Consider the following 56,402-nt stretch of genomic DNA (forward strand, 5'->3'; position numbering starts at 1 on the left):
TCCGTTTCGACTGCGCCGGAAGTGGGGCGAATTATAGACTTCCAGAATCTGCCGTCAACCCTTAATTACGCTTTTCGTGCAGAAGGTGTCTTTTTGGCTATTAATCGTGGAATTCGGCGGGTTACAGGGGGTAGTCGCAATACTAATAGCAATGTGCCTATAGAGGCGTAAACCGCCCACTCCTTAAGATCAGCGCGCACGATCCACAACATATGCAGCAATCCAAGCCCGAGAACCACATAGGCAAGACGATGTAATTTCTTCCAGCTAGAACCCAAACGCCGCTGACTATAGCGATTTGAGGTTACCGCCAAGGCCAATAAACACAGAAACCCAAGCGCCCCGACAATAATGTACGGCCGTTTGCGCAACTCGACACCCAACTGCGACCAATCAAAGCCGAGGATGAACGCCGTATACCCACTCAAATGCAAAACCACATAAGCGAAGCACCACAACCCCAGTTGCCGCCGGACAGCAACCCACCCCGCCCAACCGGTAAGCTTCTGCACAGGTGTCATGCTTAACGTAATGAGCAGCAGGACAAGCGTCCCCAGCCCCAACCGGTCAACCAGCACCTTGCCCGGATCAGGCCCCAGCACATCCTCCCAGGCCTGATACAACCAAAGCAGCGGCCAGACCGCAGTAGCTATAAAGACGCCAATTCGCCAAAACGGAAATCGCATCAGTAGTTCTTCCGCAAATCGAGCCCTGTATATAGAGAGGCGACTTCATCCGAGTAGCCATTGAACATCTGCGTATCCCGCACATTGGGCTTGAACAGCCCACTCGGCAAACGCCGCTCACGCGCCTGAGTCCAACGCGGATGGTCGACCGCAGGATTTACGTTCGCATAAAAACCATACTCATCCGAGGCAATGCTCTGCCAGGTGGTTTTCGGCTGCTCACTAACCAGACTGATCCGCACGATGGATTTGATGCTCTTGAAGCCGTACTTCCACGGGACCACCAAACGCAGAGGCGCGCCGTTCTGATTCGGCAACTCCCGCCCGTACATACCCACGGCAAGAATCGCCAACGGGTTCATCGCCTCATCCAGGCGCAGCCCTTCCACATAAGGCCAGTCAATCAAGGCAAAACCGGAACGTTGCCCGGGCATGCTCTTGGGATCTTCCAGGGTTTCGAAGCGAATGAATTTGGCATTGGACGTCGGCTCAACTTCCTTGAGCAAGGCCGAGATGGGGAATCCGATCCATGGAATGACCATCGACCAAGCCTCTACACAGCGAAGACGGTAAATACGCTCCTCCAACTGATAAGGCTTCATGAAGTCTTCCAGTGCATACCGTCCCGGCTTGCCCACCTCCCCGTCCACCACCACACTCCAAGGTTCGGTTTTCAGCGCGCCGGCGTTGGCGGCAGGATCACCTTTATCGGTGCCGAACTCATAGAAGTTGTTGTAATGGGTCGCGTCCTTGAATGGCGTGATCGCCTCATCCTTGACGTTGACCGCCCCCCATTTGGTAGCAGGCAGTTTTTCGGCAAACCAGGAAGGCGCCTTGCCAGGCTCGACATCCGCATAACGCGCAGCATCGGCAGCACTGACCCAACGCGGCAAGCCGCTAACAGCCAAACCGGCAACGGCGGCACCGAGAACATTGCGACGAGATAGATAGAGGGATTCTGGCGTGACATCCGACTCAAGACAGTCAGACGCTCTGGGAATTTTGATCAGCATGGCAACTCCGCAGCATTGGAGAACAGATGCACCAATAGACTGCGGAGTATGAGGGAATCTAAGCGTTTTTGTGCCGACGAAGACGTAACAGATATTGAACCGGGCCAGAGGCTGCATAAGCGAGGAAAACCAGCAGCAGGATGCGCGGCGGATCACTGAACACTACGGCAAACACCAACACCACCGCGAGGATGGCCACGAAAGGTACACGCCCCTTCAAATCCAGCTCCTTGAAGCTGTTGTACTTGATGTTGCTGACCATCAGCATTCCGGCGGCAGCGACCATCAGCGCAACCAGGAAGGACATCTTCGAGCCCTGAATGCCGTAATCACTGAACGCCCAGACAATGCCTGCAACCACACCAGCAGCAGCCGGACTGGCCAGACCAATGAAGTAGCGCTTGTCCGCAGTGCCGACCTGGGTATTGAAACGCGCCAGACGCAACGCTGCACCGGCTACATAAATGAAGGCAACCATCCAGCCGACCTTACCCATGTCGCCCAAGGCCCAACCGAATGCCAACAATGCTGGCGCAACACCAAAGGCGACCATGTCGGACAGCGAGTCGTACTCGGCACCGAAGGCGCTCTGGGTATTGGTCATACGGGCAACGCGACCATCGAGGCCGTCGAGCACCATCGCGACAAAAATCGCGATCGCTGCAAAAGCAAAATACTTGCTCGCACCAATCGAATCACCGGCACTCAAGGCGCTCTGGGCGCTCATCGAGTTGATGATGGAATAAAACCCTGCGAACAGATTCGCAGTGGTAAACAGATTCGGCAGAAGATAGATACCACGATGCCGGACTTTACGACCTTCAGCGTCATGCCCTTCCTCGATGTGTTCATCGATGGGCAGCAGGCTTTCGGCGTCAGAAGCCTGGTTTGGCTCTTCGGGACGTTCGCTCATGGACATTACCTTGCAACGGGGTGGAAAGTTTGGACAGGTGTCTGGGACGACGGTTCGGCCGCAAACGATGCAGCTTTATACCAGAACCAGCTACCCAAACGAAAAAACGCGGCCTAGGCCGCGTTTTTCGTACAAGTGCGCGACTTAGTTTTTAGCTTTGTCGACGATCTTGTTGGCACCGATCCACGGCATCATGGAGCGCAGTTGCTCGCCGATGATTTCGATTCCGTGAGCGGCGTTGTTACGACGCTTGGCGGTCATCGAAGGATAGCCGGTAGCGCCTTCGCTGATAAACATCTTGGCGTATTCGCCGTCCTGAATACGTTTCAGGGCGTTGCGCATGGCCTGACGGGATTCGGCGTTGATCACTTCCGGACCAGTCACGTACTCGCCGTATTCAGCGTTATTGGAGATCGAGTAGTTCATGTTGGCGATACCGCCTTCGTACATGAGGTCAACGATCAGCTTCAGTTCGTGCAGGCATTCGAAGTAGGCCATTTCCGGCGCGTAGCCAGCTTCAACCAGGGTTTCGAAACCGGCTTTAACCAGCTCAACGGTACCGCCGCACAGAACGGCTTGTTCGCCGAACAGGTCGGTTTCAGTCTCGTCCTTGAAGGTGGTTTCGATGATGCCGGTACGACCGCCACCAACGCCAGCAGCGTAGGACAATGCAACGTTTTTGGCGTTGCCGGAAGCATCCTGATAGATAGCGATCAGGTCAGGGATACCGCCGCCTTTGACGAACTCGGAACGCACGGTGTGGCCCGGAGCTTTCGGCGCGATCATGATCACGTCGAGGTCAGCGCGCGGAACAACCTGGTTGTAGTGGATCGCGAAGCCGTGGGAGAAGGCCAGGGTGGCGCCTTTCTTGATGTTCGGCTCGATTTCGTTCTTGTACAGAGCGGACTGGAACTCGTCCGGGGTCAGGATCATGACCAGGTCGGCAGCCGCTACAGCGGAAGCAACGTCGGTCACTTTCAGGCCATGAGCTTCGGCTTTGGCAACAGTGGCCGAACCTTTACGCAGACCAACAGTAACGTCAACGCCGGAGTCTTTCAGGTTGCACGCTTGAGCGTGGCCCTGGGAACCGTAACCGATGATGGCAACTTTCTTGCCCTGGATGATCGACAGGTCGCAGTCTTTTTCGTAATAAACTTTCATGAAATTCCCCTATATATCCAGGCCGTTCAGGCCATTCGCTAATTTGGTTTAGATGCTGAGTACTTTGTCGCCGCGGGCAATACCGGTTACGCCGCTGCGGACGGTCTCCAGAATCGAGGCGGTGCCAATGGACTGAATGAAGCTGTCGAGCTTATCGCTGGTACCGGTCAATTGAACGGTATACACGCTAGCGCTGACGTCAACGATCTGCCCACGATAAATATCGGTAGTACGTTTGATCTCGGCACGCTGGGCGCCGGTGGCCTTGACCTTGACCAGCATCAGTTCGCGCTCGATGTGAGCACTCTCCGACAGGTCGACCAGCTTGACCACTTCGATCAGCTTGTTCAGGTTTTTAGTGATCTGCTCGATAACTTCATCGTGACCAACCGTGGTCAGCGTCAGACGCGACAGGGTCGGGTCTTCGGTAGGTGCCACGGTCAGGCTTTCGATGTTGTAGTTGCGCTGCGAGAACAGGCCGACTACACGAGACAGAGCGCCCGGTTCGTTTTCCAGAAGCAAGGAAATAATATGCCGCATGATTAAGTACGCTCCGTCTTGCTCAGCCACATATCGCGCATGGAGCCGTCTTTGATCTGCATCGGGTAGACGTGCTCGCTGGTGTCGACCGAAACATCGATGATCACCAGACGATCCTTCATGGCGAACGCTTCTTCCATCTTCGACTTCAAATCTTTCGATTCGGTGATGCGCACGCCGACGTGACCATAGGCCTCCGCCAACTTGACGAAATCAGGCAGCGACTCCATGTAGGAGTGCGAGTGACGGCTGCCGTAACTCATGTCCTGCCACTGGCGAACCATACCCAGCACGCCGTTATTCAGGATGACGATTTTTACCGGCAAACCGTATTGCAGGCAGGTCGACAGTTCCTGAATGTTCATCTGGATGCTGCCCTCGCCCGTCACGCAGACGACGTCGTCATCCGGGAAGCTCAGCTTGATGCCCATGGCCGCCGGAAAACCGAAGCCCATGGTGCCCAGGCCACCCGAGTTGATCCAGCGGTTCGGCTTGTTGAACGTGTAGTACTGCGCCGCAAACATTTGGTGCTGGCCCACGTCGGAGGCCACAAAGGCATCGCCCTTGGTGACTTCGCACAGGGTTTCGATCACGGTCTGCGGCTTGATGACGCTGCCGTCGCCCTTGTCGTAAGGGAACAGGCCGCGGTCGCCACGCCACTCGTCAACTTGCTTCCACCAACTGGCAACGGACTCCTTGTTAGGGGTCTCGCCGATCTCCTTGAGGATCGCGACCATTTCGGTCAGGACACTCTCCACCGGACCGACGATAGGAACGTCTGCCTTGATGGTTTTGGAAATCGAAGCCGGGTCGATGTCGATGTGAATGATCTTGGCATTCGGGCAGAACTTGGCCGGGCCGTTGATCACGCGGTCGTCGAAACGAGCGCCGACTGCAAGGATCACGTCGGCATGGTGCATCGCCAGGTTAGCGGTGTAGCTGCCGTGCATGCCGAGCATGCCGATGAACTGACGGTCGGTGCCAGGGTAGGCACCCAGACCCATCAGGGTATTGGTCACTGGCAGGTTGAGCATCTTCGCCAGCTCGGTCAGCGGCGCGGAGCCACCACCGAGAATCACGCCGCCGCCTGCGTACATCACAGGACGCTTGGCCGCCAGGAGCATTTCTGCCGCCTTGCGGATTTGCCCGGAGTGACCGCGAACGGCCGGGCTGTAGGAACGCAGCTTGGCTTTTTTCGGGAAGATGTATTCAAACTTCTCGGCCGGGTTGGTCATGTCTTTCGGGATATCGACAACGACCGGACCAGGACGACCGGATTGCGCGAGGTAGAACGCTTTCTTCATGACTTCCGGGATTTCCGACGCGTGCTTGATCATGAAGCTGTGCTTCACGATCGGCCGGGAGATACCGATCATGTCGGTTTCCTGGAACGCATCGGTGCCCACCATGGTGCTAGGCACCTGGCCGGAAATGACCACCATCGGAATGGAGTCCATGTAGGCCGTGGCAATACCGGTAATGGCGTTGGTTGCCCCCGGGCCGGAGGTCACCAGTACCACACCGGCTTTACCGGTGGCACGGGCATAGCCGTCAGCCATATGGGTCGCAGCCTGTTCGTGACGAACCAGGATGTGGGTCACTTCCGGTTCTTTGAACAGGGCATCGTAAACATGAAGAAGAGCACCACCCGGGTACCCGTAGATATATTTGACGCCTTCGTCACGCAAAAAGCGGACGAGCATCTCACCGCCAGATAAAAGCTCCACGTTGTTCACCTCTAAAACGCCAGAATACCGCCCACATAAAAGGGGACGGGTCTTAATAGGTTTACTTCTCAGCAGAGCATGAGCGACGGTGGTCGCCGACTACGTCAGCACTGACTGAGCAAGTATTGGGATCGTCCCAAGTGTTGCGGGCCTTTCCCACCCAGCGCGAGGTAACGCGTTGCGGGTGTAACAGGTCGGCGCGGATGTGCGCCTCATGATCTGCTGAGCGGGCCTGCTTCTGGCAGTCCCTCTACAGCGGACTTTGGATTCTTCTGTTTCGTCCTCTCCAAGTCAAGTCGTCTATGTGCTTTATTGAACTAAGCACATGAGAAAGCAAGAAAAAACCGCTAAACAGCAACTGTGTTAGCTTCAATTGCGCAACCCAATACAAGGAAATGGCATGCGAACGTTTTTCCTGACCGCCAGCCTGCTGATTGGCATCAGCCCTTTGTGCATGGCCGCTCAGATCTACAAATGGGTCGACGCCCAGGGCGTCACCCACTTCGACGCCCAGCCACCCCAAGGCCGGGAAGCCACTACCGTGGTCACGCCCTCCTCGCCTGCCAGCAACCAGCCCCCGCCGCCACGCAGCGGTGCCATTGGCGATCAACAGGCCATCGACAATAAAGTTAAAAAGCAGGTCACCGAGCAGCAAGCCCAGCTAAAGGCATTCTGCGAACAGGCGCGGACGAACCTGGCTCAACTGCAGAACAATCCGCGAATACGGGAGGATGTCGAAGGTGAGATGCGCCGCCTGACCGACCAGCAACGTCAGGAGCGCATTAGCGAAGCACAGAAACAGATTGCGGATAATTGCCAGTAGACACCTGTAGGAGCTGTCGAGTGAACCGAGGCTGCGATCTTTTTAAAAGCAAAGTCAAAAGATCGCAGCCTCGGTTCACTCGACAGCTCCTACAACGGATCGGATTCAGCGGGATGCGGTGATCAGCAGATCAAACTCTTTGAGCAGCGCCTTCAACTGCCGGTCCTTGCCCTGAACATTACGGGCAGCGAAGACCATTTCGGCCATCTCCTGAATTCCCGAAGCGTTTGGCAAGGGCAGATCCTGCTCGAGGATCACCTTCATCCGCGGAAGGAAGATCCATTGCAGCCACTGTTCGAAATCCAGCGTATCGACCGAGAATGGTTCGACACTGGAAAGCGCTTCGGCGGAGGGCGAGACCTCGTCCCACCAACCCTGAACCCGCAGCTCGCGCTCGATCAATAGCAACTGTTCGGCAATCTTCGGAAAGCGTGCATCCATCACAGCGAAACCTTGGCCTTCTGACGGGCCAATGATGCGCCAGCAGAATCGCCCTGTTTCTCACGCGCCTGAGCGATCAATCCCCACAGACTGGCCTGAAGTGCCGGACGACCGTTGGCGAAGGTCAGGCCACGACGAGCAAACTGCTCGGCTTGTGGCGCATCGCCTTGAGCCATACGCACCTGACCCAGACGATAAAGCACTTGCGGCTCACGCGGCGCAACACGCTGGGCGCGCTCGAGGCTGGAGGAAGCACCATTGAGATCACCGCTCGCCTGTTGCTGCTGAGCGGTAGTCAGCAAGGCCAGAACCGGACCGTCCAATTGCTCGTCGGCAGACAAGCCACCGGAGCTCGCCGAAGGAATCCCGCTCGGCGTCGACGGCATGCTGTAGCTGCCCTGATTGACCGGTGCCGACTGGACCGGCGCGGTATCGATCGGCCCCGGGGTAATCGGGCCTGGCGTGATCGGCGCAGTGCTGATCGGTGCCGACGTCGTTGCCCCGCCACCTGGCACCATCACGACGACGCCGGTATCACCTTGTGGAATCGCCTGAGTCTGGGCTTGCGCAGGACGTTTAGTCGTCGTCTGACGGAAACCGCCATTCGCCGAAACCCGTTCACTGTTCGAAACGGCGCTACCGGAATCCACAACCGGAATCGAACCGCGTTGTACGGAGGAGCAACCGCTGAGCAAAGCCACGGCGGTAACCGCTGGAATCAACCACTTGTTCACTTGAAACCCTCTTTGCTTAATTCATCCAGCCCTTGACCCAATCCATCACCGTTTCGCCGGAAACAGGGCTTTCGCCACCGCAAGCGGCACCGGGAGGCGGTTCGCTGCCGCGAATATACGGCATCTGCACCGCGCCTGGGCAGTTGGCATCAGAGCCTTGTCCGGTACGCGAATCGACCCAGGCCTGAACAATGTTGTCTGGCTGCGGCATGTCCAGCGGCAACGGATCGGCCTTGCGCATGAAACTGGTCCAGACCTGCAGCGCACCAGTGGCACCGGTGAACGGTGTCTTGCCGTTGTCATCGCGACCCAGCCAGACCACTGCCAGCAGGTCCTGACTGAAACCGGCGAACCAGCTGTCCCGCGAATCGTTACTGGTGCCGGTCTTGCCGGCCAGGGTCAGGGTTTTCGGCAACACGTTGTAAACCGAACTACCGGTACCTTCACGCATGACCCGCTGCATGGCGCTCTGGATCAGGTAAATGGAGGCCGGATCGAAACGCTGCTGAATCTGGAACGGATAACGCTTGAGCGGTTCGCCTTCAGCGGTCAATACGCTACGGATCCCGCGCATCGGCGTATTGAAACCGCCGTTGGCCAGGGTCTGGTACATAGTCGCCACTTCGATCGGGGTCAGACCGCCAGCGCCCAGCAACATCGACGGGAATGCCGGAAATTCGCGACTCACACCGAGACGCGCCAGGGTCTTCAGGACATTCGGCACGCCCACCGCCAACCCGAGACGCGCGGTCGACAGGTTGTAGGAATGCGCCAGGCCCTGATACAGGAATACGGTGCCGTGGGAACGGCGATCGTAGTTCTGCGGTTTCCAGACTTGACCGTCCGCGCCTTTGACCGAGAAGGAATCGTCCGACAGCCAACTGGTCAATGTGTACTGGCTCGGCTTCTCAAGGGCTGTCAGATAAACCGCCGGTTTGATCAAAGAACCGATCGGTCGTACAGCATCCAGCGCACGGTTGAAGCCGGCAAAACTCGCCTGACGACTGCCGATCATGGCCTGGACTTCGCCGGTTTCCGGATTGGTCACGACCATGGCCGCTTCAACCTCATCGGAACCCTTGCGCCCGGAGAGTCTCTTGAAGGTGTCGTTGACCGACGCTTCAGCTTTCATCTGCAGGATCGGGTCGAAACTGGTGAAGATCCGCAGACCTTCTTCGGTCAAGTCTTCGTCGCGATAGTCTTCGCGCAGCTGACGCTTGACCAGATCCAGGAAGCCCGGAAACGAGCTGTCCGCCAGCTTGCCGCGAGTCGTCACACCCAGTGGCATTTTCTTCGCGCCAGCGACCTGCTCGGCGGTGGCAACACCTTGTTGCTCAAGTACATCGAGCACGAGATTGCGCCGTTCAAGCGCCCGCTCAGGGTTGCGACGCGGGTTGTAATAGGACGGCCCCTTGACCATGCCCACCAGCATTGCGACTTGATGCAGTTTCAGTTCGGACAACGGTTGCCCGAAGAAAAACTGGCTTGCCAAGCCGAAGCCATGCACTGCGCGCTGGCCATCCTGACCGACGAACACTTCATTGAGGTAAGCCTCAAGAATCTCTCGTTTGTCGTAATGCAGCTCAAGCAACATCGCCATCATGGCTTCGGTGAGTTTACGGGTCAGGCTGCGTTCGCTGGTCAGGTAGAAGTTCTTGACCAACTGTTGTGTCAGCGTACTGCCGCCCTGGGTCATCTTGCCGCCAGAGGTGTTGACGTAGACGGCGCGGGCAATCGACTTGGGCGACACGCCCCAATGGCTATAGAAATCCCGATCTTCCACAGCGACCAGGGTTTCCAGCAGATAGGGCGGGACCTGATCGATCTTGATCAGAATGCGATCTTCGAGGTTTTTCGGGTAAATCCCGCCGATCAGCAGCGGCTCAAGGCGCACCACAGAAAGCTTCGAACCGTTGGTCGCCGAAAGTTCGGCCACGTAGTCGCCGGAGAACCGCACACGCACAGGCTGGGGTTTCTCCAGGCCTTCATAGAACTGGAAGCCACGGGTATTCAAGTCGACGGTGTTGCCACTGACCGCCGCCGCGCCGGGGCCATTGCTCACGGCTTCGCGTCGGTAGCCCAAGGCGTCGAGCTCGGTGAGGAAGTCTTCCTTGCTCAACTTCTGGCCGGTAAACAGCTCCAGCGGGCGCGCGTACACCTTGGCCGGAATGGTCCAGCGCTTGCCGGAGAACTTCTCCTGGACGATCGCGTCGAGGTAAACCGCGAACCCGGCCAGCACCACAAGGCCGACCAGACTGAGTTTAAGGGCCCAGCCCAGCCAGGGGCGCAGGCCCTTGGAAGGTGGTTTTTTTGGGGTACGGGGGGATCGAGTACGAGTCATGGCGGCGGATTATACGCACTTTATTCATACTCAACAGGAGCCCTCCGAGGTTTGCGTCAGACGGACTTGCGGCCATAATGACGGCCGTGAATTTTCCCCAGACTCTGAAGGATCGCCTGTGAGCCAGTCCCTGATCGCCGCCCTGCAAAACCCGGCCCTCTACCCGCATCCCGTAGACGGGTTCCAGGTCATCGAAACCCATATCTCCTGGGTAATCCTCACCGGCCCCTTTGCTTATAAAGTGAAGAAGCCAGTGAATTTCGGCTTCCTGGATTTCACCAGCCTCGACGCTCGCAAGCATTTTTGCGGGGAAGAGCTGCGTCTTAACCAGCGCCTGACCAACGATTTGTACCTCGAAGTGCTGCCGATCACCGGCAGCGCCGAAGCGCCACAATTGGGCGGCGATGGTCCGGTTGTCGATTACGTACTGAAGATGCGTCAATTCCCACAAAGCGGGTTACTCAGCACCCTGCAAGCCAATGGCGAATTGACCACTGCGCACATCGACGAGATGGCCGCGCAGATCGCCCAATTTCACCTCAGCGCACCGAAAGTGCCTGCCGAACACGAAGCCGGCACGCCGGACAGCGTGATGGCACCGGTACGCCAGAACTTCGAACAGATCCGCCCGTTCCTCAGCGACAAGGCCGATCTGCTGCAACTGGATGCGCTGCAAGCCTGGGCCGAAAGCTGCTTCGAACGCCTCAAGCCACTGTTCGCCCAGCGCAAGGCCGAAGGTTTCATCCGCGAATGCCACGGTGACATCCACCTGGGCAACGCCACCGTGATCGACGGCAAGGTCGTGATCTTCGACTGCATCGAGTTCAACGAACCGTTCCGCTTCACCGACGTTTACGCCGACACCGGCTTCCTGGCGATGGACCTGGAAGACCGTGGCCTGAAGAGTCTGGCGCGCCGCTTCATCAGCCAATACCTGGAATTGACCGGCGATTACCAGGGTCTTGAGTTGCTGAACTTCTATAAAGCCTACCGCGCACTGGTTCGCGCCAAGGTCAGCCTGTTCAGCATGCCGGCCGAGGCCGACCCGGTGCAGCGAGCCACCACCCTGCGTCAGTACCGCAACTACGCCAACCTGGCGGAAAGCTACAGCACCATTCCTTCGCGCTTCATGGCCATCACCCACGGTGTTTCTGCCGTCGGCAAGAGCCACGTGGCCATGCGTCTGGTGGAAGCATTGGGCGCCATTCGCCTGCGTTCCGATGTAGAGCGCAAACGTCTGTTCGGCGAGCAAACCGTGCCAAACGACCCTCAGGCCGGCATCTATAGCGCCGACGCCAGTGCCGCCACTTACACCCGCCTGCATGAAATTGCCGCGGTAATCCTGCGTGCTGGTTTCCCGGTGGTGATCGATGCGACGTACCTCAAGCGTGACCAGCGAGACGGCGCAGCAAAAATCGCCGAAGCCACCGGCGCGCCATTCCTGATCCTCGATTGCAATGCGCCGCAAGCGGTGATCGAGAGCTGGCTGGCCCTGCGTCAGGCAGACAAAAAGGACCCGTCCGACGCCAACCTGGCGGTTATCGAAGCCCAACAAGCCACTCGCGAGGCTCTGACGCCAGCAGAGATTCTCTGCAGCAAACGCGTTCAAACCAATGAAAGCGGAACCCTCGACACGGTCGTTGCACAGATTCGCCAGCGCCTGCCGGGTCTGTAAGAAACTATTTCAGCCGTGAAGCCTTCGTCGGCTTCACGGCTGCCAAATAGTGGCACTATACTGGCGTCATAAAACCAACAGGTGATCTGACATGAGCCAGCCGAAACTTCTCGACACCCCGCTTTATGCCTTTCTGCACAAAGACGACATCACTGGCTTCAACAACGAGCGCCCAAAAGACAGACCTATCGACATGGTCGGTGGCGATTTCCGGGGGCTGGACCTGCGTGAACTGAACGCCGACGGCGTCGACTTTACCGATGCCTACTTCCGCTCCGCCGACTTGCGCGGCATCGACTTTCGCAACGCCTCCCTGGAAGGTGCGAGTCTTGCTCATGCACAGATCTCCGGCGCCTACTTCCCGCCAGAGCTGAGTGCCGACGAGATCCTGATGTCGATGAATTTCGGTACGCGCCTGCGTTATCGCACCCGCTAACACCCGCATTGCCTCCCTGACACGACGCAGCCCCTGTGGGAGCGGGCTTGCTCGCGAAAGCGATTTAACATTCAACATTTATGTCGACTGACACTACGTCTTCGCGAGCAAGCCCGCTCCCACCGTTATCCGCGCTGCCCACTTCTCCTGCGTTCGCAGACATCCCTTCAGCGCCTGGCGTCCGCCTCTTAGAAGCTTTTGCGTCGAAACCGACCAAACAATCACGCTTTTCCTACTGATGGCTACACTCCTGAGAAGCTCGCCCACGCACCGTTCGGCCGTCGCAAGGAGGCTTGATGAATGATGAACTGCAGCACCTGAAGAATCTTGGCAAGACGTCGGCGCAGTGGCTGCATGCCGTGGGCATCCACAGCGCCTCGGACTTGCGTCGACTGGGGGCGGTGGATGCTTATCGGGCCGTGCGCACGCGCGGGTTTCGGGCGTCCAAAGTGTTGTTGTATGCCATCGAAGGTGCCCTGATGGATGTGCACTGGAATGACATTCCCGCCGAGCGCAAGGATGCCTTGAACAAACAGCTGGAAGCTATCTCGTCACGTCACAAGAACTGAACGGACGCAGCAGCCATGTACCTACTTGGGGAACAACCGGCTTACGCCGACGCGCTGATCAACCGACTGCAACATATTCCCGTCCGGCTGCTGGAAGGTTTGATGCCGTGCGGACCGAGCCTGGAGTTTTCAGCTGTCGATGATCTGGCAGCCCTGTTACCCGGCAATCAACTGTTTGTGTTGAAAAATGGCCTGCTGCATGGGTGCATCGACGAGCGGGCATTGTTCTATCTGCACGAGGGAGATCTGATTGGCTTGCGCCAGGGTACGGAACTGCCCCGCTGCCGCTTTCGCAGCGATAGCCCGTTAGCACTGACGCCTTATCTGCGATCCGAGGTTTTTCAGCATATCTATGCCGACCCGGAGCGGTCGGAGTTGTTTCTTCAATACATGGCCGGTCAGTCCGCCCTGCTGTCCGACGCACTCGCCCGCCTGAAACAACCCGAGTTTCGAAACACCAATGGATTTCAGCGCGTAGCCAGTGGCGAAGTGTTGATCCGTCAGGGCGATGAACCGGATCAGGTGTTCGTCATCATTGATGGCCACGCCGAAGCCTTTGTCGACGGGCACAAAGTCGGCGATATACCCAAGGACGAGATTTTTGGCGCCATGGCGGTGTTCACTGGCGAGAAGCGTAACGCCAGCGTGATCACCAGCGAGCCCAGCACTGTCATGCTGATCCCCAAGGACCAGTTTCTCAGCCTGACCCAAAGCAATCCGAAGATCGCCCATAGCCTGATTGCGAGCATGGCCCGACATATCGACTTGCTGAACAAGCAGATCATTCTGATGAGCTCGCTCAACCGCACAGGCTGAAACCCAATGATTACGGGCGTTTCCAGCGAACGGGCAGCGTATTTCAAATAATTGAGGAATCAGCGGTTGACTTGGTAATGAGAATCGCTATGATTATCACAACTGGTCGCGAGACTGGTCGATATTTGAAAAGCCCTTGGTTCGGACTCTCAGATATCTCCTCATCAGGCTAATCACGGTTATTTGACCCGGCTCTTGCCGGGTCTTTTTTTGCCTGGAGAAAAGTCGTTCGATCACTTGCCAAATTGCTTACGCATTTGCGCACAGTAATCCTGGGGCGGCGTGGCAGGCGTGTACCAGACGTAATCAGCCATGGCCGGTGTAACCTCGCTGCCCTGCTCCGCCAGCATCAGCACCACAGGCGCCTGAGGTTCTCCCAGATCAAGTACATGAATCGGCACGCCGACATCCTTGCGCGCATGGTAAGCGCCGGCAAACAGCAGTGAAGGCGAAGGCGCAGCCAGCAAGCGCTCGGCCATCCGTCGGTCACGTTGCTGCTGGACCGCCAGCATCGCCGGCATCTGCGATTCGGGCAGCAAACCGCAGTGGGAGTCGCTGACTTGCTTCAGCAACTCGCCCTTCACTGAAGCTGCGTTGGAACGCGAACCGCTCAATGTCGTAGGGTTGGCGTAAACGGCACGGACTTCAGACATGTCCAGATTGGCTGCCAGCAGCGGGTATGGCTGGGAAAGCGCGAAGCGAACGATCGGCCCATACAGATCCCAGTCCCAGCCAGACTGCCAGGCCAATGCACCGGGCAAATCCGCCGGTGGTGTCGAAGCGTGACGAACGTCATCGACGCGCAGCTGTTGATCCGGCGTAAGCATTTCCAGCAGCAGACTGCCTTGAGGTCGCCGCTCACCCAGCGACTGCAATAACCACAGCTGCAGTTCATGGTGATCGCGATTGTCATGTTGCTCGCCCACGATCAGTCTCGAAGGCTTTTCCAACCGTTTAACCAATTCCTCTACCGTGAGGGTTTGACCGCTGCGCAAGTCCCGAATCTCGCCGACAACCGGTGGCGGAGTCGAAACATGCTGACAGGCACTCAGCAACAGCAAGGCCAGCATCAAAAACCCACGCATGTGTTCACCCCTATAAAAAGCTCAGCGGGCGATGATCAGCGGATGCCCACGCTCCGGGTGCTGCTGCACCAGCACTTCCAGCCCGAACACGGCCTTCAGTGGTTCCGGGCGCAACACCTGCTCCGGTGTATCGAGCGCCACAGGGCGCCCGCCTTCGAGCAGTAACAGGCGATCACAATAGCGCGCTGCCAGGTTCAGATCATGCAGGATCACCAGCACAGCCGCGCCACGATTGGCGAACTCGCGTACGGCTTGCAATGTGGTGTGCTGATGAAGCGGGTCGAGCATCGACGTTGGCTCATCGAGCAACAACGTTTGCCCCGCTTCGCCTGGCCAGAGCTGCGCCAGAACCCGCGCCAGATGCACCCGCTGACGTTCGCCACCGGACAAGGCCAGATAGCTGCGACCACTCAAATGCCCGGCATCGGCAGCCTGCAACGCGGCGGCAACAATCTCGTCATCGCGGACCCGACCGCTTTGATGGGGTAAGCGGCCCATGCCGACCACTTCTTCGACACGAAAGGCGAAGTCCAGGGTCGACACCTGCGGCAATACCGCCAAACGCTGCGCTCGCGACGTCCCCGTCCAATCGCTCAACTCGCGCTCGTCGAGCCAGACGCTGCCATGATGAGCCTGCAACTCGCCGCACAAGGCGCCGAGCAAGGTGCTTTTGCCGGCGCCGTTCGGCCCCAGCACACCGAGGACTTCGCCCGGTTTGAGCTCAAGTGTGATGTCCGTCAGGACAATCTTTCGGCCGCGACGGATTTGCAGATTCTGCGTTCGCAACATCAGGCACGCCCTCTGAGCAATAAATACAGAAAGAACGGCGCCCCGATAAAAGCCGTGACGATCCCGATCGGCAATTCGGCCGGTGCCAGGGCCAGTCGCGCCACCAGATCGGCAAACAACAAAAGACTGGCACCCGCCAATACTGACGCTGGCAATAGCACACGATGATCCGGCCCGGCCAGCAGTCGCACCAGGTGCGGCACCACCAGACCAACAAACCCGATCATCCCCGCTGCGGCCACCGCTGCACCGACACCCAACGCCGTGCAGAACACCAATTCACGCTTGAGCCCTTCGACGTCGATGCCCAGGTGACCGGCCTCCGACTCACCCAGCAACAACGCATTCAAGGCTTTGGCCCGGCGCGGCAGCCACAGCGCCACGCCGGCACTGATCAGCAGTAACGGCCAGAGCCGCGAATAGCTGGCGCCATTGAGGCTGCCCAGGTTCCAAAACGTCAGGGTGCGCAGCGTCGCGTCATCCGCCAGATAGGTGAATAACCCCACGGCGGAGCCGGCCAGCGCAGTCAACGCAATACCGGCCAACAGCATGGTCGCGACATTGGTCTGCCCACTGCGCCGGCCCAGTCGATACACCAACGCCGTCACGCCGAGCCCGCCGAGAAACGCGCACAGCGATAACAGATACGGCCCGAAGGATTCAGGCAGACCGCCGAACACAGAACCACCGACGATCGCAATTGCCGCGCCCAATGCTGCACCGCTGGAGACGCCGACCAGCCCCGGATCGGCCAGAGGATTACGAAACAACCCCTGCATCGCCACGCCGGACAGTGCCAATACACCCCCCACGGCCAAACCCAACAAGGTTCGCGGCAAGCGAATCTGCCCGAGGATCAGCTCGGCCTGCTCCAGCCCGTCGGGCGCGATCGGTACACCCACCAGCCGCAGGGCTGCGCGCAAGGTGTCGAATAACGGCAAGCTCACGGGCCCAAGCGCCAATGAAAGCCAGATGGCCAACACACACAGCAGGATCAGACCAATGAATAAAGCACGGGGTTTAACCAGGATGGTCATTGGCCGGCCGAACCGGGGGAAAAGGCGTCAGACAGTTTTTTCAACGCATCGGGTAGCCGCGGCCCCAAGCCCCCCACCAACAAGGTCGGATCAAGCTCAATGACTCGCCCGTCCTTGGCCGCGCGGGTCGAGGACAGGATCGGGTTCTCCTTGAACAAGGCCGCACGGGCCGCATCGCCGCTCAGCGCACGATCGGCAAACACCAGCACCTCAGGATCCAGACTGACCAGGGATTCGACAGAAAAGGGTTTGTAGCCGGTATGCGTGGCCAGATTGTGCCCACCGGCCTGTTGCAGCAACCAATCGGCGGCGGTGTCCTTGCCGGCGATGAGCGGTTTGCCGCCCGCATGGCCAAGCAACAACAGCACGCCCGGCGATTTTTCTTTCAACTGCGCCCGAGTGACCCGGATTTTTTGCTGATCGAGTTGCTGTTGATATGCCTGAAACAATTGTGAGGCCTTATCTTCAGCGCCGAGTAACTTGCCCAAATGCTGCAAATTACCCTGCAACGTCGGCAGATCCGGCTGGGCCGAGAACAGTTCGACCTGCACGCCCGCACTGCGAACCTGCGAAAGTACCGGTGGCGGCCCCATTTCCTCGGTGCCGACCAATATCTGTGGGCGTAAGCTCAAGATGCCCTCCGCCGACAATTGCCGCTGATACCCGATACTCGGCAATGCCTTGAGCGATTCCGGGTGCTGGCTGGTGGTGTCGACACCCACCAGTTTCGATTCACCGCCCAGCGCGCTGATCCATTCCGATAAAGCTCCACCGGCACTGACCCAACGTTGTGGCAACTCGGCCGCTGCGGCGTGGTGGCTGACGAGGAGTCCGACACAGAGCGCAGCAACGCGGGTACTCAGGCGCATAAACAGCTTCCTTTAGGGTTTTCCCGGGCATTGAAATGACAGGCCACGTATCCTTGGCGCCTGGCATCTGAACCGAAGGGCAAGGCGGCCATTTGATAATTGTTTGCATTTGAACGTCAAGCTCGGACATATCCAGTCACGAGCCGCAGGACTTGAGGATAGACATGAAGTTTCTTTGTGCAGGCGTTGAGCTGGCCGATGCCAGCAGTCGCGGTTTCGACATCGACGGCCAGAAGCTCTTTGCCGTGCGCCGTGGCGGCCAGGTTTACGTCTACATCAATCGCTGCCCGCACCGTGGCGTGGGACTGGAATGGAAGCCCGACCAGTTTCTCGACCGCAGCAACAGCCTGATCCAGTGCGCGACCCACGGCGCACTGTTTCTGATCGAAGACGGCGAATGCGTCGCCGGCCCTTGCGCTGGTCAGTCCCTGACCACCGTCGCCTGCCGCGAAGACGAGCAAGGGATCTGGGTCAGTCTTTAGCCGTTCAGCAACACATCCAGACGCCGATCGACCACCATTTCTTCGTGGGTCAAACGCACGCCATAGGCCAGCACCTCGACCCCGCACGATACCGCCTCACGCAAGGCTGCGGCGTAGGCCGAATCGATTTCTTCTGCAGGACGCACGGCGTCGATGCCGGTGAGATTGACGCAATACAACTGCACCGCACGAATTCCGTCCCGGGCCAAATGGACCAATTCGCGCAAATGCTTGGCCCCGCGCTGGGTCACCGCATCGGGAAACGCTGCCACCGAAGAACCATCGAAGCCCAAAGTAACGCTTTTGACTTCCACATAAGCCGGCCCGCTCGGGTAATCGAGGCGGAAGTCGATGCGACTGCTCTCCTGACCGTAGGCCACTTCACGTTTCAGTTCGGTAAAACCGTTCAGTTCGGTGATGACACCGGCTCGCAGTGCCTCTTCGATCAAGCCGTTGGCCCGTCCGGTATTCACACAAAACAAGCGCCCCTGCGGCGTTTCGCCGATTTCCCAGGTACCGGGCAACTTGCGCTTGGGGTCGTTGGAACGGCTGAACCAGACCTGCCCGCCTTCGACCTGGCAATTGAGCATCGAGCCGGTATTCGGGCAGTGAATGGTCAGCAACTCGCCGCTAACGGTTTCGATATCGGCGAGAAAACGCTTGTAACGACGAATCAAACGGCCTTCTTCGAGGGGAGGATGAAAACGCATCAGCCTTGCCAGCTCTTCAAGCCGCGCGCAATCCGATCGACCGCTTCCTGTAGGCGCGGAAGACTTTGGGTGTAGGCAAACCGCACATGATGGCCGGCCTGATAACGACCGAAGTCCAGACCCGGAGTAATCGCCACGTGTTCGGTTTCGAGGAAATGTCGGCAGAACGCGAAGGCATCGCCGCCGAACTTGCTGATATCGGCATACAAGTAGAACGCGCCTTCAGGCTCAACGGCGATACCAAAGCCCAACTCTCGCAGGGCTGGCAGCAGGAAATCCCGACGACGGCCGAATTCGGCGCGTCTTTCTTCCAGAATGCTGATCGTGGCCGGTTCGAAGCACGCTAAAGCGGCGTGCTGTGCCATGCTCGGGGCGCTGATATAGAGGTTCTGGGCGAGTTTTTCCAGCTCACCGACCGCCGCCTCCGGTGCCACCAGCCAACCGAGGCGCCAACCGGTCATCCCGAAATACTTTGAGAAACTATTCAGCACAAAGGCGCTGTCATCGACTTCCAGCACGCTCGCCGCATCAGTGCCGTAAGTCAGACCGTGATAGATCTCGTCCACCACCAGATGACCGTGACGCTCCTTGATCGCGGCAGACAGGCCCGCCAGCTCATCGCGGGTCAGGATCGTCCCGGTCGGGTTGGCTGGCGACGCCACCAGGGCGCCGACGCTGTCGTGGTCCCAATGGCGTGCAATCAGGTCCGGTGTCAGTTGATAGCGTACGTCCGGACCTACAGGAACAAGCTGCGCCGCGCCTTCCACCAGCCGCAAAAAGTGCCGGTTGCACGGATATCCCGGGTCCGCCAGTAGCCAGTGCTTACCTGGGTCCACTAACAAGGCGCTGGCCAGCAGCAGCGCACCGGAACCGCCAGGCGTGATGAGGATTCGCTGCGGATCGATGTTCAAACCGTAACGTCGCTGATAAAAGCCGGAAATGGCCTCACGCAACTCGGGAATGCCACGTGCGGCGGTGTAACGGGTCTTCCCCGCCGTCAATGCGGCCTGGCCGGCCTGAATGATCGGCTCGGCGGTGGTGAAGTCGGGTTCGCCGATTTCCAGGTGGATCACGTCGTGACCAGCGGCTTGCAGTTCATTGGCCCGCGCCAGCAGCGCCATGACATGGAAAGGTTCGATCGCGCGACTGCGGGCACTGTAGGACTGAGCCATTAGCCTTCCTTCAACGGGGAAAAAAACCAATTCTACCCAAGCGCAGGAACGAGCGAGAACCTAAAGCGGTCAGACCGTTATAACGCTGGTCTCAAACGACTCAAGCGTGTGTCCCAGGTTTGACTAAAATCAATAATTGATCAGGTCTCCAGCGCCACCAGACAAGGCTTTGCAATCATTTGCAAGCACCGCGGGCCACTACCTCGACATCCGGGAGTAGCGCGGTCCGATTTGATCTGGTAAGTTCGCCCGCTTGCAGCCGCAGGGCCGGCAGGTGTCGGTGATGGAGCAATCCTGCGCAATGGATTACAAGAGTAGAGGCGGTCTATTTCATGTCCACCCAAGCAAAGCAGCAAAACCAGACGATCAGCGGCTTCGAACCCTACAAAGAAGTAAAGGGCGAGGAATACATGGGCAAGCCCATGCGCGCTCACTTCACCAAGATCCTGAATAAGTGGAAACAGGACTTGATGCAGGAAGTCGACCGTACGGTTGATCACATGAAAGACGAAGCGGCCAACTTCCCGGACCCGGCAGACCGTGCCAGCCAGGAAGAAGAATTCAGCCTCGAGCTGCGTGCCCGCGACCGCGAGCGCAAGTTGATCAAAAAGATCGACAAGACGCTGCAACTGATCGAAGACGAAGAATATGGCTGGTGCGAGTCCTGCGGCGTCGAAATTGGCGTCAAGCGACTGGAAGCCCGCCCTACCGCCGATATGTGCGTTGACTGCAAGACCCTGGCGGAAATCAAGGAAAAGCAAGTCGGCAAGTAATCTCGACTTGAACGAAAAACGGAGCGTGCGAACGCTCCGTTTTTGTTTCTGATATTCGCCTCGACACGAAACCTGTGGGAGCGAGCCTTTGTGGCGAGGGGATTTATCCCCTCGCCACAAAGGCTCGCTCCCACAAGTGATTTGCGTACGACCGGACAACATAGATCGCCTTTATGACCTCCCCCACCTACATCGGGCGCTTCGCCCCCACGCCCAGTGGACATCTGCATTTCGGTTCGCTGGTCGCAGCGCTGGCCTCGTATCTCGACGCGCGCTCGGTGGGTGGCCGCTGGCTGATGCGCATGGAAGATCTCGATCCGCCACGGGAAGAACCCGGCGCTCAAGCGGCGATCCTTAAAGCCCTGGAAAGCTACGGTTTCGAGTGGGATGGCGAAATGGTCCGACAGAGCGACCGGCACGATGCCTACGCCGAAGTCCTCAATCGCCTGTTCAATCACGGTCTGGCCTACGCTTGCACCTGTTCACGCAAAACACTTGCGCCCTATCACGGGATTTATCCGGGGCTGTGCCGCAACGCCGGTCATGACACTAAAAATGCCGCGATCCGCCTGCGTGTCCCCGAACTGGAATACCACTTCATCGACCGGGTGCAAGGCGAATACCGCCAACACCTGGGCCGGGAAGTCGGCGATTTCGTGATCCGTCGCCGCGACGGGCTCTACGCCTATCAATTGGCGGTGGTGCTGGACGATGCCTGGCAAGGCATTACCGATATTGTCCGTGGCGCCGACCTGCTCGACTCCACGCCGCGCCAACTCTACCTGCAAGAACTGCTCGGCCTGCCGCAACCGCGCTATCTGCATATCCCGCTGATCACCCAGCCCGATGGCAACAAGCTCGGTAAGTCCTATCGTTCGCCGCCGCTGACCGAAGATCAGGCAACCCCCTTGTTGCTGCGTGCGTTGCGCGCATTGGGGCAGAACCCCGGTGCCGAACTGGCTTACGCCACCCCACGGGAAGTGTTGAACTGGGGCATCGCCCACTGGGATGCAGTGTTGATCCCGCGCACACTCAACCTGCCCGAAGCGCAACTACAGTGATCACACTTGCAGTGGCGCGCCCATCCGTTACCATCGCCGCACGTTTTCGGGCACGCGCATAAAAAAGAGAGGCCGGGATGTACATCTATCGCTTGGTCCTGCTCCTGGTAGTGGGGATTTATCTGTTCTCCCCGGCCATCATGGATTGGTGGATCGACGCCACTGGCGCCTGGTATCGCCCTTATCTGCTCTGGCTGATTCTGATCGTCGTGACCTTCATCCTGCAGAGCCAAAAAGATGCCGATGAGCTTTAGCCTGACCCAGATGATCCTGATCAGCGCCGCGTACCTGGCGGTGCTGTTCGGCGTAGCCTGGGTCAGCGAACGGGGCATGATCCCCCGGGCGATCATTCGCCACCCACTGACGTACACCCTGTCGCTGGGCGTTTACGCCAGTGCGTGGGCGTTTTATGGCACGGTGGGCCTGGCCTATCAGTACGGTTACGGCTTCTTGTCCAGTTACCTCGGGGTTTCCGGTGCATTCCTGCTGGCACCGGTGCTTTTGTATCCGATCCTGAAAATCACCCGCACGTATCAGCTGTCGTCCCTGGCTGACCTGTTCGCCTTCCGCTTCCGCAGCACCTGGGCCGGCGCACTGACCACGATCTTCATGCTGATCGGCGTGCTGCCGTTGCTGGCGTTGCAGATTCAGGCGGTGGCCGACTCCATCGGCATCCTCACCCGCGAGCCGGTGCAACATCGCGTAGCCCTAAGCTTCTGCGCACTGATTACGCTGTTCACGATTTTCTTCGGCTCGCGCCACATCGCCACCCGCGAGAAACACGAAGGCCTGGTGTTCGCGATTGCTTTCGAGTCGGTGATCAAACTGATCGCCATCGGCGGCGTTGGTCTCTATGCGCTGTATGGCGTGTTCGATGGCCCGCAACAACTGGAACTGTGGCTGCTGCAAAACCAGACCGCCCTCGCCGCTTTGCACACGCCATTGCAGGAAGGCCCATGGCGCACGCTGCTGCTGGTGTTCTTCGCTTCGGCGATTGTGATGCCGCACATGTACCACATGACGTTTACCGAAAACCTCAACCCGCGCTCACTGGTCAGTGCAAGTTGGGGCCTGCCGCTGTTCCTGCTGTTGATGAGTTTGGCGGTACCGCTGATTCTCTGGGCCGGACTGAAACTCGGCGCCACCACCAACCCGGAATACTTCACGCTCGGCATCGGCATCGCCGCCAACAGCAAGGCTTTGGCGCTATTGGCCTATATCGGCGGATTATCGGCGGCCAGCGGTTTGATCATTGTCACCACCCTGGCCCTGTCCGGGATGGCGCTGAACCATTTAGTACTGCCGCTCTATCAGCCGCCAGCCGAAGGCAATATCTACCGCTGGCTGAAATGGACCCGCCGGGGGCTGATCGTCGCGATCATCATGGCCGGTTACGGTTTCTACCTGCTGCTGGGCGCGGAACAGGATCTGGCGAATCTGGGCATCGTCGCCTTCGTCGCCACCCTGCAGTTCCTGCCGGGTGTGCTGTCGGTGCTGTACTGGCCGACCGCCAACCGCCGTGGTTTCATCGCCGGCTTGCTCGCGGGGATTCTGGTGTGGCTGGTGACCATGCTGCTGCCGCTGGTCGGCAATCTGCAAGGCTTCTACATACCGCTGCTGAACATGATCTACGTGCTGGACGACACCAGCTGGCACATGGCGGCGATCGCCTCGCTGGCGGCCAACGTACTGATGTTCACCCTGATTTCGCTGTTCACCAACGCCAGCAGCGAAGAGGCCAGCGCCGCCGAAGCCTGCGCCGTGGACAACGTGCGCCGGCCGCAACGCCGCGAACTGCACGCCGCCTCACCCCAGGAGTTCGCCACACAGCTTGCTAAACCCTTGGGCGCCAAGGCGGCGCAGAAAGAAGTCGAACAGGCCCTGCGCGACCTCTATCTGCCATTCGATGAGCGCCGGCCTTACGCCTTGCGCCGCTTGCGCGACCGTATCGAAGCCAACCTCTCCGGCCTGATGGGGCCGAGTGTGGCTCAGGACATGGTCGAGACATTCCTGCCTTATAAGGCCGGCGGCGAAAACTACGTCACCGAAGACATCCACTTCATCGAAAGTCGCCTCGAGGATTACCACTCGCGCCTGACCGGGCTTGCCGCCGAACTCGATGCCCTGCGCCGCTATCACCGCCAGACCCTGCAGGAATTGCCGATGGGCGTCTGCTCGCTGGCCAAGGATCAGGAAATCCTCATGTGGAACAAAGCCATGGAGGAGCTGACCGGGATTGCCGCGCAGCGTGTGGTCGGTTCGCGGCTCAGTACTATTGCCGATCCTTGGAAAGAGCTGCTGCAAGGTTTCATCAATCTGCCGGACGAACATTTGCACAAACAGCATCTGGCGCTCGACGGCCAGACCCGCTGGCTGAACCTGCACAAAGCAGCGATCGATGAACCGCTTGCGCCCGGCAACAGCGGCCTGGTGCTGCTGGTGGAAGACCTGACCGAAACCCAGATGCTCGAAGACAAACTGGTGCACTCCGAGCGTCTGGCCAGCATCGGTCGACTCGCCGCCGGTGTGGCCCATGAAATCGGCAACCCGATCACCGGCATCGCCTGCCTTGCACAGAACCTGCGCGAAGAGCGCGAAGAAGACATTGAACTGAAGGAAATCAGCGGGCAGATCCTGGAGCAGACCAAACGCGTGTCGCGCATCGTTCAGTCGCTGATGAGTTTTGCCCACGCCGGCAGTCATCAGCACAGCGACGAGCCCGTCTGTCTGGCGGAAGTGGCCCAGGATGCCATCGGTTTGCTGGCCCTGAACCGACGTAATTTCGAAGTGCAGTTCTACAACCTGTGCGATCCCGATCACTGGGTCGAAGGCGACCCGCAGCGGCTTGCACAAGTACTGATCAACTTGCTCTCAAACGCCCGCGACGCCTCGCCTCCCGGCAGTGCGGTGCGAGTCAAAAGCGAAGCCGGCGAACACACGGTCGACTTGATCGTGGAAGACGAAGGCAGCGGTATTCCGAAGAACATCATGGATAGATTGTTCGAACCTTTCTTCACCACCAAGGATCCTGGCGAAGGCACCGGTCTGGGCCTTGCACTGGTCTATTCCATCGTTGAAGAGCATTATGGACAAATCACCATCGACAGCCCGGCTGATGTTCAAAGCCAACGCGGCACCCGTATCCGGGTGACCTTGCCGCGTCATGTCGAAGCGACGTCCGCTGTGAACTGAGACCGTCGAGAGTATCGAATCAATGCCGCACATTTTGATCGTCGAAGACGAAACAATTATCCGCTCCGCCTTGCGCCGCCTGCTGGAACGTAACCAGTACCAGGTCAGCGAAGCCGGTTCAGTGCAGGAAGCACAAGAACGCTTCACCATCCCCACGTTCGACCTGATCGTCAGCGACCTGCGTCTGCCTGGCGCGCCTGGCACCGAGTTGATCAAACTTGGCCAGGGCACTCCGGTGCTGATCATGACCAGCTACGCGAGCCTGCGTTCGGCGGTCGACTCGATGAAGATGGGTGCGGTGGATTACATCGCCAAGCCTTTCGATCACGATGAAATGCTGCAAGCCGTCGCGCGAATCCTGCGTGACCGTCAAGCGGTGCAAGCCAGCGGTGAGCCGGTCGCCGGTAAAGCCGGTAATGGCGCCGCGAAACCGGGCGCCAGCAACAACAACGGCGAAATCGGCATCATCGGCTCCTGCCCGCCTATGCAGGATCTGTACAGCAAGATCCGCAAAGTCGCGCCAACCGACTCCAATGTCCTGATCCAGGGCGAATCCGGCACCGGTAAAGAACTGGTGGCGCGCGCCCTGCACAACCTGTCCAAACGTGCCAAGGCGCCGATGATTTCGGTGAACTGCGCGGCCATTCCGGAAAGCCTGATCGAGTCCGAACTGTTCGGCCACGAAAAAGGCGCGTTCACTGGCGCCAGCGCCGGGCGTGCCGGCCTGGTAGAAGCGGCTGACGGTGGCACCTTGTTCCTCGACGAAATCGGCGAACTGCCACTGGAAGCCCAGGCCCGCCTGCTGCGCGTGTTGCAGGAAGGTGAAATTCGTCGTGTGGGTTCGGTGCAGTCACAGAAAGTCGATGTGCGCCTGATCGCCGCGACTCACCGGGACCTCAAGAGCCTGGCGAAGATCGGCCAGTTCCGTGAAGACTTGTATTACCGCCTTCACGTGATCGCCCTGAAACTGCCGGCCCTGCGCGAGCGCGGCGCCGACGTCAACGAAATTGCCACCGCGTTCCTGGCGCGGCAGAGTGCGCGGGTCAACCGCACTGATTTGAAGTTCGCCCCGGATGCCGAGCAAGCCATTCGTCATTACTCCTGGCCGGGTAACGTTCGAGAGCTGGAAAACGCAGTAGAACGTGCCGTCATCCTGTGCGAGAGCCCGGAGATTTCCGCCGAGCTGCTGGGTATCGACATCGAACTGAGCGATCTGGACGATGACGATTTCATCGGCCTGCCCCCCCAACAGGGCAGCGCCGCCGGTAACAATAGCCATGAGCCGACCGAAGACCTGTCACTGGAAGACTACTTCCAGCACTTCGTTCTCGAACATCAGGATCACATGACCGAAACCGAGTTGGCGCGCAAACTCGGTGTCAGTCGCAAATGCCTGTGGGAACGCCGTCAGCGCCTGGGCATTCCGCGGCGCAAGACCGGAGTGGCCAGCGAGAGCTGAACCGCACCTGTCTGATGTGCGGGTAACACGTGACACTGTGGAAAAACTGTTACCTCAGGTTTTTCACGTAACAGAAGCCGGGGCTTACGGTAACGAAGCCCCGGCTTTTTTTGGCCTCGAAAAACCCCGCCAGACTGCTTAACCCCTTGTTTTGCTGGGCCTCGCAAAAGTTGGCACGCACCCTGCTATATGTTTGGTACAAGAACAATAACAAGCAATGCACAAGACAATAAAAATAAGACGTATCGACTCACGCACAATAAAAACAAGACGGCGAGAGGCGCAGCTAACTGATTCTTTTGGAGAGGCGTTGTATTTGGGGCTTGCCCCACGACCAGGCCGAGAACAACAAAAAACTGTCACAAGACAGAGCCTGAACTGGTTGGATCGCAAGATCACTGCAACACAGCGACCAAAGCAATCCGTTTGCTCTTGGCTCCCGATTGGGAGGGTCATGAAGGAAAAACTTCATGGCGAGGGCACTTAACAAAAACAAAAAGCCCGAATCAAAAATAAAAATAGAGCATGCAACTACTTTCTTGGGGAGCTTCGGCTCCCCTTGTAGTTTCTGGTGTTTGGCCCTTGTAGCGGCTGAGTTGTGGTGAGGGGATTTATCCCCGTTCGGCTGCGAAGCAGTCGTGAATTCAGATAACGCGGTGCTTCAGATAAACCATGCGTTCAGGTTTTACGACTGCTTCGCAGCCGAACGGGGATAAATCCCCTCACCACAGTGCTACATGCCCAGCCGTACCAGACACCCCCTTCAAGCGCTTGCGCAGCTTCCTACACCATCCCCCGACTAAATGCTAGAATCCCGGCCCATCATGCGGTCATTCTTCGTTTTGGCCGAACATTCCTTCAAACAGTGCATCCCATGCTGAAGAAGCTGTTCCAGTCATTCCGTTCTCCCAAGCGTCATACGCAACACATTCGCAGTACGCCTGAAGTGCTCAACAGCGGCCAACATTCGCTGCAAAAGGCCCAATTCAGTCGCTACGCGGTGAACATCGTCGAACGCCTGCAGAACGCCGGTTACCAGGCATACCTGGTCGGCGGCTGCGTGCGTGACATGCTACTCGGCATCACGCCAAAAGATTTCGACGTCGCCACCAGTGCCACACCTGAACAGGTGCGGGCCGAATTCCGCAATGCCCGGATCATTGGTCGACGCTTCAAGCTGGTACATATCCACTTTGGCCGCGAAATCATTGAAGTCGCGACCTTCCGCGCCAATCACCCGCAAAACGATGAAGAGGAAGACAGCAACCAGTCCTCGCGAAACGAGAGCGGGCGCATCCTGCGCGATAACGTCTATGGCACGCTGGAAGAAGACGCGCAACGCCGCGACTTCACCATCAACGCCTTGTATTACGATCCGGTCAGCGAGCGCATCCTCGATTACGCCAACGGCGTACACGACATCCGCAATCACCTGATCCGCCTGATCGGCGACCCGAAGCAACGCTACCAGGAAGATCCGGTACGGATGCTGCGAGCCGTGCGTTTCGCCGCCAAGCTGAATTTCGGCATCGAAAAACACAGCGCCGCGCCAATCCGTGAACTGGCGCCGATGCTGCGCGAGATTCCATCGGCCCGCCTGTTCGAAGAAGTGCTCAAGCTGTTCCTCTCCGGCCATGCCGCGGACACCTTCGAGATGCTGGTCGACCTGCAGCTGTTCGATCCGCTGTTCCCGGCCAGTGCCGAGGCGCTGGAATACAACCCGACCTATACCCACACGCTGATCAGCGAAGCGTTGATCAACACTGATCTGCGGATCAAACAGAACAAACCGGTGACCCCGGCGTTCCTGTTTGCGGCGCTGCTTTGGCCTGCCCTGCCAGCCCGTGTATTGCGCTTGCAAGAGCGTGGCATGCCGCCGATTCCGGCGATGCAGGAAGCGGCTCACGAGTTGATCGCCGAACAGTGCCAGCGCATCGCGATTCCGAAACGCTTCACCATGCCGATCCGCGAGATCTGGGACATGCAAGAGCGTCTGCCACGCCGCAGTGGCAAGCGCGCCGACCTGTTGCTGGACAACCCACGGTTCCGTGCCGGTTACGACTTCCTGCTGCTACGCGAAAGCGCTGGCGAGCAGACCGATGGCCTGGGCGAATGGTGGACGGATTATCAGGACGCCAACGACAGCGAACGTCGCGACATGATCCGCGACCTCAGCGGCAAGGATGACGGCACTGGCGCTCCACGCAAACGTCGCCGCAGCGGTGGCGCCAAGCGCAAACGCACCGCAGGCGCACCGAGCGCCACGGGCGAGTAATCCATGGAACGCATCTACATCGGTATGGGCAGCAATCTGGCTGACCCCGCCGAACAATTGCGCAGCGCCGTCGACGCGCTGGCGCAGTTGCCGCAAACCGAACTGATCGGAGTTTCCGCGTTTTATCAGAGCGACTCGCTGCTGCCCGGCCAACCGCGTTATACCAACGCGGTTGCTGCCCTCGACAGCACGCTCCCGCCGCTGGAGCTGCTGGATGCGCTGCAAGCCATCGAGAACGGACAGGGCCGCGAGCGCCTTGAACGTTGGGGGCCGCGTACGCTGGATCTCGACATCTTGCTGTTCGGTGATCGGCTGATCAATGAACCTCGCCTCAAGGTGCCTCACTACCATATGCAGGAACGAGCTTTCGTTCTGTATCCGCTGGCCGAACTGGCGCCTGCGGATTTGCGTCTGGCTGATGGCCGCTGCCTCGGCGAACTCCTCGCTGCTTGCCCGTTCGTCGGCCTGGAACTACTCCCCCAAAATTGACACCATCCCCCTGTGGGAGCGAGCTTGCTCGCGATAGCGGCCTGTCATTCAACATTGATGCTGGCTGATCCACCGCTATCGCGAGCAAGCTCGCTCCCACATTGTTTTTGTGTCAAACACAAGATTGTCGTTGCTGAATCGCATCAGTTACCCCGGTAACACCCCCCGCGTAACAATGCGGTAACACACGCAATTGACTTCCCGAGTTCTCCTCACGACTATAGGCGTCCCGCTGCCGCCAACACGGCGTTGAAGGGCGCAATCCAGGCCTTAAAAGCACGACAACAGACCGTGCGCCTGTATTTAACGAAGAATCACGCGCGTTACTCGCAGTAGTTTCCACAGCGCCTGAATGAGGAACTTTTCATGCCAGCCATCACCCTGACCACTCTGCAAGGTCTCAAGCAAAAAGGTGAAAAAATCACCATGCTGACCTGCTATGACGCGACCTTCGCCCACGCCTGCAATGAGGCGGGTGTCGAAGTGCTGCTGGTGGGCGACTCCCTTGGCATGGTTTTGCAAGGTCACGACAGCACCCTGCCGGTCACCACCGCTGAAATGGCTTACCACGTGGCGTCCGTCAAACGCGGTAACACCGATGCGTTGATCCTCGCCGACCTGCCCTTCATGGCCTACGCCACCACCGAACAAGCCATGACCAACAGTGCCCTGTTGATGCAGGCGGGTGCGCACATGGTCAAGGTTGAAGGTGCGCTGTGGCTGGCGGACTCGATCCGTCTGCTGGCCGAGCGCGGCATCCCGGTGTGCGCGCACATGGGGCTGACACCGCAATCGGTGAATATCCTCGGCGGTTACAAAGTCCAGGGCCGTAGCGAGAACCAGGCACGCCAGATGCGCGCCGATGCCATCGCTCTGGAACAGGCTGGTGCAGCCATGCTGTTGCTCGAGTGCGTACCGAGTGAACTGGCCCAGGAAATCACCCAGGCTGTGGGTATTCCGGTGATCGGCATCGGCGCCGGCAGTGGCACCGACGGCCAGGTACTGGTTCTGCACGACATGCTCGGCCTGTCGATCACTGGCCGTGTACCAAAGTTCGTAAAGAACTTCATGGCTGGGCAACAAAACATTCAAGCGGCGCTTGGTGCGTACGTCACTGAAGTCAAAGCGGCGACTTTCCCTGGTATCGAACACGGATTCTCTGCATGAACACCGTAAAAACCGTACGCGAATTGCGGGCCGCCGTGGCCCGTGCCCGCAGTGAAGGCAAGCGCATCGGCTTCGTGCCGACCATGGGCAACCTGCACAGCGGTCATGTGGCACTGGTGACCAAAGCCACCCAACGGGTGGATTTCGTGGTCGCGAGCATTTTCGTCAACCCGTTGCAGTTCGGCGCCGGCGAAGACCTCGACAAGTACCCGCGCACCCTCGCAGCCGATCAGGAGAAACTGCTCCAGGCCGGTTGCCACTTGCTGTTCGCGCCAGCCGTTGAAGAAATGTATCCCGACGGCATGGTAGGCCAGACCCGCGTCAGCGTTCCGCAACTCTCCGAAGGCCTCTGCGGCGCCAGCCGTCCCGGGCATTTCGAAGGTGTGGCGACGGTGGTCACCAAGCTGTTCAACATGGTCCAGCCGGACCTGGCGATCTTCGGCCAGAAAGACTTCCAGCAACTGGCGGTGATCCGCGCCCTGGTGCATGACCTGAACATGCCGATCCAGATCATCGGCGAACCGACGGTTCGTGCAGCCGATGGCCTGGCGCTGTCGTCGCGCAATGGTTTCCTCAACGAAGAACAACGGGCCGTTGCGCCAGTTGTGTATCGCGGTTTGAGCCAGATTGCCGAAGCGATCAAACAGGGCGAACGGGATTTCCCGGCGTTGATCGGTGCGCAGATCAAGCAGCTTGAAGCGGCGGGTTTGCGTCCTGACTATCTGGAGATTCGTCATGCCCAGACCTTGCGTACAGCGACGGCGGAAGATCGGGATCTGGTGATTCTGGTGGCGGCGTTCCTGGGTACCACGCGGTTGATCGATAACCTGCACCTGAATCTCGACGCTACGGTTTAAACGGTAGATCAAAGATTAAACAACAAGACAAAAACTGAACGGCAAGATCAAAAGATCGCAGCCTGCGGCAGCTCCTACGCGCCTGTGGGCGCTGCCTGCCGTTCGATTCCGACCTGGGAAACACTCATGCACGCCATCATGCTCAAAGCCAAGCTGCATCGCGCCGAAGTCACCCACGCTGTACTCGATTACGAAGGTTCTTGCGCCATCGACGGCGAATGGCTGGACCTGTCCGGCATCCGTGAGTACGAACAGATCCAGATCTACAACGTCGACAATGGTGAACGCTTCACCACCTACGCGATTCGTGGCGAAGAAGGCTCGCGCATGATCTCGGTCAACGGTGCAGCCGCACACAAGGCCAAGGTCGGTGACCGCGTGATCATCTGCGCCTACGCCCACTACAGCGAAGCCGAGCTGCTCAACTTCAAGCCACGCATGCTCTACATGGCGCCGGGTAATGAACTGAGCCACACCAGCAATGCCATTCCGGTTCAGGTCGCCTGATCCAGTCTTAGCCCCTCCCCCCTCCGTTTGTCGGACCGTTCCCACCTTGATGTATAAAAAAGTACCGGGAACGGGTCAGACAAAGTCAAGACAGATCGCAGCGCGAGGTTTACTGTATTCGCCCTGTGTCATGAAATCGTGTCGACACAGTTGACCGGACGCCCACCCACAGCGCTCCGGTATTTTCAGTGTTCAAAAGGCCGTTCAAGTAAAAAGGAAACCCGCAGCGATGGCGTATTACCGCACCCCTCAAGACGTTACCGCTCTGCCCGCCTGGCAAGCGTTGAATGACCACCGCCAAGCCATGCAAGATTTCAGCATGCGCGAAGCCTTTAATGCCGATCCGCAGCGCTTTACCCAATTCACCCTCAGTAGCTGCGGCCTGTTTCTCGATTACTCGAAAAACCTGATCAACGCCCAGACCCGCGATCTGCTGGTGGGCCTGGCCAACGAAGTCGACCTCCAGGGCGCGATCAAAGCGCTGTTCGAAGGCGAAATCGTCAATTCCTCCGAAGGTCGTCCGGCCCTGCACACCGCCCTGCGCCGTCCGGTCGGCGACAAGCTGTCGGTCAACGGCGTCAACGTGATGCCGGAAGTGCACAAGGTCCTGAACCAGATCACCGACCTCGTGGGCCGTATCCACGACGGTTTGTGGCGCGGCTACTCCGAGAAGCCGATCACTGACGTGGTGAACATCGGCATCGGTGGCTCGTTCCTGGGCCCGGAGCTGGTCTCCGAAGCGCTGCTGTCCTACGCCCAGAAGGGTGTGCGCTGCCATTACCTGGCGAACATCGACGGCAGTGAGTTCCACGAACTGACCATGAAACTGCGCGCCGAAACCACGCTGTTCATCGTTTCGTCGAAATCCTTCAACACCCTCGAAACCCTGAAGAATGCCCAGGCCGCACGCGCCTGGTACCTGGCTCAGGGTGGCTCGGAAGCCGAGCTGTACCGTCACTTCATCGCCGTCTCCAGCAACAATGCAGCGGCGGTGGCCTTCGGGATCCGCGAAGAAAACATCTTCCCGATGTGGGACTGGGTTGGCGGCCGTTATTCGCTGTGGTCGGCCATCGGTTTGCCGATTGCCCTGGCCATCGGCATGTCGAACTTCAAGGAACTGCTGTCCGGTGCCTACACCATGGACCAGCATTTCCAGAGCGCGCCCTTCGACCAGAACATGCCGGTATTGCTGGCGTTGCTCGGCGTCTGGTATGGCAACTTCTGGGGTGCGCAGAGCCACGCGATCCTGCCGTACGACCATTACCTGCGCAACATCACCAAGCACTTGCAACAACTGGACATGGAATCCAACGGCAAGAGCGTGCGCCAGGACGGCACTCCGGTGTCCACCGACACCGGTCCGGTAATCTGGGGCGGCGTCGGCTGCAACGGTCAGCATGCGTATCACCAGTTGCTGCACCAGGGCACCCAACTGATCCCGGCCGACTTCATCGTGCCGATCGTCAGCTTCAACCCGGTGTCCGACCACCACCAGTGGCTGTACGCCAACTGCCTGTCGCAAAGCCAGGCGCTGATGCTGGGCAAGACCCTTGCCGAGGCCGAAGCCGAGTTGCGCGACAAAGGCATGAGCGAAGAAGAGGTGCACAAAATCGCACCGCACAAGGTGATCCCGGGCAACCGTCCGAGCAATACGTTGGTGGTCGAACGCATCAGCCCGCGCCGTCTCGGCGCATTGGTGGCGATGTACGAACACAAAGTCTTCGTGCAAAGCGTGATCTGGGGCATCAATGCCTTCGACCAATGGGGCGTGGAGCTGGGTAAAGAGTTGGGCAAAGGCGTCTACAACCGCCTGGTCGGCAGCGAAGAAACCCCGGCTGACGATGCTTCAACCCAAGGCCTGATCAACTACTTCCGCGGTCGTCACCGCGGGTGATAGGCTGAAGGGGCGGCTTACCCGCCCCTTCTACTTGCAGCATCGACAGTTTCACGGCACCGGGTTTACCGCAAAATCGGTGGCGTGCGCTATCACTGTAGGAGCTGCCGAAGGCTGCGATCTTTTGATTTTGATTATTAAAAACAAGATCAAAAGATCGCAGCCTTCGGCAGCTCCTACGAGGGTCGCGCAGCTCCCCTCTTGTCGCAAAACAAGAATAAGGAACCGTCATGTTCGATATCAGCACGTTCCCCAAAGCCGATGCCGTCCGCCGGGCTGCAAATCTGAGTCAAGACGACTATAAGCGCCTCTATCGCCAATCCATCGAACACCCCAGTGAATTTTGGGCCGAACAGGCCTCACGCTTTCTCGACTGGAGTACGCCATGGAATACCGTCCAGCGCTATAACCTGAAAACCGGTGAGGCGAGCTGGTTCACCGGCGGAAAGTTAAATGTCAGTTACAACTGCATTGACCGCCACCTGGAAAAGCGCGGCGATCAAATCGCGATCATCTGGGAAGGCGACGACCCTGCCGAATCCGCGCAGATCACCTACAAAAAACTTCATCACAACGTCTGTCGCCTGGCCAACGTGCTCAAAAGCCGTGGCGTGAAGAAAGGCGACCGCGTGTGCATCTACATGCCGATGATCCCCGAAGCGGCCTACGCCATGCTCGCCTGCACGCGCATTGGAGCGGTGCATTCGGTGGTGTTCGGTGGTTTCTCTCCGGACTCTGTGCGTGACCGGATTCTCGATGCCGACTGCCGCACCGTGATCACCGCCGATGAAGGCGTGCGCGGCGGTAAATTCGTGCCGCTCAAGCAGAAGGTCGACAAGGCGCTGCAAAGTTGCCCGAACGTCAGCACCGTCATCGTGGTCGAGCGCACTCAGGGCGAAGTGGACTGGGTCGAGGGCCGGGACATCTGGTATCACCAGGCGCTGCGCGACGTCAGCGACGATTGTCCGCCTGAACCGATGGACGCCGAAGACCCGCTGTTTATCCTCTACACCTCTGGCAGCACCGGCAAACCCAAAGGCGTGCTGCACACCACCGGCGGCTACCTGCTGCAAGCGGCGATGACCTTCAAGTACGTGCTCGACTACCGCGACGACGAAGTCTTCTGGTGCACCGCCGATGTCGGCTGGGTCACCGGTCACAGCTACATCGTCTACGGTCCTCTGGCCAACGGCGCGACCACGCTGATCTTCGAAGGCGTGCCGAGCTACCCGAGCAGCTCGCGCTTCTGGCAGGTGATCGACAAGCACCATGTGAACATTTTCTACACCGCCCCGACCGCCCTGCGCTCCCTGATGCGTGAAGGCCCCGAACCGTTGAAGGAAACTTCCCGCGCGAGCCTCAGATTACTCGGCAGTGTCGGTGAGCCCATCAACCCGGAAGCGTGGGAGTGGTACTTCAATGCCGTCGGCGAACAGCGTTGTCCGATCGTCGATACCTGGTGGCAGACCGAAACCGGCGGCATCATGCTCAGCCCTCTGGTCAGCGCTCAACGGATCAAACCCGGATGCGCCACGCAACCGATGTTCGGCGTGCAACCGGTGCTGCTCGATGAAGTCGGCAAGGAAATCAAAGGCGCCGGCAGCGGCGTGCTGGCGATCAAATCCAGCTGGCCGGCGCAGATCCGCAGCGTCTACGGCGACCCGCAACGAATGGTCGACACCTACTTCAAGCCCTACCCCGGTTACTATTTCACCGGCGACGGTGCCCGGCGCGATGAGGATGGCGATTACTGGATCACCGGGCGCATCGACGACGTGATCAACGTCTCCGGACACCGCATCGGCACCGCGGAAGTGGAAAGCGCGCTCGTGCTGCACGACAGCATCGCCGAAGCGGCGGTGGTCGGTTACCCCCACGACGTCAAGGGCCAGGGCATCTACGCCTTCGTCACCCCCATGAACGGCACTGAACCCAATGACGAACTGAAGAAAGCACTGCTGGACCACGTCAGCAAGGAAATCGGCAGCTTCGCCAAACCGGACCTGATCCAGTGGGCGCCGGCCTTGCCGAAAACCCGTTCGGGCAAGATCATGCGGCGCATTCTGCGCAAGATCGCCTGCAACGAACTGGACAGCCTGGGTGACACCTCGACCCTGGCTGACCCGAGCGTGGTCCAGGAGTTGGTCGATAAACGCCTGAATCAGTAAGCGCATGCTTTAAACTTCGCGGCGCGGCCCATCACGGCCGCGCCTTTTTTTCGCCATTGAGTCGCCATGGAATTCATTCGAACCCGCATCGAAACCCAGATCATGAGCCTGACCGGTCTGTCTCTGGGCAAGCTCGACCTGGAAAACCCCAAGGGTGATCCCGGCCTGTTCGGCCCCGATTCGGTGAGCTGGCAAGTGCATGGCGACTTCAGCAGCATGCTGATCGGCGGCATCAGCGCCTTGATGCTGCAAGCCCTGCATCCACTGGCCCTGGCCGGGGTCTGGGACCATTCGAATTTTCGCGAGGACATGATTGGCCGACTGCGCCGCACCGGGCAGTTCATTTCCGGCACCACGTTCGGTTCGCGAAAGGACGCCAACTGGCTGATCGAGAAAGTCCGCACCATCCACTTGCAAGTGACCGGCACGGCACCGGATGGCCGGCCCTACGCCGCCAGTGATCCCGATCTGTTGACCTGGGTGCACGTGGCCGAAGTCAGCAACTTCCTCGCGGCCCATTTGCGTTACCGCAATCCGAACCTGTCCCTGGCTGATCAGGACCGCTACTACGCGGAAATCGCGTTGGTCGCCGAACGGCTCGGCGCCCGTGACGTGCCGCGTTCACGGCAGGAAATTGCCGATTACCTTGAGCGCATTCGCCCACAACTGCTGTGCGACGAGCGCAGTCGTGAAGTGTTGCGGCTGTTGTTGAACGCCCCGTCCCCCAGCCGTTTGGCCAAGCCTTTCGGCGGTTTGATGATGAAGGCCGGGATCGACCTTCTACCCGACTGGGCAAGTGACATGCTTGGCGTCAGCCAGAGCCCACTGCAACGCAAGCTGATCCGCGCCAGTGTCAATCGCAGCGCGCCGATGCTGCGCTGGGCGGTGCGTAACGGCTCGGTGCACCGGGCCAAACGACGGATGGGGTTGTTGACCTGAAAACCGCTTAAAAGCTTCGCGAGCAGGCTCGCTCCCACAGTGGTCTTGTGGCGTTCAAAATATCAGTGTGGGAGCGAGCCTGCTCGCGAAGGGAGCACCTCGGTCCCGCGCCAAGCTGTTAAACTCCCGCGCCAAATTCCCTCCTGCAAGGCGCCCAGCATGTCTTCCTTGAATCAGGCGCTGCGCGCCGCCCTCGATCGTCGTCAGGACCTGCTGGCCGAGCTGCATCAGCAAGGCACCGATTGCTATCGCTTGTTCCACGGCAGCCAGGAAGGCGCCGGCGGCCTGACGATCGACCGCTACGGCGCGCAATTGCTGGTGCAAAGCTTTCACCAGTCGCTGGAACGTGATGCGCTGCTGCAACTGCACGACACCCTCAATCAGCACCTGGGCCTCGAAACGCTGCTGGTCTACAACGATCGCTCCCGTGGCAACTCGCGCATCGACCGTGAAGACACCGTCTACCGCGCCGACGAGGCCGCCCTGCAAGACTTGGTCGGTCACGAATGGGGCTTGAATTACCGGGTTCGCGGCCGCCACGCCGGCCAGGATCCGCTGCTGTTCCTCGACCTGCGCAACACGCGCGGCTGGGTCAAGCAGCACAGCAAAAACAAAAGTGTGCTGAACCTGTTCGCCTACACCTGTGGCGTCGGCCTGAGTGCTGCGGCCGGTGGCGCGAGCGAAGTCTGCAACCTCGACTTCGCTGAGGGCAACCTGGCTGTCGGCCGTGAGAACGGCCTGCTCAATCCGCAGTTGCCGACCATGGACTTCATCCAGTCCGACTACTTCCCGGCCATCCGCCAATTGGCCGGCCTGCCGATCAGCCAGCGCCGCGGGCAGAAACTGCCAAGTTATCAACGTCTGGAACAGCGTCAGTACGACCTGGTGCTGCTGGACCCGCCGGCCTGGGCCAAGAGTGCTTTCGGCACCGTCGACTTGCTGCGCGACTATCAGAGCCTGCTGAAGCCAGCACTGCTGACCACCGCCGACAATGGCGTGCTGATCTGCTGCAACAACCTGGCAAAAGTCAGCATGGACGACTGGCGCGAGCAAGTTTTGCGTTGTGCAGAGAAAGCCGGCAGGCCGGTGCGTGAATGGACAGTGATGAAACCGGGCGGCGATTTTCCGTCAATGGATGAGCAGCCACCGCTGAAAACCCTGATTCTGCAGCTCTGAGATTCGCCCGAAAAATCAGATAAATCCTATAAAGCATGATCACTTCGGAACCGGAATCGCGTGCCATACTCCAACGCACTCCGATTCAGACAGATGAAGCCGCACATGCCCAAAGGATTGATTCGCGCTATTGGCGCTCTGTTGACCGCTCTAGCCCTCTACAGCCTGCTGGGGTTTCTGATTTTGCCGGGCATCGCGTTACGGATGGCCAATCAACAATTGGCCAGTTACGCGACGACACCCGCGACGATCCAACGGATCGAACTCAACCCCTTCAGCCTTGAAGTCACCCTGTGGGGCCTGATCATCGGCGAGCCGGGCAAGGAACAGGTCGGCTTCGAACGCTTGTACGCCAACCTGCAGATCGACAGCCTCTGGACCAAGGCGCTGCACCTGTCCGATATCGAAATAGACAAACCCAAGACCGAAATACTCTTCGGCAAGGACGGCAAACTCAATCTGCTTGGCCTCTTCAAAATCCCCGCCAGCGAGCCGACCCCGGCCGACCCGAACGCCAAACCGTTCCCGCTGCGCGTGGAGCGCATCAAACTGGCCGATGGCTATGTGCACTTCCAGGATGCGCGCCCTAGCGAGCCCATCGAATTCCTCTACGACAAACTCGACTTCGAGCTGAAGAACCTCAGCACCCTGCCCGAAGACAGTGCCGACATGACGTTGGTGGCCGTCGGCCCGGCAGGTGGACAGATCGACTGGACCGGCAACTTCAGCCTGGTCCCGATCGCCTCCGAAGGTAAGCTGAAGGTCACCGACGGCAAGATGAAAGCCTTTTGGCCCTATGTGCGTGACGCTGTGCCACTGGATCTCGAAGACGGCGTCCTCAACCTCAGCACCGATTACAAGCTCAACCTGAGCAAGGAAACCGAACTGCTGATGAGTAACGTCGCCGTCAGCGTCGCCCCCTTCGCGATCAAAGCACCAGACGGTCGGCCTCTGGCGAAACTTGAGCGTCTGGACATCAGTGAAACCACCGTGGACCTGGCCAAGCAGCAAGTGGTCGTCGGCAAGATCCGCAGCCAGAAACTGGAAACCTGGGCCACCCTCGAAGCCGACGGGCAACTCGATTGGCAGAAACTGTTCGCCAGCCAACCGTCCAAAGAAGCCGTCAAAGCCAAGGCCGAACCGGCCAGCACCCCGGCAGCCGCCGATTCACCGAAACCCGACCCGGTGCCACCGAGCAAGCCATGGCAGGTGCTGCTCAAAGACGTGCAACTGCGCGATTACCAGGTGCACCTGGCTGACCGCAAGGCGCAACCCGCCGTGGCGCTGGACGTCGGCCCGCTGAACCTGGACCTGCAGAATTTCGACAGCCTCAATGGCTCGCCTTTTAACCTCAAGCTCGATACGGGCGTGGGCAAGCAAGGCAAGATCACGGCAGACGGTGTCGTCAATCTCGCCCCGGTCAGCGCCAAGTTAAAAGTACAAACCAAGGACATCGATCTGCGTGTCGCCCAGTCCTATATCAACCCGTTCATTCGCCTGGAACTGCGCAGCGGCATGCTCGGCAGTGATCTGGCGGTCGATCTGAAAAGCACCGAGCCGCTGGCATTCAGCGTCACCGGCCGTGCTCAGGTCGATCAACTGCATACCCTCGACACCCTCAAAACCCGTGACTTCCTCAAGTGGCAGCAGTTGGTGCTCGAAGGCCTGAATTATCAGCACGGCGACAGCCTGTCGATCGACAAGGTCAACCTGTTCCAGCCTTATGCGCGCTTCATGATCAACGATGACCGCACCACCAACATCGACGACCTGCTGATTCCGCAACCGCCGGACTCCGGCGCCAAAACGGCTGCTGCCAAACCTGCCGGCAAGGAAAAACCGCTGGGCATCCACATTGGCGGCATTGCCATCAATGACGGCTCGGCCAACTTCGCCGACTTCAGCCTGACCCCGAATTTCGCCACAGCCGTTCAACAGCTCAATGGGCAAATTGGCACCATCGACAGTCGTCAGGCGAAACCGGCCAGTGTCGATATCAAAGGCAAGGTCGACCGCTATGCACCGGTCACCATCAAGGGCTCGGTCAACCCGTTCGACCCGATGGCCAGCCTCGACATCGCCACCAGTTTCAAACGAGTTGAACTGACCACGCTCACCCCCTACTCCGGCAAGTTCGCCGGCTACCGCATCCGCAAGGGCCGGCTCAATCTCGACCTGCATTACATGATCACCAAGGGCCAGCTCAAGGCCGAAAACAAAGTGGTGGTCGAGCAGTTGCAACTGGGTGAGAAAGTCGACAGTCCGGACGCCGTGAGCCTGCCGCTGAAACTGGCCATTGCGTTGCTCAAGGACGTCGACGGCAAGATTTCCATTGAACTGCCGGTGACCGGAGATCTGAACAACCCGCAGTTCAGCATCATGCCGATTGTCTGGCAGACCTTGCGCAACCTGATCGTCAAAGCCGCCGCCGCACCGTTCAAAATGATTGGCGGGCTGGTCAGTGGCGGTGGTTCGGAAGATTTGGGCACTGTGTCGTTTGCCCCGGGTTCAAGCGACCTGAGCAAGGAGGCCGAGGGTTCGCTGGTCAAACTGTCCCAGGCCCTCAAGGAACGTCCGGCCCTGCGCCTGGAAATCGAAGGCACGGCTGCTGCAAGCAGCGATGGCCCGCTGATCGCCGAGCAACGTCTGGAGCGGGAATACCAGTACAACTACTACAAAACGCTCCAGCGCCGCGGTGACAAGGTCCCGGCTAAGGCTTCATTGCTGCAAGTACCGGATAACGAAAAAGGTCCACTGCTGGAAGGGATCTACCGCACGCGCCTAAAAACGCAGCCACCCGCCGAATGGAAGGATCTTGGCAAGGAAGAACGCACGGTAAAAATGCGCGAAGGCGTGATCAAGTTCTGGAGTTCCAGCGACGTGCTGTTGCGTGAGTTGGGTCAGGAGCGCGCCAGCAGCATCAAGGACTATCTGGTCGACAAGGGTCAGTTGGCCGATGACCGCGTGTACTTCATCGACGCTAACCTCGGCGAAGCGCAAAGTGACGGTCGAGTGGTTACGCCGCTGCATCTGGACGCCGAGTGATGGGCGCGAAATGGCTGATGAGCCTGGCCCTGGCGATGGCCGCCAGTCAGGCCTCGGCAGCCGATACCCTGCGCTGCGGCAGTCAATTGGTCAGTGTTGGAGACAGGTCCAGTGAAGTGCTGCAGAAATGTGGTGAACCGGTCAGCCGCGATCTGTTGGGCTACAAGCGCAGCGCCAACCGACGGGAAGAGTTTCAAGTCGAGGAATGGACCTACGGGCCCAACGGCGGGATGTACCAGTACCTGCGTTTTGAAGGTAATCGATTGAAGCAGATCACCAGCAAGCGCGGTAACTGAAAATCAAAAGATCGCAGCCTCCGGCAGCTCCTACAGTGGAATGTGTACACCCTGTAGGAGCTGCCGGAGGCTGCGATCTTTTGCGTTTGCCAAATAGAACAGGCCCCGACACGAATGCCGGGGCCTGTAATGGCCACATCCTTATGGCCTTCGCATGAACTCTCCAGAGGCGGCAGACGTATTGCTCGGCCCGCCTGTCGCGCCTTCTCCCAGTCCAGGCGAGAAGCCTTGCCTTACTCGGCTTTCAGGCCGTCAGCGGAGACCGCTTTGACGCCTTTGATTTTCTTGGTGATGGCCACAGCAGTGGCTTTCTGAGCGTCTGTCACCGAAACGGTGGATGACAGGGATACAACACCTTTGTTGGTTTCGACTTTGATGTCGGTACCAGGAATGCCTTTTTCTGTCACCAAGTCACTTTTGACTTTGGTAGTGATCCAAGTATCGGAAGTAGCTTCCGTGGCCTTGGTCATTTCACCCGCCGCCAGAGTCATCGGGGCTTGGGTGGTGGTGGTCTGTGCAAATGCAGCGTTGGCCAGGGTCAGGGTCAGCGCGGTAGCAGTAGCGGCAGCGATAGCGAACTTCTTCATACGAGTAACTCCTGTTTTTCATAAAGTCTGCTGCGTGTCTTGTCAGCAGGGTTACCAGAGATATTGCGAACGCTGTGCCAACTTTGAGACAGGCGACAAACCCTTATAAATCAGCACCTTATAAAAACAGAGGATTTTCGAAATCATGCAAAATGCAAGACTTCGAAATTTTGTACATGCAAGTTGCGGGTTTTAGCACAGGCCTAAGGCCATGAATTGTCGGGGGTTTTTTGATTATTTGAATCGTTCCCCAATTAACGAACAAAAAAATGCCCCGCGTCGTGAAAGGCGGGGCATGGGACAGACTTGGCAATCGATCAGACGCCGGGGCAACCAGTAGGCGAGTACTCTTTGAGTACTGTCGAGGCGCAGGTCCAGCCACCGGCAAGCGTGCGCGAAAGCGTGATGGTCTTGCCGAGCACCTGACCTGGTGCATTGAGGATCGCACAGCCAATAGTGCCAACACCGGAAGAGGCGGTACCCGAGGCCGTAATCGTGCAATTGCCTGTGGTCACCTTGCCGCCGATCAGAGCGAGGGTGGGGTTAGTACCTTGATTCATAATGTCTTCGAAGGGGACCTTCAGTGCCGATATTTCAGCAAGACCGGCGGTTACCTTCGCCCGCGCTTGATACTTCGAATACTGCGGCAGCGCAACCGTCGCCAGAATCCCGATGATCGCCACCACGATCAACAGTTCGATCAGGGTAAAACCTTTTTGAGTATTCATAGACAAGCTCCATGCATGAGTCGAAATCTCATGATCTGAACTAGCCACAGCACAGCTCATGCCAAGCCCTTCGTCCCCTGATATAGGGGCATGAGGCCAACACAACGCCCTTCCCTACCCCCAGAATCCGCACTATCTGACACTTTATGTCACCTGAACGCCGCTGGTTTGGTTCCTCCGCTTGACTAGGCTATAAGTCATGAACTGTCTGCGTCCGGTATCCCAATGAATGACATCGCCCTTAGCGGTTTGGCCAAGCAATTGGTCCTGGCCGAGCTGCTCACTGACAAAAGCGCGCAACAGGCGTATCAGCAAGCCCTACGCAATCGCATCTCCCTGGTCACTTACCTGGTGCAGAGCAAACTGGTGCAAAGCCGCCAAGTGGCCGAGATTGCCTCGGAACACTTTGGCATGGCCTTGCTGGACCTCAACTGCCTGAACAAGGAGACCCAGCCCAAGGGTCTGGTCAGCGAGAAGCTGATCCGTCAGCACCACGCCCTGCCCCTATGGCGGCGCGGCAACAAGTTGTTCGTGGGCGTTTCCGACCCGACCAATCATCAAGCCATCAATGACATCCAGTTCAGCACCGGGCTGAATACCGAAGCCATCCTGGTGGAGGACGACAAGCTCAGCGACGCCATCGAGAAATTCTTCGATACCCAAGGCACCGGCCTGGAAGACATGGCCGACGTTGACCTCGATGGCGTGGACATCGAGTCGATCGATGACAACAAACAAGACGCCATCGCCGGCCAGGATGCCGATGACGCGCCCGTGGTGCGCTTCGTCCACAAGATGTTGCTGGACGCGATCAAAAGCGGCTCTTCCGACTTGCATTTCGAACCCTACGAAAAAACCTACCGTGTGCGGATGCGCACCGACGGTATTTTGCGTGAAGTCGCCAAGCCACCAATTCACCTGGCCAATCGCATCGCAGCGCGGCTGAAAGTCATGGCCAGCCTCGACATCTCCGAACGGCGCCGGCCCCAGGACGGGCGGATCAAGATGCGCCTGTCCAAGAGCAAATCCATCGACTTCCGGGTTAACACCCTGCCGACCCTATGGGGCGAGAAAGTGGTGATCCGGATCCTCGACCCGTCCAGCGCTCAAATGGGCATCGACGCCCTCGGCTATGAGCCCGACCAGAAAGACCTGTACATGGCCGCCCTCAAGCAGCCGCAGGGGATGATTCTGGTGACCGGGCCGACCGGCTCGGGCAAGACTGTGTCGCTCTACACCGGGCTGAACATTCTCAACACCGTGGACATCAACATCTCCACCGCCGAAGACCCGGTGGAGATCAACATGGAAGGCATCAACCAGGTCAACGTCAATCCCAAGCAGGGAATGGACTTCGCCCAAGCGCTGCGCTCGTTTCTGCGTCAGGACCCGGACGTGATCATGGTCGGCGAGATCCGCGACCTCGAAACCGCCGAAATCGCCATCAAAGCCGCCCAGACCGGTCACCTGGTGCTGTCGACCCTGCACACCAACAGCGCCGCCGAAACCCTGACTCGCCTGCACAACATGGGCATCCCGGGTTTCAACATTGCCACCTCGATCAGCCTGATCATTGCCCAGCGCCTGGCACGCAAGTTGTGCAGCCATTGCAAGAAGCCCATCGAGATTCCCCGGGAAGCGCTGATCAAGGAAGGCTTCCCCGAGGAACGCATCGGCTCATTCACGATCTATGAGCCTGTCGGTTGCGATCAGTGCAACGGCGGTTACAAAGGACGAGTCGGGATTTATGAAGTGGTGAAGAACACACAGGACCTGCAACGGCTGATCATGGCCGAAGGCAATTCACTGGAAATCGAAAGTCAGATGCGTAAAGACGGCTTCAACGACCTGCGCACGTCAGGCCTGCTCAAGTCCATGCAAGGCATCACCAGCCTTGAAGAAATCAACCGGGTCACCAAGGACTGAATATGGCGGTCAAAGCAGCAAAAATCAGCGTCTACGCCTGGGAAGGCACAGACCGCAAAGGCACCAAAATGACGGGCGAGTTGAGCGGTCAGAATCCCGCGTTGATCAAGGCCCAATTGCGCAAGCAGGGCATCAACCCCGGCAAGGTACGCAAGAAGTCCACCTCGATTTTCAACCTGGGCAAGCGCATCAAGGCCCAGGACATCGCTCTGTTCACCCGGCAGATGGCGACCATGATGAAGGCCGGCGTACCGCTGTTGCAGTCCTTCGACATCATCGGTGAAGGCTTTGATAACCCGGCCATGCGCACACTGGTTGACGAGGTGAAACAGGAAGTCGCGGCGGGTAACAGCTTCGCCGCTTCCCTGCGTAAAAAGCCCCAATACTTCGATGAGCTCTACTGCAACCTGGTCGATGCCGGCGAGCAGGCCGGTGCCCTCGATACCCTGCTGGAGAGAGTGGCGACCTATAAGGAAAAGAGCGAAAGCCTCAAAGCCAAGATCAAGAAAGCGATGACCTACCCGCTGGCGGTGGTGTTCATCGCGATCATTGTGAGCGCGATTCTGCTGGTCAAGGTGGTGCCGCAATTCAAGTCGGTGTTCGAAGGGTTTGGCGCCGAATTGCCGGCTTTCACTGTGATGGTCATTGGCTTGTCGGAGTTCATGCAGGCGTGGTGGTGGATGTTGCTCGGCCTGCTGATCGCGCTGATCTTCGGCGTGCGCCACGCCTTTAAAACGTCGCAGGGCTTTCGGGACCGGATGGACACCTGGTTATTGAAATTGCCGTTGGTTGGCACGCTGATGTACAAGTCTGCCGTGGCCCGTTACGCCCGCACACTGTCGACCACCTTCGCCGCCGGGGTGCCGCTGGTGGAAGCCCTGGAGTCGGTGGCCGGCGCGACTGGCAACATCGTATTCAAGCGTGCAGTGCTGCGTATCAAGCAGGACGTATCCACCGGTATGCAGCTGAATTTTTCCATGCGCACCTCCGGCATCTTTCCCAACATGGCGATTCAGATGGCAGCCATTGGCGAAGAATCCGGCGCGCTGGACGACATGCTCGACAAAGTCGCGAGTTTCTACGAGGACGAAGTGGACAACATGGTTGATAACCTCACCAGCCTGATGGAGCCGTTCATCATGGTGGTGCTGGGTGTTATCGTCGGTGGCCTGGTGGTTGCGATGTACCTGCCCATCTTCCAGCTCGGCTCAGCGATCTGACATGCCCTTGAACGATATTCTGAGCCTCCACCCGTTGACCTTCGTGATCGCAGCCATGTTGGTCGGCCTGCTGATTGGCAGCTTTCTCAACGTGGTGGTCTGGCGCCTGCCAAAAATGCTGGACCGCGAATGGCGTGAGGAGGCTCGTGAAGTGTTGGGCTTGCCAGGCGAAACACCGCTGCCGACCTTCAACCTGATCCTGCCCCACTCCCAGTGCCCACATTGCGGCCATCGAATCCGCGCCTGGGAAAACATTCCGGTACTCAGCTATCTGTTTTTACGGGGTCGATGCTCGAACTGCACGGCAGCCATCAGCAAACGCTACCCGTTGACCGAACTGGCCTGTGGTCTGCTCTCGGCGTTCATCGCCTGGCATTTCGGTTTCGGCTGGCAGGCCTGCATGGCGCTGCTCCTGAGTTGGGGGTTGCTGACCATGAGCCTGATCGACGCCGAGCACCAACTGCTGCCGGATGTGCTGGTGCTGCCGCTGATATGGCTGGGGCTGATCGTCAACAGCTTCGCCCTGTTCGTGCCATTGCATGACGCATTGTGGGGCGCGGTGGCCGGCTATATGGCGCTGTGGTCAGTGTTCTGGCTGTTCAAGCTGATCACCGGCAAGGACGGCATGGGCCACGGTGATTTCAAGCTGTTAGCGATGTTCGGCGCCTGGGGTGGCGGGCAGATCCTGCCACTGACCATCCTGTTATCGTCGATGGTGGGCGCCGTTGTCGGCGTGATTTTGCTGCGTTTGCGCAACGCGAAAACCTCCACGCCGATCCCCTTCGGACCCTTTCTGGCAATTGCCGGCTGGATTGCCTTGCTCTGGGGTGGTCAAATAACCGACTTCTATTGGCAGTTTGTCGGTTTGAAATGAATACCCCTGTGGAAAAACCCTGGATTCTCGGCCTGACCGGCGGCATCGGCAGCGGCAAAAGCGCGGCTGCCCAGCACTTCATCGACCTGGGCGTGCACGTGGTGGACGCCGATCACGCGGCGCGTTGGGTGGTAGAGCCGGGGCGCCCGGCGCTGGCCAGGATCGCCGAACACTTCGGCCCCGGCGTATTGCAAGCCGACGGGCAGCTGGATCGCGCGGCGTTGCGCAAACTGATCTTCGAAGTACCGGAGGAACGCCGCTGGCTCGAAGCGTTGCTGCATCCGTTGATCGCCAAGGAAATCGCCGATCATCTGGCCAAGGCACAATCGCCTTACGCGATTCTGGTTTCGCCGCTGCTGATCGAGTCCGGGCAGTACGCCATGACCCAACGAGTCCTGGTGATCGATGCCCCGGAACAATTGCAGATCGAGCGCACCCTGCAGCGTGACCAGACCAGCGAGCAACAGGTCCAGGCGATCCTCAAGGCCCAGTCCAGCCGACAGGACCGCGTGAGCCACGCCGACGAGGTGGTGGTCAATGACCGCGACCTCGCCTGGCTGCACAGCGAGGTCGAACGCCTGCATCACTTTTACCTTACTTTGCGTGGAGGCCAGTCATGAGCCAAACCCCAACCGTCGATTGCCCAACCTGCGGCGCCCCTGTTGAATGGAGCCCGGAAAACAAATTCCGGCCATTCTGTTCGGACCGTTGCAAGCTGATTGACCTGGGCGCCTGGGCGTCGGAAGAACACAAGATTCCGGTCAGCCCGGATGCCGAAGACGACCTGTTCAGCGAAGACTTCGAGCCGCGTCACTGATCTTCAAGGCCGCATAAAACCATAGTCCTGGCTGTCATCGAGGTTTTCCGCAAGAAAACGCAACTCATCGGCCAGGTCTTCGGCGCTGCGCACTGCCTTGCTCTGTTGCACCACTGCACTGAGCAAGGCACGCAGGCTCAACCCCGGATCAAACCCCACTTCCTGCGCCCCATCCAGACTGTGACGCAACTCCTGCCTTGCCCATTCGTAGACACTCATTTCGATGCTCCTGAAGGTTTTCCAGAGCATGGATTCGTGAGCGGCTTTTGCCTTTGATGTGGATCAAGATTTGGGATCGTCGTCTTTCCAGGGTGCCGAAAGGTAGCGCGTGCGATTGAACGTCTCCAGCCACTCGGGGCAAAACACCACCAGCGCACTGACCACCATGCCGTTGATGAACGCTTCCGGAAAAATCAGCAGCCACAGATAACCGACAAAATCTTCCAGCCAATAGGGCATGGCGAAACGTTCGTCGAACCACAGCAACCACAGCGCCAGCAGCAGGCACAGCAACGCCGACAGCGCCGCTGCAAAAAAACCGGAAACGAAGATATACACAAAGGGATTACGCGGTTGCGCTCGCTCCACCAGGATGGCGCAGCATTCGGTGACCAACACTGGCAGCAGAATCAGCAGCGCCCCATTGACCCCCATCGCCGCCAAATCTTGCCGCCCGAGCAGCACTAATCCCGCTTGCGCGACCAACCCGCCGACAATCGCCAGCGGCCAGTCGAGCAACAGGGTCACGGCGGTCATGCCGATAAAGTGGTAGGACACGCCGGTGTCGAAGTCTTGTCGCACCAGCCAGAGCATGAACAGCGCGAACACCGTGCCGAACAACAGATGTTGGCGGCGACTGTCGCTGAACAGTTCGACCCACGATGCTCGCGCAACGGCCCAGATCAGCACCGGCACATAGATCAACCACCCCGCCGTGAGGGTTTCAGGTGACAGTAACTCGGCGCCGATCATGGCTGGGCACACTCCCTTGTCTTGCCGAAAGAGAACAGGCCCTCAGTCTACACCGCCCTTCGCACGCCCTTCGACTTCAGGCCCAATGCCGTGGATCGTTTATCACCGCCTCATGTTCAGCGAATAGCTTGGGTAATTCGGCCTTGAGAAAGTCCACCCAGGTCCTGACCTTGGCATCGAGAAAACGCCGCGACGGGTACACCGCATACACGTTGCGCTCACGGGGGCGCCAGGCCGGCAGCAAGCGCAACAAGGTGCCATCGCTCAAGGGGCGCGTCGCGGTATAGAACGGAATCAGGCTGATCCCCATGCCGGATTCCGACGCCTTGACCATCGACTCGGCGACGTTGCATTGAAAGGTCCTGGCCGGGCTGACGGCATGTTCGCCCTCTTCGTCCCGGAACACCCATTCATCGCTGTACAAAGGGTCGAGCATGCGCAGGCACTGATGATCGTTCAGCGCCAGCGGTGTGTGCGGCACGCCATGCCGTTGTAGGTACTCCGGGGAGGCGCAGGGCACGCTGTAAATCTGTCCGATCGCATGGGCGACCAATTGCGAATCGGCCAGTTCATGGGCAATCGAAATCACCACATCGTGCCCGTCCTCCAGCGGATCGGGATTGCGCTGCGACAGCGTCAGCTCGAACACCACCTCGGGGTAAAGCTCGCTGTAACGGGCGATCAATGGCGTGATCAGCACGCCCAGGCCATTCATGCTGTGAACCCGCAGCCGTCCACTCGGTTTGAGATGGGCGCCGCGGGCCTCTGCCGTTGCCACCTCCATTTCTTCGAGTATTTGCCGACTGCGCACCAAAAAGCGTTCACCGGCTTCGGTCAGGCTCAATCGCCGCGTGGTGCGTTGCAGCAAGCGTGCTTGCACATGCTGCTCCAGATCGGCCACCAGTCGCGACACTTGCGCGGTCGACAGGTCCAGCGCATCGGCGGCGGCGGTAAAACTTGCGCAGTCCACCACGCGGACGAACACCCGCAAGTTATTGAGCAAATCCATAAGCCCTCCACGGGCGGTGACTGTTACGTTTCATGTAAGGCTGCATCAGGCGCTGGCCCCTTTATCGGTGATGGGCAAAGACTAGAATTCAGGTATCGGAATCAACACGGAGCACGGAAAAATGAAAACCCTGATCAGCCTGTTTTTGACCGTTGTCGCCACCTCGGCCATGGCCGCCGGCAACGAACCCGCCGCTACCTCGTACAACCCGGCACAGCCGCTGGACATCGCCGAAGTGGTTTCAGTGACAGACACCGCAACCGCCTGCAACGTCGTGCCAGCGACCATGGTCTACATCGATCATCAAGGCCAGACTCATCGAGTGACGTATCAGGTGATGGGTAACTGCCTGAGCAGTCTGTGATCTGCGCCTCATAGCAGCGTCCACGTATAGCTGAGGATCAGGCGGTTCTCGTCGATATCGCTGCGGTAGTTGGAGCGAGCCATCGCGTTGCGCACGCGGATCCCGAGGCCTTTGAGGCTGCCGCTCTGCAGCACATAGCCAATGTCCAGATCACGCTCGCGGTCCTTGCCCTCGAACCCTTTGCCGGTATCGACATTGTTGCCGGTGATGTAGCGCACGGTGCTGGTCAGCCCCGGCACGCCGAGGGCCGCGAAATCGTAGTCGTAACGCGCCTGCCAGGAGCGCTCATCGGTGAAGGCGAACTCGTAGGTCGGCACCTCGTTACCCAGTGGGCTGATGTTGGCAAACACTCGCGGGAAGGCGCTGTCGCCGAACATGCCCTGATAGCCGACATAAAACGTGTGCCCGCCACGCTTGGCCGACAGCAAGGAGAAGAACGCCTGGTTGTCGATGTTGCCGAGCAATTTTTTGCCGTCTTCGCGCGAATCGTAATAACCAAGGTTGGCGCCCAGGGTCCAGTTGCCCAGCGGTTCACTGTGCTTGAGGCCGAGAAAACGCTGGTTGTAAATATCTTCCAGTTGCCCGAACCAGGCGCTGACCGAGCTGCGTTTATCGTTGAAAGCGTAATCGGCGCCGGCAAAGTTGAAGCCATCGCTGCTGACCTGACGCTGCGGCACATGACCGAGCATGGCTTGCATCTTTTCGTCGCCAGCCTCGTTGCGCAGGCTGGTCGAGTTCAAATGACCACCTTGCAACGTCAGGCCATTGATCTCGTTCGAGCTGATGCTCGCGCCCTGGTAGCTGGGCGGCAGCAAACGGATATCGCTGAAGGCCAGCACCGGTAGATTAGGTTGCAGCTCACCCACCTTCAGTTCGGTTTTGGAGAAACGCACCTTCAACGCGCCCTCCAGACGGCTGTAATCATTCGCCGCGCGCCCGTCATCCTGCACCGGCAGCAAACCGGTATTGACCCGGTCCGGGCTGCTGTCGAGTTTGAGCCCGAGCAGGCCAATGACATCCACACCAAAACCGACGGGGCCTTGGGTATAACCGGATTTGACGTTGAGGATGAAGCCCTGCGCCCACTCTTCAGCCTTCGATTGTTGGTTGGCCCCGACGATGTCGGAAAAGTCCCGGCTGAAGTAGTAATTGCGCGCTTGCAAGGTCGCCGTGGTGTCTTCGATAAACCCGCCCTCGGCCGCCATCGCACCGGCGGAGAAACTCGAGACGACCGCCATGGACAACACTGAACCGGTTGTTGGAAGAATCTGTTTCATCGTTTTTTCTCTTATTTTTATTGATCGACAGGTTGAAGTGCTTCAGCCGCAGAGGATTCGCGGCGGGGAACGGGACGACGGGCGTTTAACAACACGTGGGTGACCATGCCGAAAATCAGCCCCCAAAAGGCGGCGGACAAACCCAACAACGACATGCCCGACGCGGTGGTCAGAAAAGTCACCAACGCGGCTTCGCGATCACTCGGTACGGCCATTGCGCCGGCCAAGGCCCCGGCAATCGCGGCGAACAGCGCCAGCCCGGCCAAGGCCGCGATCAGTTCTTTGGGGAACGCCGAAAACAGTGAAACCAGGGTGGCGCCGAAGATCCCCAGCACCAGGTAACACAGCCCGCCCACAACCCCGGCCACATAGCGTTTGCCGGGATTTTCATGGGCCTCGCGCCCGGTACAAATCGCCGCGGTGATGGCTGCCAGGTTCAGTCCATGGCAACCAAACGGCGCCAACAGCGCCGTGCCCACCGCACTGCTGGCGATGATCGGGCCGGCCGGCGTTGGGTAACCGCTGGCGCGCAGCACCGCCATGCCAGGAACGAACTGGCCGGTCAGCGCCACCATCACCAGCGGCAAGGCGATATTCAAGGTCGCGCTCAGGCTGAACGCGGGCGTGATCCACACCGGCGTGGCCAACCCGATCACCAACGCCTCGCGGTGCAAATCACCGGCGAGAAAGGCCATCGAGCAGCCCACCAGCAGCACCATCAACACCGCATACCGCGGCATCAGCCGTTTGCAGATCAGGTACGTGGCAAACATCGCCAGCACCAGCAACGGTTTGCCCTGCAACGAGACGAACAACCCGGTGCCGAAGCTGAACAGAATCCCCGCCAGCATCGCTGCCGCAATCGCTGCCGCAATCGCTGCGGGCAGTTTGCCGATGATCCGGTCAAACGCCCCCGACACCCCGACCAGAAAGATAATCAGGCTGCTGACCAGGTAAGCACCCACCGCCTCCGGCATGGAGATCCCCGGTAGCAGCGCCACCAGCAACGCCGAACCCGGCGCCGACCACGCGATGATCACCGGGACGCGGTAACGCAAGCTCAGACCGATGCCGAGCACGGCGCTGCCGATGGAAATCGCCCAGACCCAGGAAGACAGCACCTCCCGCGAGAGGTGCGCGGTCTCGGCGGCCTGGAAGATGATCACCAACGGGCCTGCGTAGGAAATCACCGTGGCGATAAATCCGGCGACTGCCGCAGACAGGGAAAAGTCCTGGAATAAGGTTTTCATGAAACCTCGCCGACAGCCCCGCCAGGCGATACGTCCATGCCCGGAAACTTTTGTTTGGCACTGCGCCGACTGCTGATAGCGAACACGGTCATGGCAATCGCGGCCACCGCACCGGGCAAGGCAAATGCCATGAAGTTCAGTTGCAGCGGCAGGCTGATCCCGAGTAACGCACCACCCAGCAGCGGTCCGACGATGGCACCGTTGCGCCCGATGCCCGACGCCCAGCCCAAACCGGTGGAGCGAATGGTCATGGAGTAGAACTGCGCGGCGCAGGCGTACAACAGAATCTGCGAGCCAATGGTGGTGGCGCCGGCAATGGCGATCAGCAGGTACAACAGCGGCATCGGGCTGTTGAATCCCAGCAAGGTGATCGACACCGCAGCCACGGCGAAGAACACCGCCAACACCCGCGGCAGGTTGAGTTTGTCCCCCAGCACACCGCCGCCGACCGCGCCGAAAATGGCACCGAAGTTGAGCACCAGCAGGAACGACAGACTCGACCCCAGGCTGTAACCGGCGTTGGCCATCAGTTTCGGTAGCCAGGAACTCAAGGCGTAGACCATCAGCAAGCAGCAGAAAAACGCCAGCCACAACATCAGCGTGCGCAGCGCACGTCCTTCGCGAAACAGTTGCAACACCGGGGTGCCAGTGCCCTTCACTTCGCTCATGTGCAGCTGATCGCTGGTTTGCGCGACGTACGCCGGGTCAATCCGCTGCAGGATGTTGCGCGTTTCTTCATTGCGCCCCTGACGCAGCATGAAACCCACCGACTCGGGCAGGAAGTACATGATCAACGGCAACAACAGCAACGGCAGCACCGCCACGTAAAACACCGATTGCCAGCCAAAGCTCGGGATCAGCACGATACCGAGCCCCGCCGAGAGCATGCCACCCACCGAGTAGCCGCTGAACATGATTGCCACCAGCGTGCTGCGAATCTTTTTCGGCGCGTACTCGTTCATCAGCGCCACGACGTTGGGCATCACCCCGCCAATGCCAAGCCCGGCAATGAACCGGCAAAGACCAAACTCGGTGGGGTTGCGGGCAAAACCATTGAGCACGGTAAATCCGCTGAAGAGCATCACGCAGATCGTGATGGCTTTTTTGCGGCCGATCTTGTCCGACAGCGGGCCGAAAAACAGCGCGCCGAACATCATCCCGAACAGTGCATAACTGCCCAGTGCGCCCGCCTGCAGAGGACTGAGCCCCCACTCTTTCATCAGCATCGGCAGCACCACGCCGTAGATCACCAAATCGTAACCGTCGAAAATGATGATCAGGGCACACCAGAACAGCACCATCCAGTGGAAGCGGTTGAATCGAGCGTTGTCGATAACCTCATGTACGTTGATCTTGCGCATGGCATCTATCTCTTGTTTTTGTTTTTAGAGCGTCGGTAAAGCGGCTTACGTCCGTACAGCCGAGGGTAGAGATGCCGGGCACGAGGAAATATCCGCTTTGCGCAGATCGCTATCCGTTTTGTGCAATGCCCTGAACCGGGCGCGGGATGAGGAGTGTTGCGGGGATGGCGGGCCGCAAATCCAGCAGATCGGAACCTCTCCGATGAACTGCCTTCATTGCGATCACATGGGAAAGCTAAGCGCGGGTTGATGGATGATTCAGATGTCAGCGTCTGCGGTCACGGGAGCTCTGCGCCGATCAGGGCAAGGCCTTCTCCAGCGCCTCACGCAATTGCGCAACCGTGGCGTATTCGTGCTGAGCCACCAATTGACCGTCCTTGAGTTGCAACCACAGCACTTTATCCACGGCCCCGGGGTAGCGCGGCGCCACGCGACCATCACGGTCAAGCATCACTCGGTAGGAATAATCGCGCATGGCCGGTACAGCGAACATTTTCGCGATCAGTCGAGGCATGCGCTGGATGTCCGCGACAAATACCGCGTGCCGAGCCTCCAGGTAGCCCTTGGGCTGTTCCTGCAGAGCGGCGGCGACCAGTTTGGCGGCGTCCATGCTCCGCGCCACCAGCAGCGTCTGAGTCTGGTTGTCGAGCGTGAAGGCCTGATCGAACTGATCAAGCAAGGTCCACGGCGCCAGCCGCTCACCCACCTCCAGCGCCTGAACCCAAAAAGGCAGAAGACTGAGCAACAACACCGGCCAATATTTCACGTTCAACTCCTCGTTCGAGCGCATGTGCGTAATGGCCATCAGTCTACACCGCCCGTTCTGAGCGCCCAGTGCCCCTGTTTACCGTTTCACGCTTTCTGCTTGTCGCAAATGAACGCTAAGCTTGGGCTTATGGATGACTCAGATTATTTACGCCTGCTGACCATCGCGGCCGAGCAAGCCAACGCGTTCCTGTCCAATGCCCGCAAATGGGAGCGTGAGCGTTGGGTCTGTCAGCGCCTGCTGCAAGGCCTGAACATTCCCTATCGCGCCGACGAATTCGCCCCGGCCGGAGAGCCGCCGGACGTGCTGTTTCGTGACGCCAGTTTCGAAGTGTTTTTTGTGCTTGATGAAGGCCGACGCCTAAACGACGAATGGCGCGATGAGCTGCAACGCCGGCGCAGCGCGTTTTCCCTGAGCTCGCTAGTACGGCGCGAGGCCAAACCACGGCGCATCCCGGCCAATGAGTTTCTGCTGAGACTGGCGCCGACCTTGCGCAAAAAAGCCCACAACTACAAAGAACGCGGCATGGATTTGGGCGAACTGGACATCATCGCCTTCGCCAGCCTCAAACGCGAAGTGCTGGACCTCAACAGTCATTTCCCGCCGCCGACCGAATACCTGCGCCAGGGCTGGCGCTCGTTGTCGCTGGTCGGCCCGACCTTCGCCCGTGTGCTGTTCGCGCACCCGGATGCGCCGGATTTCCTGCGCAGCAACCTGGGTCGCAGCATTGTTTTCGACGTCGGGATCAGCCTGTGAGTCCATTGCAGGAACTGATTGCCGAAGTGCCGCAAACAGGTCGCGTTCGCTGGATCGGCGTGCGGCCGGCACCTCATGCTCCGATGATTGAACTGGAGGCCGTGGAAGCGCGGTTTGAGGCCGGTTTGACCGGCGATCGAGCCCGTCCCGGCGTACGCAATGCGCGGCAGGTGACGCTGATTCAGTGGGAGCATCTGGCAGTTATCAGCTCGCTCATGGGCCGCCCGGACGACAAACCGGTCTTACCGAATGATTTGCGGCGCAACCTCGTTATCAGCGGTATCAACCTGTTCAGCCTCAAGGGCCGTCGCTTCCGGATCGGCCAGGCGATTTTCGAAACCACCGGTTGGTGCCAGCCTTGCGCACGCCTGCAAAACAACCTTGGCCCCGGGGCGTTTCAGGCGGTTCGCGGACATGGCGGAATCACAGCCCGAGTGTTACAAAGTGGGATCATTCGCCTGGACGATACGCTGAATGTCGAGCCTGTTCCGGACAGCGGCTATGCTCCGTTCAACGTTCGTTAAATCAGCCTGTAGCTTCTACACATTCAGCAACGTCTACCTGACGAGGCCTTTATGACCAGCCGCCTGAACCCCGACGACCAAAAGCATGTCGAAGAGTACCTGCAACTGTCCCAGCACCAAGTCGAGCGCCGGCCTTTCCGGCCGTGGATGCTCCTGGTGGTGGTGTTGGCAGTGACCATTGGTTTAGGCCTGTTGAGCCGACTTATCAGTTATCTGACGCTATGAGCTGCATCGCGCTCGCTCGGGTAATTGCACCGATTTCTTTTAGCCTTGCGAGATATCCCCATGACTCATCGTATTGTCATCGTTGGCGGCGGCGCCGGCGGTCTGGAGTTGGCTACCCGTCTGGGTAAGACTCTGGGCAAGCGCGGCACGGCCAGTGTAATGCTGGTCGACGCGAACCTGACCCACATCTGGAAACCGCTGTTGCACGAAGTGGCGGCAGGTTCCCTGAACTCTTCCGAAGACGAACTCAACTATGTTGCCCAGGCGAAATGGAACCACTTCGAGTTCCAGCTGGGGCGCATGAGCGGGCTCGATCGCTCACAGAAGAAAATCCAGCTGGCCGCCACCTACGACGAAGCGGGCATTGAACTGGTCCCGGCGCGCGAAGTGGGTTACGACTCGCTGGTGATCGCCGTCGGCAGCACCACC

56 protein-coding genes (1 of these 56 cut by a window edge) are annotated in these 56,402 nt (G+C 59.0%); 32 read left to right on the forward strand and 24 right to left on the reverse strand.

From position 1 onward, the window contains the following. Nucleotides 1-65 precede the first annotated feature (65 nt). The 6 genes from msrQ to ACA059_RS27000 form a co-directional block, all read right to left on the reverse strand. The gene (gene msrQ / locus ACA059_RS26975) at nt 66-686 is read right to left on the reverse strand and encodes a protein-methionine-sulfoxide reductase heme-binding subunit MsrQ (protein WP_497631601.1); all 621 of its coding nucleotides are present in this window, start codon (nt 684-686) and stop codon (nt 66-68) included. After that, entirely contained in the window at nt 686-1,699 is a 1,014-nt protein-coding gene (msrP, locus tag ACA059_RS26980) for a protein-methionine-sulfoxide reductase catalytic subunit MsrP (RefSeq protein WP_497631602.1), read from the reverse strand. Before msrP ends, msrQ begins: the two co-directional genes overlap by 1 nt. A gap of 58 nt (nt 1,700-1,757) precedes the next feature. Beyond that, nucleotides 1,758-2,612 carry a CDP-diacylglycerol--serine O-phosphatidyltransferase gene (pssA, locus tag ACA059_RS26985; protein ID WP_008156794.1) on the reverse strand — a complete coding sequence of 285 codons (855 nt, stop codon included), beginning with the start codon at nt 2,610-2,612 and terminating at the stop codon, nt 1,758-1,760. Between the two features lie 144 nt (nt 2,613-2,756). Next, nucleotides 2,757-3,773, reverse strand: a complete 1,017-nt coding sequence (gene ilvC, locus ACA059_RS26990; RefSeq protein WP_007948647.1) for a ketol-acid reductoisomerase — start codon at nt 3,771-3,773, stop codon at nt 2,757-2,759. 48 nt (nt 3,774-3,821) lie between these two features. Beyond that, on the reverse strand, nt 3,822-4,313 hold the full coding sequence (gene ilvN / locus ACA059_RS26995; protein ID WP_003176102.1) for an acetolactate synthase small subunit: 492 nt from the start codon (nt 4,311-4,313) through the stop codon (nt 3,822-3,824). A gap of 2 nt (nt 4,314-4,315) precedes the next feature. After that, nucleotides 4,316-6,040, reverse strand: coding sequence for an acetolactate synthase 3 large subunit (locus tag ACA059_RS27000; RefSeq protein WP_497631603.1), 1,725 nt, complete (start codon nt 6,038-6,040; stop codon nt 4,316-4,318). A gap of 400 nt (nt 6,041-6,440) precedes the next feature. Between ACA059_RS27000 and ACA059_RS27005 the strand changes: the two genes are divergently transcribed. After that, complete coding sequence (locus ACA059_RS27005; protein ID WP_497631604.1) at nt 6,441-6,863, forward strand: DUF4124 domain-containing protein; 423 nt, start codon at nt 6,441-6,443, stop codon at nt 6,861-6,863. A gap of 105 nt (nt 6,864-6,968) precedes the next feature. On the opposite strand, the gene ACA059_RS27010 is transcribed toward ACA059_RS27005, so the two are convergent. The 3 genes from ACA059_RS27010 to mrcB are packed head-to-tail and all read right to left on the reverse strand — an operon-like array spanning nt 6,969 to nt 10,379. Next, on the reverse strand, nt 6,969-7,304 hold the full coding sequence (locus ACA059_RS27010; protein WP_497631605.1) for a YqcC family protein: 336 nt from the start codon (nt 7,302-7,304) through the stop codon (nt 6,969-6,971). Beyond that, a complete protein-coding gene (locus ACA059_RS27015) occupies nt 7,304-8,038 on the reverse strand; it encodes a tetratricopeptide repeat protein (protein ID WP_497631606.1) in 735 nt (244 codons plus the stop codon). The genes ACA059_RS27010 and ACA059_RS27015 overlap by 1 nt, the downstream gene beginning before the upstream one ends. 16 nt (nt 8,039-8,054) lie before the next feature. Continuing rightward, nucleotides 8,055-10,379 (reverse strand): penicillin-binding protein 1B, encoded by a 2,325-nt coding sequence (gene mrcB, locus ACA059_RS27020; protein ID WP_497631607.1) that lies wholly within the window; start codon nt 10,377-10,379, stop codon nt 8,055-8,057. 118 nt (nt 10,380-10,497) lie between these two features. Here mrcB and ACA059_RS27025 point away from each other — a divergent pair, with 118 nt between their 5' ends. From ACA059_RS27025 to ACA059_RS27040, 4 genes are all read left to right on the forward strand, one after another. Continuing rightward, nucleotides 10,498-12,054 (forward strand): bifunctional aminoglycoside phosphotransferase/ATP-binding protein, encoded by a 1,557-nt coding sequence (locus ACA059_RS27025; RefSeq protein WP_497631608.1) that lies wholly within the window; start codon nt 10,498-10,500, stop codon nt 12,052-12,054. 91 nt (nt 12,055-12,145) lie between these two features. After that, complete coding sequence (locus ACA059_RS27030) at nt 12,146-12,490, forward strand: pentapeptide repeat-containing protein (RefSeq protein WP_497631609.1); 345 nt, start codon at nt 12,146-12,148, stop codon at nt 12,488-12,490. Between the two features lie 296 nt (nt 12,491-12,786). Next, the gene (locus ACA059_RS27035; RefSeq protein ID WP_003228231.1) at nt 12,787-13,059 is read left to right on the forward strand and encodes a TfoX/Sxy family protein; all 273 of its coding nucleotides are present in this window, start codon (nt 12,787-12,789) and stop codon (nt 13,057-13,059) included. A 15-nt stretch (nt 13,060-13,074) separates the two neighbouring features. Continuing rightward, entirely contained in the window at nt 13,075-13,875 is an 801-nt protein-coding gene (locus ACA059_RS27040) for a Crp/Fnr family transcriptional regulator (protein WP_497631610.1), read from the forward strand. A gap of 233 nt (nt 13,876-14,108) precedes the next feature. Here the strand turns inward: ACA059_RS27040 and ACA059_RS27045 are convergent, their stop codons facing one another. Genes ACA059_RS27045 through ACA059_RS27060 form a run of 4 tightly spaced genes read right to left on the reverse strand, consistent with a single transcriptional unit; the run spans nt 14,109 to nt 17,655 of the window. Then, a complete protein-coding gene (locus tag ACA059_RS27045) occupies nt 14,109-14,960 on the reverse strand; it encodes a ChaN family lipoprotein (RefSeq protein ID WP_497631611.1) in 852 nt (283 codons plus the stop codon). A 21-nt stretch (nt 14,961-14,981) separates the two neighbouring features. Beyond that, nucleotides 14,982-15,749: a heme ABC transporter ATP-binding protein gene (locus tag ACA059_RS27050; protein WP_497631612.1), complete on the reverse strand. Its 768-nt coding sequence runs from the start codon at nt 15,747-15,749 to the stop codon at nt 14,982-14,984. Beyond that, the gene (locus tag ACA059_RS27055) at nt 15,749-16,732 is read right to left on the reverse strand and encodes a FecCD family ABC transporter permease (protein WP_497634739.1); all 984 of its coding nucleotides are present in this window, start codon (nt 16,730-16,732) and stop codon (nt 15,749-15,751) included. The genes ACA059_RS27050 and ACA059_RS27055 overlap by 1 nt, the downstream gene beginning before the upstream one ends. Before the next feature lie 50 nt (nt 16,733-16,782). After that, nucleotides 16,783-17,655: a heme/hemin ABC transporter substrate-binding protein gene (locus tag ACA059_RS27060; RefSeq protein WP_497631613.1), complete on the reverse strand. Its 873-nt coding sequence runs from the start codon at nt 17,653-17,655 to the stop codon at nt 16,783-16,785. A 164-nt stretch (nt 17,656-17,819) separates the two neighbouring features. On the opposite strand from ACA059_RS27060, the gene ACA059_RS27065 reads away from it, so the two are divergent. Then, on the forward strand, nt 17,820-18,137 hold the full coding sequence (locus tag ACA059_RS27065) for a Rieske (2Fe-2S) protein (RefSeq protein ID WP_497631614.1): 318 nt from the start codon (nt 17,820-17,822) through the stop codon (nt 18,135-18,137). Here the strand turns inward: ACA059_RS27065 and sfsA are convergent. Continuing rightward, on the reverse strand, nt 18,134-18,847 hold the full coding sequence (gene sfsA / locus ACA059_RS27070; protein WP_497631615.1) for a DNA/RNA nuclease SfsA: 714 nt from the start codon (nt 18,845-18,847) through the stop codon (nt 18,134-18,136). The two genes, ACA059_RS27065 and sfsA, sit on opposite strands and share 4 nt — an antisense overlap. After that, a complete protein-coding gene (locus ACA059_RS27075) occupies nt 18,847-20,019 on the reverse strand; it encodes a pyridoxal phosphate-dependent aminotransferase (protein WP_497631616.1) in 1,173 nt (390 codons plus the stop codon). The genes sfsA and ACA059_RS27075 overlap by 1 nt, the downstream gene beginning before the upstream one ends. Before the next feature lie 332 nt (nt 20,020-20,351). On the opposite strand from ACA059_RS27075, the gene dksA reads away from it, so the two are divergent. From dksA to ACA059_RS27155, 16 genes are all read left to right on the forward strand, one after another. Next, entirely contained in the window at nt 20,352-20,792 is a 441-nt protein-coding gene (gene dksA, locus ACA059_RS27080; protein WP_201185610.1) for an RNA polymerase-binding protein DksA, read from the forward strand. A 173-nt stretch (nt 20,793-20,965) separates the two neighbouring features. After that, nucleotides 20,966-21,853, forward strand: a complete 888-nt coding sequence (gluQRS, locus tag ACA059_RS27085; protein ID WP_497631617.1) for a tRNA glutamyl-Q(34) synthetase GluQRS — start codon at nt 20,966-20,968, stop codon at nt 21,851-21,853. 77 nt (nt 21,854-21,930) lie between these two features. Continuing rightward, a complete protein-coding gene (locus ACA059_RS27090; RefSeq protein ID WP_003176118.1) occupies nt 21,931-22,107 on the forward strand; it encodes a hypothetical protein in 177 nt (58 codons plus the stop codon). Then, nucleotides 22,091-25,045, forward strand: coding sequence for a sensor histidine kinase (locus tag ACA059_RS27095; protein ID WP_497631618.1), 2,955 nt, complete (start codon nt 22,091-22,093; stop codon nt 25,043-25,045). Before ACA059_RS27090 ends, ACA059_RS27095 begins: the two co-directional genes overlap by 17 nt. Nucleotides 25,046-25,067: 22 nt before the next feature. Beyond that, entirely contained in the window at nt 25,068-26,504 is a 1,437-nt protein-coding gene (locus ACA059_RS27100) for a sigma-54-dependent transcriptional regulator (RefSeq protein ID WP_415771446.1), read from the forward strand. Between the two features lie 874 nt (nt 26,505-27,378). Continuing rightward, entirely contained in the window at nt 27,379-28,779 is a 1,401-nt protein-coding gene (locus ACA059_RS27105; protein WP_008153304.1) for a polynucleotide adenylyltransferase PcnB, read from the forward strand. A 3-nt stretch (nt 28,780-28,782) separates the two neighbouring features. Beyond that, entirely contained in the window at nt 28,783-29,268 is a 486-nt protein-coding gene (folK, locus tag ACA059_RS27110; RefSeq protein WP_497631619.1) for a 2-amino-4-hydroxy-6-hydroxymethyldihydropteridine diphosphokinase, read from the forward strand. Nucleotides 29,269-29,634: 366 nt separating this feature from the next. Further along, nucleotides 29,635-30,435, forward strand: coding sequence for a 3-methyl-2-oxobutanoate hydroxymethyltransferase (panB, locus tag ACA059_RS27115; protein ID WP_497631620.1), 801 nt, complete (start codon nt 29,635-29,637; stop codon nt 30,433-30,435). Beyond that, nucleotides 30,432-31,292, forward strand: a complete 861-nt coding sequence (panC, locus tag ACA059_RS27120) for a pantoate--beta-alanine ligase (protein WP_497631621.1) — start codon at nt 30,432-30,434, stop codon at nt 31,290-31,292. Before panB ends, panC begins: the two co-directional genes overlap by 4 nt. A 126-nt stretch (nt 31,293-31,418) precedes the next feature. Then, the gene (gene panD / locus ACA059_RS27125; protein ID WP_003228271.1) at nt 31,419-31,799 is read left to right on the forward strand and encodes an aspartate 1-decarboxylase; all 381 of its coding nucleotides are present in this window, start codon (nt 31,419-31,421) and stop codon (nt 31,797-31,799) included. A gap of 229 nt (nt 31,800-32,028) precedes the next feature. Next, nucleotides 32,029-33,693, forward strand: coding sequence for a glucose-6-phosphate isomerase (gene pgi, locus ACA059_RS27130; RefSeq protein ID WP_497631622.1), 1,665 nt, complete (start codon nt 32,029-32,031; stop codon nt 33,691-33,693). A gap of 230 nt (nt 33,694-33,923) precedes the next feature. Then, nucleotides 33,924-35,861 (forward strand): acetate--CoA ligase, encoded by a 1,938-nt coding sequence (gene acs, locus ACA059_RS27135; protein WP_497631623.1) that lies wholly within the window; start codon nt 33,924-33,926, stop codon nt 35,859-35,861. A 66-nt stretch (nt 35,862-35,927) separates the two neighbouring features. After that, nucleotides 35,928-36,800, forward strand: coding sequence for an oxygenase MpaB family protein (locus ACA059_RS27140; RefSeq protein ID WP_497631624.1), 873 nt, complete (start codon nt 35,928-35,930; stop codon nt 36,798-36,800). A gap of 159 nt (nt 36,801-36,959) precedes the next feature. Further along, the gene (locus tag ACA059_RS27145; RefSeq protein WP_497631625.1) at nt 36,960-37,976 is read left to right on the forward strand and encodes a class I SAM-dependent rRNA methyltransferase; all 1,017 of its coding nucleotides are present in this window, start codon (nt 36,960-36,962) and stop codon (nt 37,974-37,976) included. A gap of 93 nt (nt 37,977-38,069) precedes the next feature. Continuing rightward, a complete protein-coding gene (locus ACA059_RS27150; protein ID WP_497631626.1) occupies nt 38,070-41,021 on the forward strand; it encodes a DUF748 domain-containing protein in 2,952 nt (983 codons plus the stop codon). Continuing rightward, nucleotides 41,021-41,317 carry a DUF2845 domain-containing protein gene (locus tag ACA059_RS27155; RefSeq protein ID WP_123367810.1) on the forward strand — a complete coding sequence of 99 codons (297 nt, stop codon included), beginning with the start codon at nt 41,021-41,023 and terminating at the stop codon, nt 41,315-41,317. The genes ACA059_RS27150 and ACA059_RS27155 overlap by 1 nt, the downstream gene beginning before the upstream one ends. A gap of 233 nt (nt 41,318-41,550) precedes the next feature. Here the strand turns inward: ACA059_RS27155 and ACA059_RS27160 are convergent, their stop codons facing one another. Beyond that, nucleotides 41,551-41,904 (reverse strand): BON domain-containing protein, encoded by a 354-nt coding sequence (locus ACA059_RS27160; protein ID WP_497631627.1) that lies wholly within the window; start codon nt 41,902-41,904, stop codon nt 41,551-41,553. 317 nt (nt 41,905-42,221) lie between these two features. After that, nucleotides 42,222-42,632 (reverse strand): pilin, encoded by a 411-nt coding sequence (locus ACA059_RS27165; protein WP_497631628.1) that lies wholly within the window; start codon nt 42,630-42,632, stop codon nt 42,222-42,224. Nucleotides 42,633-42,857: 225 nt separating this feature from the next. Here ACA059_RS27165 and pilB point away from each other — a divergent pair, with 225 nt between their 5' ends. The 5 genes from pilB to yacG are packed head-to-tail and all read left to right on the forward strand — an operon-like array spanning nt 42,858 to nt 47,469. Next, nucleotides 42,858-44,558 carry a type IV-A pilus assembly ATPase PilB gene (gene pilB, locus ACA059_RS27170; protein ID WP_497631630.1) on the forward strand — a complete coding sequence of 567 codons (1,701 nt, stop codon included), beginning with the start codon at nt 42,858-42,860 and terminating at the stop codon, nt 44,556-44,558. A 2-nt stretch (nt 44,559-44,560) separates the two neighbouring features. Next, nucleotides 44,561-45,778, forward strand: coding sequence for a type II secretion system F family protein (locus ACA059_RS27175; protein WP_497631631.1), 1,218 nt, complete (start codon nt 44,561-44,563; stop codon nt 45,776-45,778). Nucleotide 45,779: 1 nt separating this feature from the next. Then, complete coding sequence (locus tag ACA059_RS27180; RefSeq protein WP_497631632.1) at nt 45,780-46,652, forward strand: prepilin peptidase; 873 nt, start codon at nt 45,780-45,782, stop codon at nt 46,650-46,652. Further along, complete coding sequence (gene coaE, locus ACA059_RS27185) at nt 46,649-47,272, forward strand: dephospho-CoA kinase (protein ID WP_497631633.1); 624 nt, start codon at nt 46,649-46,651, stop codon at nt 47,270-47,272. Before ACA059_RS27180 ends, coaE begins: the two co-directional genes overlap by 4 nt. Next, complete coding sequence (gene yacG / locus ACA059_RS27190) at nt 47,269-47,469, forward strand: DNA gyrase inhibitor YacG (RefSeq protein ID WP_140681081.1); 201 nt, start codon at nt 47,269-47,271, stop codon at nt 47,467-47,469. Before coaE ends, yacG begins: the two co-directional genes overlap by 4 nt. Before the next feature lie 3 nt (nt 47,470-47,472). Here yacG and ACA059_RS27195 read toward each other — a convergent pair whose 3' ends face one another. The 3 genes from ACA059_RS27195 to ACA059_RS27205 all read right to left on the reverse strand — a co-directional run bounded on the left by ACA059_RS27195 (nt 47,473) and on the right by ACA059_RS27205 (nt 49,450). Further along, nucleotides 47,473-47,688, reverse strand: a complete 216-nt coding sequence (locus ACA059_RS27195; protein ID WP_429511886.1) for a hypothetical protein — start codon at nt 47,686-47,688, stop codon at nt 47,473-47,475. Nucleotides 47,689-47,751: 63 nt separating this feature from the next. Beyond that, nucleotides 47,752-48,441 (reverse strand): energy-coupling factor ABC transporter permease, encoded by a 690-nt coding sequence (locus ACA059_RS27200; protein ID WP_497631634.1) that lies wholly within the window; start codon nt 48,439-48,441, stop codon nt 47,752-47,754. Between the two features lie 76 nt (nt 48,442-48,517). Continuing rightward, nucleotides 48,518-49,450, reverse strand: coding sequence for a LysR family transcriptional regulator (locus tag ACA059_RS27205; RefSeq protein WP_497631635.1), 933 nt, complete (start codon nt 49,448-49,450; stop codon nt 48,518-48,520). Between the two features lie 121 nt (nt 49,451-49,571). Here ACA059_RS27205 and ACA059_RS27210 point away from each other — a divergent pair, with 121 nt between their 5' ends. Beyond that, entirely contained in the window at nt 49,572-49,814 is a 243-nt protein-coding gene (locus tag ACA059_RS27210) for a DUF2790 domain-containing protein (RefSeq protein WP_497631636.1), read from the forward strand. 8 nt (nt 49,815-49,822) lie between these two features. Here the strand turns inward: ACA059_RS27210 and ACA059_RS27215 are convergent, their stop codons facing one another. The 4 genes from ACA059_RS27215 to ACA059_RS27230 all read right to left on the reverse strand — a co-directional run bounded on the left by ACA059_RS27215 (nt 49,823) and on the right by ACA059_RS27230 (nt 54,468). Then, entirely contained in the window at nt 49,823-51,091 is a 1,269-nt protein-coding gene (locus ACA059_RS27215) for an OprD family porin (protein WP_497631638.1), read from the reverse strand. Between the two features lie 17 nt (nt 51,092-51,108). Then, a complete protein-coding gene (locus ACA059_RS27220) occupies nt 51,109-52,341 on the reverse strand; it encodes a benzoate/H(+) symporter BenE family transporter (protein WP_497631639.1) in 1,233 nt (410 codons plus the stop codon). After that, complete coding sequence (locus tag ACA059_RS27225) at nt 52,338-53,702, reverse strand: aromatic acid/H+ symport family MFS transporter (RefSeq protein ID WP_497631640.1); 1,365 nt, start codon at nt 53,700-53,702, stop codon at nt 52,338-52,340. The genes ACA059_RS27220 and ACA059_RS27225 overlap by 4 nt, the downstream gene beginning before the upstream one ends. A 298-nt stretch (nt 53,703-54,000) precedes the next feature. Beyond that, on the reverse strand, nt 54,001-54,468 hold the full coding sequence (locus ACA059_RS27230; RefSeq protein ID WP_497634740.1) for an FAD/FMN-containing dehydrogenase: 468 nt from the start codon (nt 54,466-54,468) through the stop codon (nt 54,001-54,003). Between the two features lie 129 nt (nt 54,469-54,597). On the opposite strand from ACA059_RS27230, the gene ACA059_RS27235 reads away from it, so the two are divergent. The 4 genes in view from ACA059_RS27235 to ACA059_RS27250 are tightly spaced (at most 60 nt apart) and all read left to right on the forward strand, a layout consistent with a single transcriptional unit that may run on beyond the window. Beyond that, complete coding sequence (locus tag ACA059_RS27235) at nt 54,598-55,224, forward strand: DUF1780 domain-containing protein (RefSeq protein ID WP_008154887.1); 627 nt, start codon at nt 54,598-54,600, stop codon at nt 55,222-55,224. Further along, a complete protein-coding gene (locus ACA059_RS27240) occupies nt 55,221-55,748 on the forward strand; it encodes an MOSC domain-containing protein (RefSeq protein ID WP_497631642.1) in 528 nt (175 codons plus the stop codon). The genes ACA059_RS27235 and ACA059_RS27240 overlap by 4 nt, the downstream gene beginning before the upstream one ends. 51 nt (nt 55,749-55,799) lie before the next feature. Then, nucleotides 55,800-55,973 carry a DUF3094 domain-containing protein gene (locus tag ACA059_RS27245; protein ID WP_008154890.1) on the forward strand — a complete coding sequence of 58 codons (174 nt, stop codon included), beginning with the start codon at nt 55,800-55,802 and terminating at the stop codon, nt 55,971-55,973. Nucleotides 55,974-56,033: 60 nt separating this feature from the next. Further along, on the forward strand, nt 56,034-56,402 hold the start of the coding sequence (locus ACA059_RS27250; protein ID WP_497631643.1) for an NAD(P)/FAD-dependent oxidoreductase. The gene runs 930 nt beyond the window's last position; only the first 369 of its 1,299 coding nucleotides appear in the window; the start codon lies at nt 56,034-56,036; the stop codon falls past the right edge of the window.

It is taken from the genome of Pseudomonas sp. LBUM1647 (assembly GCF_059716175.1).

Bases quoted from the DNA above. Each gene is read 5' to 3' on its own strand.
- msrQ (WP_497631601.1), bottom strand. From the start codon at position 686: ATGCGATTTCCGTTTTGGCGAATTGGCGTCTTTATAGCTACTGCGGTC.
- msrP (WP_497631602.1), bottom strand. From the start codon at position 1,699: ATGCTGATCAAAATTCCCAGAGCGTCTGACTGTCTTGAGTCGGATGTC.
- pssA (WP_008156794.1), bottom strand. From the start codon at position 2,612: ATGAGCGAACGTCCCGAAGAGCCAAACCAGGCTTCTGACGCCGAAAGC.
- ilvC (WP_007948647.1), bottom strand. From the start codon at position 3,773: ATGAAAGTTTATTACGAAAAAGACTGCGACCTGTCGATCATCCAGGGC.
- ilvN (WP_003176102.1), bottom strand. From the start codon at position 4,313: ATGCGGCATATTATTTCCTTGCTTCTGGAAAACGAACCGGGCGCTCTG.
- ACA059_RS27005 (WP_497631604.1), top strand. From the start codon at position 6,441: ATGCGAACGTTTTTCCTGACCGCCAGCCTGCTGATTGGCATCAGCCCT.
- ACA059_RS27010 (WP_497631605.1), bottom strand. From the start codon at position 7,304: ATGGATGCACGCTTTCCGAAGATTGCCGAACAGTTGCTATTGATCGAG.
- mrcB (WP_497631607.1), bottom strand. From the start codon at position 10,379: ATGACTCGTACTCGATCCCCCCGTACCCCAAAAAAACCACCTTCCAAG.
- ACA059_RS27030 (WP_497631609.1), top strand. From the start codon at position 12,146: ATGAGCCAGCCGAAACTTCTCGACACCCCGCTTTATGCCTTTCTGCAC.
- ACA059_RS27035 (WP_003228231.1), top strand. From the start codon at position 12,787: ATGAATGATGAACTGCAGCACCTGAAGAATCTTGGCAAGACGTCGGCG.
- ACA059_RS27040 (WP_497631610.1), top strand. From the start codon at position 13,075: ATGTACCTACTTGGGGAACAACCGGCTTACGCCGACGCGCTGATCAAC.
- ACA059_RS27045 (WP_497631611.1), bottom strand. From the start codon at position 14,960: ATGCGTGGGTTTTTGATGCTGGCCTTGCTGTTGCTGAGTGCCTGTCAG.
- ACA059_RS27050 (WP_497631612.1), bottom strand. From the start codon at position 15,749: ATGTTGCGAACGCAGAATCTGCAAATCCGTCGCGGCCGAAAGATTGTC.
- ACA059_RS27060 (WP_497631613.1), bottom strand. From the start codon at position 17,655: ATGCGCCTGAGTACCCGCGTTGCTGCGCTCTGTGTCGGACTCCTCGTC.
- ACA059_RS27065 (WP_497631614.1), top strand. From the start codon at position 17,820: ATGAAGTTTCTTTGTGCAGGCGTTGAGCTGGCCGATGCCAGCAGTCGC.
- sfsA (WP_497631615.1), bottom strand. From the start codon at position 18,847: ATGCGTTTTCATCCTCCCCTCGAAGAAGGCCGTTTGATTCGTCGTTAC.
- ACA059_RS27075 (WP_497631616.1), bottom strand. From the start codon at position 20,019: ATGGCTCAGTCCTACAGTGCCCGCAGTCGCGCGATCGAACCTTTCCAT.
- dksA (WP_201185610.1), top strand. From the start codon at position 20,352: ATGTCCACCCAAGCAAAGCAGCAAAACCAGACGATCAGCGGCTTCGAA.
- gluQRS (WP_497631617.1), top strand. From the start codon at position 20,966: ATGACCTCCCCCACCTACATCGGGCGCTTCGCCCCCACGCCCAGTGGA.
- ACA059_RS27090 (WP_003176118.1), top strand. From the start codon at position 21,931: ATGTACATCTATCGCTTGGTCCTGCTCCTGGTAGTGGGGATTTATCTG.
- ACA059_RS27095 (WP_497631618.1), top strand. From the start codon at position 22,091: ATGCCGATGAGCTTTAGCCTGACCCAGATGATCCTGATCAGCGCCGCG.
- ACA059_RS27100 (WP_415771446.1), top strand. From the start codon at position 25,068: ATGCCGCACATTTTGATCGTCGAAGACGAAACAATTATCCGCTCCGCC.
- ACA059_RS27105 (WP_008153304.1), top strand. From the start codon at position 27,379: ATGCTGAAGAAGCTGTTCCAGTCATTCCGTTCTCCCAAGCGTCATACG.
- folK (WP_497631619.1), top strand. From the start codon at position 28,783: ATGGAACGCATCTACATCGGTATGGGCAGCAATCTGGCTGACCCCGCC.
- panB (WP_497631620.1), top strand. From the start codon at position 29,635: ATGCCAGCCATCACCCTGACCACTCTGCAAGGTCTCAAGCAAAAAGGT.
- panC (WP_497631621.1), top strand. From the start codon at position 30,432: ATGAACACCGTAAAAACCGTACGCGAATTGCGGGCCGCCGTGGCCCGT.
- panD (WP_003228271.1), top strand. From the start codon at position 31,419: ATGCACGCCATCATGCTCAAAGCCAAGCTGCATCGCGCCGAAGTCACC.
- pgi (WP_497631622.1), top strand. From the start codon at position 32,029: ATGGCGTATTACCGCACCCCTCAAGACGTTACCGCTCTGCCCGCCTGG.
- acs (WP_497631623.1), top strand. From the start codon at position 33,924: ATGTTCGATATCAGCACGTTCCCCAAAGCCGATGCCGTCCGCCGGGCT.
- ACA059_RS27140 (WP_497631624.1), top strand. From the start codon at position 35,928: ATGGAATTCATTCGAACCCGCATCGAAACCCAGATCATGAGCCTGACC.
- ACA059_RS27145 (WP_497631625.1), top strand. From the start codon at position 36,960: ATGTCTTCCTTGAATCAGGCGCTGCGCGCCGCCCTCGATCGTCGTCAG.
- ACA059_RS27150 (WP_497631626.1), top strand. From the start codon at position 38,070: ATGAAGCCGCACATGCCCAAAGGATTGATTCGCGCTATTGGCGCTCTG.
- ACA059_RS27155 (WP_123367810.1), top strand. From the start codon at position 41,021: ATGGGCGCGAAATGGCTGATGAGCCTGGCCCTGGCGATGGCCGCCAGT.
- ACA059_RS27160 (WP_497631627.1), bottom strand. From the start codon at position 41,904: ATGAAGAAGTTCGCTATCGCTGCCGCTACTGCTACCGCGCTGACCCTG.
- ACA059_RS27165 (WP_497631628.1), bottom strand. From the start codon at position 42,632: ATGAATACTCAAAAAGGTTTTACCCTGATCGAACTGTTGATCGTGGTG.
- pilB (WP_497631630.1), top strand. From the start codon at position 42,858: ATGAATGACATCGCCCTTAGCGGTTTGGCCAAGCAATTGGTCCTGGCC.
- ACA059_RS27175 (WP_497631631.1), top strand. From the start codon at position 44,561: ATGGCGGTCAAAGCAGCAAAAATCAGCGTCTACGCCTGGGAAGGCACA.
- ACA059_RS27180 (WP_497631632.1), top strand. From the start codon at position 45,780: ATGCCCTTGAACGATATTCTGAGCCTCCACCCGTTGACCTTCGTGATC.
- coaE (WP_497631633.1), top strand. From the start codon at position 46,649: ATGAATACCCCTGTGGAAAAACCCTGGATTCTCGGCCTGACCGGCGGC.
- yacG (WP_140681081.1), top strand. From the start codon at position 47,269: ATGAGCCAAACCCCAACCGTCGATTGCCCAACCTGCGGCGCCCCTGTT.
- ACA059_RS27195 (WP_429511886.1), bottom strand. From the start codon at position 47,688: ATGAGTGTCTACGAATGGGCAAGGCAGGAGTTGCGTCACAGTCTGGAT.
- ACA059_RS27200 (WP_497631634.1), bottom strand. From the start codon at position 48,441: ATGATCGGCGCCGAGTTACTGTCACCTGAAACCCTCACGGCGGGGTGG.
- ACA059_RS27205 (WP_497631635.1), bottom strand. From the start codon at position 49,450: ATGGATTTGCTCAATAACTTGCGGGTGTTCGTCCGCGTGGTGGACTGC.
- ACA059_RS27210 (WP_497631636.1), top strand. From the start codon at position 49,572: ATGAAAACCCTGATCAGCCTGTTTTTGACCGTTGTCGCCACCTCGGCC.
- ACA059_RS27215 (WP_497631638.1), bottom strand. From the start codon at position 51,091: ATGAAACAGATTCTTCCAACAACCGGTTCAGTGTTGTCCATGGCGGTC.
- ACA059_RS27220 (WP_497631639.1), bottom strand. From the start codon at position 52,341: ATGAAAACCTTATTCCAGGACTTTTCCCTGTCTGCGGCAGTCGCCGGA.
- ACA059_RS27225 (WP_497631640.1), bottom strand. From the start codon at position 53,702: ATGCGCAAGATCAACGTACATGAGGTTATCGACAACGCTCGATTCAAC.
- ACA059_RS27235 (WP_008154887.1), top strand. From the start codon at position 54,598: ATGGATGACTCAGATTATTTACGCCTGCTGACCATCGCGGCCGAGCAA.
- ACA059_RS27245 (WP_008154890.1), top strand. From the start codon at position 55,800: ATGACCAGCCGCCTGAACCCCGACGACCAAAAGCATGTCGAAGAGTAC.